Here is a 56361-nt window from a genome sequence, read left to right as displayed (position 1 = left end):
CGGCGTCGCCATCAGCAGGAGCCGGGGGTGCCCAGCCAGGCCGCCTCGGCCGGGGGGACGTCGTCGCGCAGGACGGTGCCCTCGATGAGCCCGTAGGGGCGGTCGTCGGCGTGGTAGACGACGTCGGGGTTGTCCAGCCCGAACGCCGAGAGGTCCTGCAGGAAGTGGTGCCGGTTCGGCATCGACATCCGCACCTCGGCGACCTCGCGGTGCCGCTCCAGCACTGCCGCGCCCATCGCGTACAGGGTCTGCTGCAGGGCGAGGGAGTGGGTGGCCGCGAAGGCCTCCAGCAGCGTCGTCCGGACGCCGGCGAACACCTCGTCGAAGTCCAGGTCGGCGGACGTGTAGCGCCAGCGGGCGGTCACCGCCGTCGCCAGGATCCGGTCGCTCGTCTCGGCCAGCGTCGTGTACCGGTCGCGGGGGAAGCCCCGGAACTCCGAGCCGGTGGTCTTGAGGACGACGAGGTCGCGCAGCCCGGCGAGGACGTGCACGTCGGCGCCGTCCACGGTGACCACCGCCGTCCGCACCTCACCGCCGTCGCGCCGGAAGGCGTGCCCGTGCGGCTGCCCGTCCACGGCGATCCGGGCCCAGCCGTGCGCGTCGACCGCCACCCGGGCGCCGCTGATCCAGGGCTGTGCGGCGGCGAAGTGGCGGGCCAGCCGGAGGCCGAACGACTCGACCGCGCCCACGCCGTCGCGGGCGAACGCGAAGACGGTGTTCTTCTGGGTGTCGGTCGGCAGCACGTGCGCGTTGTCGCCCTCGGTGTGCGCGGCGGCGAAGTCGCCGCGCAGGGTGGTGGTGACGTTCAGGTCGACGAGGGTGTGCTGCGGCCGGCTGCGATCCACCGCGACCACGCGGACCTCCGCCTTGCCGTACTGGTTGGGCCCGAGCCGGATCGCCATGCGCGACTGTTGCACGTGGAACGTCGGGTCACCGCACGACGGCGGCGAGCTGCTCCGCGAGCCGCACGACCTGCTGCGTGCCCGTGCCGTCGGGATCCTGTCCGGGTCGTAGATGGCCACGCTGAACCCGCTGCAGCCGGGGACCTCCAGCGCGCCGCGGACACGGCGTCGTGCACCGAGTGGCCGGCGAAGGCGGCGGCCGGCCCCGCTCCGCGCAGCGCCTCCGCGGCCAGCGCCTCGTTGCCCGGCCGCCCGTACCCGTCGAACGGGACCCCGATCAGCTCGATCTCGGCCACGGCTCGTCCGGTCAGCTGCCGCGGTACGTCGAGTAGGCGAACGGCGCCAGGAGCAGCGGCACGTGGTGGTGCTCCCCGGGCTCGCGGACGGCGAAGGTGAGCACCACCTCGGGGTAGAAGGTGTCCCGGCCCTGCTCGGCGAACCACGGGCCGGTGGCGAAGACCAGCCGGTGCGTGCCCGGGCCGGTCGCGGCCTCGACCAGCCGGCAGCGGCCGTCGGCGTCGGTCACCCCCTCGGCGACCAGCTCCTCCCCGACGACCAGCCGGACGGCGACCCCCATGGCCGGCCGGCCGAGCACCGAGTCCAGCACGTGCGTCGACACGCTCATGCCATCGGCTCCGCTCCGGACTCGTTCCGCTCCTCGCTCGCCGGCGCTCGCTGCGATGCTCGCTCGCCCGTCGCCCTCGCGTCTCCGACGAGCCCCCGCACCCGCAGCGCGGTGATCTGCGCCAGCTGCTCGGTCACCTCGGCCCGCTCGGTCTCCTCGTCGTTGCCCAGCCGCCGGTGCAGCTCGGCGAGCATCTCCTCCGGCGAGCGGCCGGCCGCGCGGACGAGGAAGACGCGGCCGAAGCGCTCCTCGTACGCCCGGTTGCCGTCGGCGAGGGCGGCCCGCGTCGCGTCGTCCGCCCCGCCCACCGAGGCCTGCTCCCGCCGGGAGGCCGCGGCCTCGGGGGAGGAGCCCTCCGGCCGGTCGCCGATCCTCGGGTGCGCGGCCAGGGCGACCTCGACCTCCGCCCACGGCAGCCCGCGCGCCACCTGCTCAGCGCGGGCGACGAGCGTGTCGCCGTCGGGATAGGGGCGGCCGGCGACCAGCTCGGCGGCGAACCGCGGCGCGGCGTTGCAGGCCCGCAGCGCCGCGACGGCGCGGTCGGGCGGCCCGGCGTTGAGGTCGTCGAGGGCGGCCATGCCGGGGAGGATGCCAGCACCCCGCGACGGTTTCCGCGGAGAGCGACGTCCTGCGCACCGGCGCGGACGTGGCAGGGTGCGGCCATGGTGGACGTGCGCGTGGACGGGCCGGACGTCGAGCGGGGGGAGGAGGTCCTCACCCCCGAGGCGCTGGCCTTCGTCGCCGCCCTGCAGGCCCGCTTCGGCGCCGAGCGCGACGCGGCGCTGGCCGCCCGCGCCACCCGGCGGGCGGAGATCGCCGCCACCCGGCGGCTCGACTTCCGCCCCGAGACCGCCGAGGTCCGGGACGGCGACTGGCGGGTGCCCCCGCCGCCGCCCGGGCTGGTCGACCGGCGGGTGGAGATCACCGGCCCGACCGAGCCGAAGATGGCGGTCAACGCGCTCAACTGCGGCGCCCAGGTCTGGCTGGCCGACCTCGAGGACGCCAACACCCCGCACTGGGGCAACGTCGTCGGCGGCCAGGTGGTGCTGCGCGACGCCGTCCGCCGGACGCTGTCGCACACCGCCGACGACGGCCGGGAGTACCGGCTGCGGGAGGACGGCGAGCTGCCGACGATCGTGCCGCGCCCGCGCGGCTGGCACCTCCCCGAGCGGCACCTGCTGGTGGACGGCGCGCCGGCGGTCGGTGCGCTGGTCGACGCCGGGCTGTACCTGTTCCACAACGCCCGCGAGCAGCTCGACCGCGGCAGCGGTCCCTACCTCTACCTGCCGAAGATGGAGGGCCACCTCGAGGCGCGGCTCTGGGCGCGGGTGTTCGACGCCGCCGAGCAGGCGCTCGACCTCCCGGCCGGCTCGATCCGCGCCACGATGCTCATCGAGACCATCCCGGCCGTGTTCGAGATGGAGGAGATGCTGCACGCGCTGGGCAGCCACGCCGCGGGCCTCAACGCCGGCCGCTGGGACTACCTCTTCAGCGTGATCAAGGTCTTCCGCGACGCCGGCCCGCAGTTCGTGCTGCCCGACCGGTCGACGGTGACGATGACCGCGCCGATGATGCGCGCCTACACCGAGCAGCTGGTCGCGGTCTGCCACCGGCGCGGGGCGATGGCGATCGGGGGCATGGCGGCGGCCATCCCCAGCCGGCGCGACGCCGAGGCCAACGAGCGCGCCCTGGCGAAGGTGCGGGAGGACAAGACCCGCGAGGCCGGCGACGGTTTCGACGGCTCCTGGGTGGCCCACCCCGACCTGGTGCCGGTCTGCCGCGAGGCGTTCGACGCCGTCCTGGGCGACCGGCCCAACCAGCTCGACCGGCAGCGGCCGGAGGTCGCGGTCACCGCGGAGCAGCTGCTCGACGTCCCCGGCGTGCCGGGGGAGCGGACGATGGCCGGACTGCGGGCCAACGTGGAGATCGCGATCCGCTACCTCGCCGCCTGGCTGGGTGGCAACGGCGCGGTCGCCATCCACGGGCTGATGGAGGACGCCGCGACCGCCGAGATCAGCCGCTCGCAGGTGTGGCAGTGGGTGCGCAACGGCGTCGTCCTGGACACCGGCGACACGGTCACCGCGGAGCTGGTGCGCCGGGTGGTGGAGGAGGAGGTGGCCGGCATCGGCGAGCTCGACCGGTTGGAGGACGCCCGGCGGCTGTTCGAGCGGGTCGCGCTGGCCGACGAGTTCCCCGACTTCCTGACGCTGCCGGCCTACGCACTCGTGCAGTGATGCTGGAGGAAGGCGTCTACGCCGAGCTGGACCGCCGGCTCGCGCCGGTCGACGCGGCCCGCGCGGCCGCCTACCCGGGCGAGCGGCCCGGCCGGCAGCCGGTGCACACCTGCTACGTGCCCGCCGACGCCGTCGTCCCGGGGCTGGCGGCGGCCTGGGGGACGGCGGCCCTCGCCGCCCTCGACGAGCACGGCCTGCCCGACCTCGGCCTGGACCCGGCGCTGGTCGACCAGGTGCTGCCGCGCGTGCGCGCCAAGCTGGCCAGCGAACCGGTCGAGGACCTGCGGGTCGACGCCGAGGACGGCTACCGTGGCACCCCGGAGGCGGAGGACGGCGACGTGCGGGCAGCGGCCGCTGCTCTCGGCGCCGACCTGCGCGCGGGGACGGCGGCGCCGGCGGTCGGGATCCGGGCCAAGTCGCTGGAGGGGGCCACCCGGCGGCGCGGCGTCCGCAGCCTCGACCTGTTCCTCGCCACCCTCGCCGACGCCACCCCCGGGACTCCCAGCCCCGAAGGTCCGGGACGGGCGACCGTCACGCTGCCCAAGGTCACCGACGTCGAGCAGGTGCGCGCCTTCCTCCCGGTCCTGGACGCGCTCGAGGCCGCGCACGGCCTCGCGCTCGATCTCGAACTGCAGATCGAGACCCCGCAGGCGGTCCTCGGCCGCGACGGCGCGGTGACCGCGGTGCGGATGGTGCACGCGGCCGGCCGACGGCTGACCGGCCTGCACCACGGCACCTACGACTACAGCACCGCCCTCGGCATCGCCGCGGCACACCAGGCCCCCGACGCCCCGGCCGCCGACCTCGCCAAGCAGCTGGTGCAGGTCGCCGTCGCCGGCACCGGGGCACGCCCGGTCGACGGCTCCTCCAACGTGCTCCCGGTGGGCCCGCGCGAGCAGGTGCACGCGGCCTGGCGGCGGCACGCGGGGCTGGTCCACCGTGCGCTGGAGCGCGGCCTCTACCAGGGCTGGGACCTGCACCCGGCGCAACTGGTCACCCGGTACGCGGCGACGTACGCCTTCTTCCGGGCCGCGCTGCCGGCGGCCGCGGCCCGCCTGGCCGCCTACCTGGACGGAGTGGACGGCGGGGTCCTCGACGAGCCGGCCACCGCCCGCGCGCTGGCCGCGGTGCTGCTGCGCGGGCTGGACTGCGGCGCCCTCGACGACGCCGAGGTCGCGGCGGCCACGGGCGTCGACCGGGCCACGCTCGATCGCCTCGCCGGGCGGGCCGCGGTCGGCCCCCGAGACGGCGGGACGTCGGCGCCGCCACCTACCATCCCCTCGTGATGCCGCGGTGACCGAGAACGCCGCCGGGCGGACGCTGTTCGCCGACGGTGGTGAGGTCGGGCGCGCCATGGCCGAGCGCGACTGGACGCAGACGCCGCTGGGCCCGCCCGAGCAGTGGCCGTCCGAGTTGCGCAACGTCGTCCGCATCGTGCTGACGTCGCGGTTCTCCATGTGGGCCGCCTACGGCCCGGAGCTGACGACCTTCTACAACGACGCCTACAAGCACGACACCCTCCAGGCGAAGCACCCGTGGGCGCTGGGCCGGCCGGCCCGGGAGATGTGGTCGGAGATCTGGGAGGACATCGGGCCGCGCATCCAGTCCGTGCTCGACACGGGGATCGCCACCTGGGACGAGGACCTGCTGCTCTTCCTCGAGCGGAGCGGCTATCCGGAGGAGACCTACCACACCTTCTCCTACAGCCCGATCGACGATCCCGACGGCCGGCCGCAGGGCATGCTCTGCGTGGTCACGGAGAACACCGAGCGGGTGGTCGGCGAGCGCCGGATGGCCGCCCTCCGGGACCTCGCCTCCGCCATCGCGACCACCCGCACCCGGGCCGACGTGCTGGGCGCCGTGTGCGAGCAGCTCGGGCGGGACCTCGCCGACCTGCCGTTCAGCCTCACGTACCTGTTCGACGGGTCCGGCACGGCGCGGCTCGGCTGCGCGACCGGTGTCGAGCCCGGCTCGGCCGCGGCTCCGGAGGTGATCGAGCCGGGCGACGAGGGCTGGCCGCTGGACCGGGTACTCGCCGGCGAGCAGGTCCTCGTCGAGGACCTCGCCGACCGCTTCTCCGGCCTCCCCACCGGGGCGTGGCAACGGCCGCCGACGCAGGCCGTCGTCGTCCCGATCGCCTCCTCGGCCCAGGACGAGGGGCCGGTGACCGCGTTCCTGGTCGCCGGGCTCAGCCCGCACCGGCGCTACGACGACTCCTACCGCGGCTTCATCGAGCTGGTCGGCAACCAGATCGGCTCCGGCCTGCTCAACGCCGGCAGCTACGAGGCCGAACGCAGCCGCGCCGAGGCGCTGGCCGAGCTCGACCGGGCCAAGACCGACTTCTTCAGCAACGTCAGCCACGAGTTCCGCACCCCGCTGACGCTGATCGCCGGTCCGGTCGCCGAGCTGCAGGCCAGCCCCGTCGCCCGGGCCGACCCCCGGGTGCGCGAGGAGCTCGAGGTCATCGAGCGCAACGCGCTGCGGCTGGGGAAGCTGGTCAACACCCTCCTGGACTTCTCCCGCATCCAGGCCGGGCGGATCGACGCCCGCTTCGAGCCGGTCGACCTCGCCGCCACCACGGCCGAGCTGGCCAGCGTCTTCCGGTCGGCGGTCACCCGCGCCGGCCTGGACTTCACCGTCGACTGCGCGCCGCTGGGCGAGCCGGTGCACATCGACCGGGAGATGTGGGAGAAGGTCGTCCTCAACCTGCTCTCCAACGCGCTGAAGTTCACCTTCACCGGCGGCATCGCCGTGCGCCTCGAGCGCGACGGCGGCGTGGCGCTGCTCCAGGTGAGTGACACCGGCACGGGCATCCCGCCCGAGGAGCTGCCGCGCCTGTTCGAGCGCTTCCACCGGGTCGCGCACGCCCGTGGGCGGTCCGGCGAGGGCAGCGGCATCGGGCTGGCGATGGTCCGCGAGCTCGTCGGCCTGCACGGCGGCAGCATCGATGTGGAGAGCACCCCCGGGAACGGGACGACGTTCACCGTCTCGCTGCCGTTCGGCACCGCGCACCTGCCCGCCGACCGGCTGGCCGAGGCGGTCCCGTCCGCCGCCGGTACCGGGATCTCGCCGGCCGCCGTGCCGTTCGTCGCCGAGGCGCTGCGATGGCTGCCCGACGGCGACCCCGACGGGCCGGCCGAGACCGACCCCCTCCCGCCCGGGAGCGGCGCGGGCCGGGTGCTGGTGGCCGACGACAACGCCGACATGCGCCGCTACGTCGTCCGGCTGCTCGCCTCGCGGTACGACGTCCGGGCGGTCGCCGACGGCCGGCAGGCCCTGGACGCCGCGCTCGCCGACCCGCCGGACCTCGTGGTCAGCGACGTGATGATGCCGGGGCTGGACGGCGTCGAGCTGCTGGCCGCCCTGCGCGCCGACGTCCGGACCGCCCGCGTCCCGGTCCTCCTCCTCTCGGCCCGCGCCGGCGAGGAGGCAGCCGTCGAAGGACTGGCGGCCGGCGCCGACGACTACCTGGTCAAGCCGTTCTCCGCGCAGGAGCTGCTGGCCCGGGTGGGCGCCCACCTGCAGCTGGGCCGGGTGCGGCGGGCAGCCGAGGAGCGGTTCACCGCCACCGCCGACCTGGCCCCTGCGCTCATCTGGGTGGCCGACACCGAGCTGCGCCGCCTGTTCGTCAACCGCGGCTGGTCGGAGTTCACCGGACGGCCGATCGGCGAGGAGCTCGGTCACGGGTGGGAGCACGGGATCCACCCGGAGGACCGCGAGCGCTACGCCGAGGTGGTGGCCGCCGCCACCGCCCGCCGCGACGGCTGGGAGGTCGACTTCCGGCTGCGCCGCACCGACGGCGCGTACCACTGGCTGCTGGAGCGGGCCACGCCCATCGGCGCCGGCGAGACCTTCGCGGGCTACGTGGGCAGCTGCACCGACGTCAACGCCCGCACCCGGGAGACCGCCCGGCAGACCCTGCTGGCCGAGGTCGGCGCCGCACTGGACCGCGAGACGACGGTCGAGGGCCAGACCGGCGCGCTGGCCCGGCTGCTGGTCGAGCGCCGGCTGGCCGACCTGTGCACGGTGCGCCTGGTCGAGGACGACGGCCGGCTCCGCTGGGCCGGGATCGCCGGCCTGGACGGGGGGACGGAGGCGGCGCTGGCCGGGCTGGACCCCGACGTCGGCGTGGGGCCGGAGGTGCTGAGGACCGGCCGGTCGGTGGTGCACCCGACGCTGGCGGGCGCGACCGACCTCGGCCCGGGCCACCCGGCCCTCGCGCCGCCGCTGGCGGTCGCCTCGGTGCTCGCGCTCCCGCTGACCGTGCGCGGGCGGGTGCTCGCCGTCCTCGCACTGGGGCGTCGGGCGGACGCGCCCCTGTACACCGACGACGACCGTGCGCTGCTCGAGGAGGTCGCCGCCCGCGCGGCGCTGGCCGTCGACAACGCGCTGCTGCTGGCCGAGGAGCGCGGCGCGGCCCGGCGGCTGGCCCTCCTGCAGAGGGCCACCGCCGAGCTGTCGGCCGCGACGACGCCCGTCGAGGTGGCGGTCGCCGCGGCCGGGCACGTCCGGCAGCTGACCGGCCCGGAGAGCCGGGTGGCGGTCTACGAGTTCGACCGCTCGCACCGCGCGCTGGCCGCGCTCACGATCGACGGCGGCAGCCCGGAGGGGCAGCGGCTGTGGACCACCCTCCCGCTGTCGCTGTCCCTCCCCGCGACGCGGGCGGTGACCGAGCGCCGGCCGGTGTGGGTCGAGGACGCCTCGGACCGGCCGGCGCTGCCCCCGGACCTGGAGCAGGCGGTCCGGGCCTACGGGCTCGGCGCCATCGTCGCCCTCCCGCTCACCGTCGCCGGGCGCGTGGTCGGCGTCCTCTCGGTCGCCTGGCCGAGGGTGCGGCGGTTCTCCGCCGTCGACCGCGCGATGCTGCTGGCCGTCGCCGAGCAGTGCGCGCAGGCCCTCGACCGCGCCCGCCTCTACCGGGCCGAGCAGGGCATCGCCGAGACCCTGCAGCTGAGCCTGCTGCCGGCCCAGCTGCCCCGGCTCGGGAGGCTCGCGCTGGCGGCGCACTACATCCCGGGCGCCGAGGGCAGCCAGGCCGGCGGGGACTGGTACGACGTCGTCCAGCTGGAGGACGACCGGGTGGCCATCGCCGTCGGCGACGTCGTCGGCCAGGGCCCGGCCGCCGCGGCGGTCATGGGGCAGCTGCGCAGCGCGCTGTCCGCAGCCTTGCTGCAGGGCGCCGGGCCCGCCGACGCACTGGAGCTGCTCGACCGCTTCGCCGCCCGGCTGCCCGGCTCGCTCGCCTCGACCGCGGCCTGCCTCGTGCTCGACGCCCAGACCGGCACGGTCCGGTGGGCGCGGGCCGGTCACCCGCCACCACTGCTGGTGACCCCGGACGGCGCCCGGCTGCTCGACCAGGCCGGCTCCGGGGCCGTGCTCGGCGCTCCGGGGCGGCCACCGTACAGCGAGGGCTGCGTCGACATCCCGGTCGGCGCGACCCTGCTGCTCTACACCGACGGCCTGGTGGAGCGGCGGGGCGAGCTGCTGGACGAGGGGCTGGACCGCGTCGCGTCCACCGCGGCCCGGCACGCGGGTGCGGACCCTGTCCGGCTCACCGACCGGCTGCTGGCCGAGGTGCTGGCCGACGCCGACCAGCCCGACGACGTGGCGGTCATCGCCGCCCGGCTGCTGCCCGCCCCGCTCGACGAGCGGCTGCCGGCCGACCCGGCCCGCCTGGCCGGCGTGCGGCGCGAGCTCGCCGCGTGGGCGGCGGCGGCCGGACTGCCGTACGAGACCGTCGACGACCTGCAGCTCGCGCTGGGCGAGGCGCTGGCCAACGCCGTCGAGCACGCCTACACGGGGGCCGGCGTCGGTGCGGGGGACGGCGCCTGCGCGTACCGGGTGGCCCGCGACCTCGACGGCGGCGTGCTGGTGGAGGTGCGGGACAACGGGGTCTGGCGCCCGCCGCCGGAGGACCGCGGGCACCGCGGCCGTGGCCTGGAGCTGATCACCGCGCTGGCCTCGGACGTCGAGGTGGCCCGCGGGCCGGACGGCGGCGGCACCACGGTCCGCTTCCGCGTGCCGCCGGGTACCGCGGCGCCCGGCGTCCGCCCCCAGCGCGCCGCCCTGCCGGCGGGGGACGGCGGCGCGCACCTGGTGGTCCACCAGGATCGCGGCGGGCCGCGCCTTGAGGTCGTCGGCGAGGTGGACCTGGTCGCGGCCGGCCCGCTCGGCGCGGAACTGGCCCACTGCCTGTCCGGCCTGCCCCGCGGATCGTCGGCGACCCTGGACCTGCGGTCCACCACGTACCTGGCCAGCGCCGGGATCGGGATGGTCCTGCAGCTCCTCGCCCGCGCGGGTGATGCGGACGTGCGACTGGGCGTGCAGACGCAGCACGGAACGCCACCGGCGCGCATACTCGCTCTGGCCGGGCTGGGGGAACAGGTGGCCGAGTGGGCGACGCCCCCGTCTGCCTGACGGTGTGCGCGACCCGCTCCGGCGGGACCCCGGTCCCGCGGAGTGCAGAGTGACGTGGCAGTCGGCCGGTCCCCCCGGCCAGCGAGAGGACGGGCCGGTGGAGAGCACGGTGGGCGAGCACGTGGCGCCGTCCGTCCTCCCGGGTCCGCGCACGGGGTCACCGGACCCGGCGCGGTTCCGCCACGGCGCCGCGGTCGTCGACACCCGGGACGAGCTGCTCGCCGCCGCGCTGCCGTTCCTGGACGCCGGGCTGCGGGCCGGAGACCTGGTCGCGCTGACCTGTCCGCCCGAGACGGCGGAACTGCTCTGCGCGGAGCTGGGCGAGCGCCACCGCCTGGTGCACGAGGACCCCGCCCTCGGCCTGCTCGGTGCGCGGGCACCCGACGTCCTCGGGCGGGCCCGCCGGCTGCTCACGCGGGCGGCGGAGCGCGGGTCGGGTCGGCTGCGGGTCTTCTCCGAGGTCGACTTCGGCGACCACCCGGCGGGCTGGCGGGAAGGGCAGCGGTTCGAGTCGGTGTGCAACCGGATCCTGCGCGACGCCCCGATCACGTCGTTGTGCGTCTACGACCGCGGCCGGCTCCTCTCCTCGGTCGTCGACAGCGCCCGCAGCACCCACCCGGAGCTGGTCCGGGGCGACTCGTGGGCGGTCAACGCCGGCTACCAGGACCCGCTCACCTTCGTCGCGTCGCTGCCGGTGACGCGGGAGCCGGTCGAGGACACCCCGCCGGTGTTCGCCGTCGACGACGCGCCGGTGCTGGCGCAGCTGCGGCACGCCATGGGCGCCGTCCTGGCCGCCCGGGTGCCCGACCGCGAGCAGCGGGAGGACCTCCACCTGGCCACCAGCGAGGTGGCCGCCAACGCCTTCCGGCACGGCGTCCGACCCGTCTCGGCGCGGATCTGGGCGGACCGCACGTCGATGGTGGTCACCATCACCGACGCCGGGCACTCCTTCTCCGACCCGCTGGCCGGTTTCCAGCCGGCGCACGGCGACGACCTCAGCCGCGGCGGGATGGGCCTGTGGCTCGCCCGCAAGCTGTGGGACTCCGTCGACCTGCTGCCCGGGCCCGGCGGCTTCACCGTCCGGTTGAGCGCGCGACTGCGCTGAGTTCCGTTCCGACACCTCCCCGTGCTTGACGGCGGCGATTCCTCACTGTTGAGGTACCTGGTGTGATCGTGGTGACGGCGGCGGGCGGGCAGACGGGGAGCGCCGTCGTCCGGGCCCTGCGGAAACGCGGCGAGCAGGTGCGCGCGGTCGTCTCCCGGCGCGGTCCCCGCCCGGAGCTGACCGAGCTCGGTGCCGAGGTGGTCGTCGCCGAGCTGACCCAGCCGATGCCGTGGGCCGACGTGCTCGACGGCGCCGGCGCGCTGTACCTGATCTGGCCGAACTTCGACCCCGACGAGGCCGAGGGGGCCGCCGCGATCTTCGGCGAGGCGCGGCGGGCCGGCGTCCCGCGCGTCGTCTACCACTCGGTGCTGCGGCCGCAGGTTCGCTCCATGCCCCACCACGCCGCCAAGGACCGCGCCGAGGAGGCGCTCGACGCGGCCGGGCTGGCCTGGCGGGTGCTGCAGCCGTGCGCCTACGCGCAGAACCTCGACGACCAGCTGCCGGAGGTGGCCCGCAGCGGCCGGCTGCGCAGCCCGTGGGGACTGCGCACCGGGCAGTCGCTGGTCGACCTCGCCGACGTCGCCGAGGCCGCGGCCGTGCTGCTCACCGAGGACGGCCTGGACGGCGGCACGTTCGAGGCGGCCGGCCCGGAGCCGCTGCCCGCACCGCGGCTGGCCGAGCTCATGGGCCAGCGCCTCGGGCGTGAGGTGACCGTGGAGGACGTCGTCCCGCGCGGCGAGGTGCCTGCCGCGTACGCCGGCCGCTGCCGGCGGCTGATGTTCGACCACTACCGGTCGCACGGCTTCGCCGGCAGCCCCCGCGTGCTCACCGCGCTGCTCGGCCGCCCGCCGCGGAGCTACGCCGAGCACCTGGCCGACGTGGCGCTCCCGGCGTGAGGGACCCCGCCGGCGAGGACGCCGTCGACCTGATCCTCGAGCAGTGGGCGCGGGAGCGGCCCGACCTCGACTGCAGCCCCATGGGCGTCATCGGCCGGATCAGCCAGCTGCAGCGGGAGGTCTACCTGGCGCAGCGGGCCACGTTCGCCCGGCACGGGCTGGACGCGCCGTCGTTCGACGTGCTGGCGGCGCTGCGGCGGGCCGGCGCGCCCTACCAGCTGACCCCGACGGCGCTCATGCGCACCGCGCTGGTGACCTCGGGCGCGATCACCCAGCGGCTGGACCGGCTGGAGGAGCGGGGGCTGATCACCCGCGAGCGCAGCGAGGCCGACGGGCGGGCCGTCGTCGTCACGCTCAGCGAGGCCGGCCGCGCGGCCCTGGACGCCGCGCTGCCCGACCACCTGGAGACCGAGCGCCGGCTGCTCTCCGGCCTGTCCAACGGCGACCGGGAGCAGCTGGCCGGGCTGCTGCGCCGGCTGCTGGTCGCCCTCGGCCGGGTACCGCAGCGCCCCTGACCCCCGGGTCCTGACCGGCGCTTTCCGCGGAAATCGACGGCGGCGGTTTCCGCGGAGAGCGTCAGATGCCGGGGACGTCCCCGGGCTCGAGGTCGGGGCGGACCCGCACGAAGCGCAGCGGGTGCCGGAAGACGCCGGCCTGCAGCGCGGCGTCCGCGGCGACCTCGACGACGGCGTCCGGCGCCACCCGGGTCAGCGGCACCGACAGCCGGCCGCCGCCGAAGCGGCCCGTGCCGATCCGGTCGGGCCACGGGTGGTCCGGTCCGGCCGGCCGGAGGACGGCGGCCAGCTCGGCGGCCTGCGCGGGGGACAGCGGGCTGCTGCGGCCGACGACGACGAGCTCGCCGTCGCGGTACCGCCCGGCCACCAGCTGGCTGGGCCGCTCGATGGGGCCGATCACGCCGCCGGCGACCACCTCGGTCGTCTCCCAGGACTTGACCTTGACCCACTCCCGCCGACCGGGCGCGTAGCGGGTGCCCGCACCCTTGGCGACCAGGCCCTCGACACCCGCGGCCCGCCAGTCGGTGGACCACTGCCGCGCCTCGTCGGGGTCGGTGGTGGCGGGGCAGAGCTGCATCGGCGGCGCCCACCGCCCGGCCAGCTCCTCCAGCGCGGCCCGCCGCTCGCGCAGCCGGCGGCGGCGCAGGTCGGCACCGCCGAGGGCGAGCAGGTCGAAGGCGACGTAGGAGGCGGGGGCGGCGGCGACGAGGGCGCCGATCCGGCCGGGCGGGGTGACCATGCGCCGCTGCAGCAGCCCGAAGTCCAGCCGGGAGCCGTTCCACACGACGACCTCGCCGTCGACCACCGTGCCCGGAGGCACCTGGGCGACCGCGGCGGCGGCGACGTCCGGGAAGCGGTCGGTGAGGTCGCGGCCCTGCTTGGACCACAGCCGGGTACTGCCGCCGGTGCGGACGACGACCAGCCGGTAGCCGTCCCACTTCGGCTCGTAGAGCACTCCGCCGGGCAGCGCGTCGGCCCGCGGGATGTCGCGGACGGCCTTGGCCAGCTCCACCGCGACCGGCCCGGCCAGCTCGGGCGGGACGTCGGGCAACCCGGGGACGGACAGCGGCACGCCGGTCAGCCTGGGGGGTGCCGGGCCGCTGCGCAGGGCGCTGAGCTGCTTCTTCACCCCTTCGTGGCAGGTCGCCACGCTGCGCGAGGATCCCGGCGGGCGGCACGTCGTCCCCCGGCGGGTCAAGTCACGATCGGGTGACGGGGCAGCGAGTGACGTCTCCGCCACACCGGGGATTCAGGGGGCTCCGGCGCGGTTGAGAGCTCCACGAAGCCGTCGTGAGGAGCTCTCCGTGTCCCGTCCCGTCCTGCAGGTCGTCGCCGCCAGCACACGCCCCGGCCGGCGGGGTCTCGCCGTCGCCCGCTGGGTGACCCGCCTGGCCGAGGTGCACGGGGGCTTCGACGTCGAGCTGGTCGATCTCGCCGAGGTGGGGCTGCCGGTGTTCGACGAGCCGCACCACCCGCGGCTGCAGCAGTACGTGCACCAGCACACGAAGGACTGGAGCGCGACGGTCGCCCGCGCCGACGCCTTCGTCTTCGTGACCCCGGAGTACAACCACTCCTTCCCGGGCGCGCTGAAGAACGCGCTGGACTTCCTCTCGGTCGAGTGGGCCGACAAGGCGGCCGGCCTGGTGACCTACGGCGGCGTCTCGGCGGGGCTGCGCGCGTCCAGTGCGCTCAAGCCGGTGCTCGGCGCCCTGCGGGTGCTGCCGGTGGTCGAGGCGGTGTCGGTGCCGTTCTTCGCGCAGTTCCTCGACCAGGACGACGAGTTCTCCCCCAACGCCGAGCTGGAGGCCGGCGGCAAGGCGATGCTCGACGAGCTGCAGCGGGTCACCGCCGCGCTGCGCCCCCTCCGGGCCGCCTGAGCCCGAGCTCACCCGCCGCCCGGCTCGCGGTGTCACCCTGGAGGGGATGACGGAGCGCAAGCCGCCCGGGATGTCGTTCGAGACCTGGGTCGATCAGCAGCTCGCGCAGGCGCGGGCCCGCGGGGCCTTCGACGACCTCGACGGTGCCGGCCGGCCGCTGCCCCGCCGCGAGCGGGAGCAGGGCAGTTAGGACTGGGCCCTGGACTGGGCCCGGCGGCAGGCGGCCGACCCCCGCGACCTGCTGCCGCCCGGCATGGCGCTGCGCAGGGAGCGCGACGAGCTGCCCGGGCGGGTGGCCGGGCTGCCCTCCGAGGCCGCCGTCCGCGCGCTCGCCGAGGACTACAACGCCCGCGTCGAGGCCTTCTGGCGCCGTCCGCAGGAGAGCCGGTGGGCGCCCGTGCCCGGCCTGGCCGACGTCGAGGCGCTCGTCGCGCACTGGCGGGCCACCCGTCCGCCGCCTCCGCCCCCCGAGGTCCCGGCTCCGCCGCCGCGTCGCCGGTGGTGGCACCGGCGACGATGATCGGCGGATGCGCTTCGTGCTCGAGGTGGACCTGGACGCCGGGGCTCTGGCCGGGGACGACCGGGCCGCGGAACTGGGCCGGATCCTGCGGTACTGGGGCGGCAGCATGAAGCAGGTGCCGCTGGACGCCGGCACCCGCCAGGACCTCTACGACAGCGGCTACACCGCGGTCGGGTCCTGGCGGGTGGAGGAGAGCTGACACCTGCCGGAGCGGCGGTCAGGCGGCGGCGGGCACCCGGTCGAGGAAGCCCAGCACGGCCCGGATCCGGCCGTCCCCGTCGGTGACGGCGACGTCGAAACCGGCGATGGGCGCCTCCGCCCCCTCCGGCCCGAGGTGCCACGTGAAACGCACCTGGTCGTGGTGGGCGTCGACCGGCCCGGCCAGCCGGAACACGAAGCCAGGGAACTGCGCCTGGACCGCCGCGATGGTGGCCGCGATGGCCTCGCGACCGGCCACGTCGGCCAGCGGGTCGGTGTACCGGGCGTCCTCGGCGAACACCTCCTCGACCAGGACCCGTCGGGCGGCGGGGTCGGTCTCGTTCCAGGCGGCCAGGTAGCGGGCGGCGGTGTCGGGCGAGGCGGTCATGGTGGTTCTCCTCTCGGTGGGGCGGATCAGGAACGCCGCAGGCCGGCGGCCTGCAGGACGGCGAAGGCGGCGACGACGGCGGCCTGCAGGACCAGCCAGACGGCGCCGACGGTGGACGGCGTGCCGAGGTCGGCGATCACGACCACGACGGAGCCGGCGGCCCACAGCAGGTTGGCGCCGACGACGGTCCGGACGGCGGGCGCGACCGGCCGGTCGCCGACCAGCCAGACGGCCGCGGCGTAGACCAGCAGGAAGACGCCGACCCCGCGCAGGACGCCGTCCGGCAGGCCGAGCAGGTCGGCGAGCGGGCCGGCGGCCAGCAGGTAGGCCGCGCCGTTGAGGCCGGTGACGACGGCGTCGAGCCGCAGCGCGAGGCGGAGCAGGGACGCCGGAGCGGGAGCGGTGGTGGTTGTCATGGCGACCACGCTGGCGCGGCTCGCGCGGCCGGTCGATTACCTGCGAGGTAAGCGACGGGCCCGCCCGCCGTCGCTAGCGTCGCAGCCGTGACCGCCGTCGAGACCCGGCCCCCCGTGGGCGAGCTGCTGCGCGACTGGCGGCAGCGGCGCCGGCTCAGCCAGCTCGACCTCTCCAGCGAGGCGGGGGTGTCGGCCCGTCACCTGAGCTTCGTCGAGACCGGGCGGGCGCGGCCGAGCCGGGAGATGGTGCTGCACCTGGCGGAGCAGCTGGAGGTGCCGCTGCGGGAGCGGAACGAACTGCTGCTGGCGGCCGGGTATGCGCCGGTCTACGGACGGCGGCGGCTCGACGACCCCGACATGGCCGCCGTCCGGACCGCGCTGGACCTCGTCCTGACCGCCTACGAGCCCTACCCCGCGCTCGTCGTCGACCGCGGCTGGCACCTGGTGGCCGGCAACCGCAGCCTGGCGCTGCTGACCGCCGGCACGGACCCGGCCCTGCTCGTGCCGCCGGTGAACGTGCTGCGGCTCGGCCTGCACCCGCGCGGGCTGGCGCCGCGGATCCTCAACCTGCCGCAGTGGCGCACCCACCTGCTCACCCGGCTGGCCCGGGAGGCGCACCTGACCGCCGACCCCGCCCTGGCCGCCCTGCACCGGGAGCTGGCGGCGCTTCCGGGTGGCTCGGACCGCCGGCCGCCCGACGGCATCGCCGTGCCGCTGCGGCTGCGGCACGGGGACGACGTGCTGTCCTTCCTCAGCACGGTGACGACGTTCGGCACCGCCGTGGACCTGACGGCGGCCGAGCTCTCGGTGGAGGCGTTCCTGCCGGCGGACGCGCACACGGCCGAGGTGCTCCGTCACATGCCTTGACGGAAATATGCCGAGCGAGGCATGCTCGGGCCGTGCGCGAGGCGACGTGGGCGGCGCTGCTCGACCCCCACCGGCGGCGGGCGCTCGCCCTGCTGCGGGAGCGACCGAGGGCCGTCGGTGAGCTGGTCGGCGCCCTGGGTCTGAGCCAGCCGGCCACCTCCAAGCACCTGCGGGTGCTCCGGGAGGCCGGCCTGGTCCGGGTGGTCCCCGACGCCCAGCGCCGCATCTACGCGCTGGACCCGGCCCCGCTCGCGGAACTGGACGCCTGGCTGGCGCCCTACCGGGCGCTGTGGAACGACCGCCTCGACGCACTCGGCCGCCACCTCGACGAGAACCCGGAGACGTGATGGACCTCGGCACCTACATCGAGTACGACGGGCGGCCCGCCGTCCGCTTCCAGCGCACCTACGCCCACCCGGTGAAGCGGGTCTGGCGGGCGGTCAGCGACCCGGCCGAGCTCGCCGCGTGGTTTCCCTCGCAGGTGCGGCTGGAGCAGCGGACCGGTGGCACGATCACCTTCACCGGTGATCCGTACGCCGAGGACGAGACCGGCACGGTGCTGGTCTACGACCCGCCGCACCGGTTGTCCTTCACCTGGTACGACGACGTGATCCACCTGATCGTCGAGCCCATGGACGGCGGGCACAGCTCGCTGACCCTGGTCGACGTGCTCGACGAGGCGCAGGCCGCGGCGCGCAACGCCAGCGGCTGGTTCGTGTGCCTCGACGAGCTGGCCACGCTGCTCGAGGGCCGGACGGGGGCGGGCCCGCACGGCGAGGGGGCCGTGCCGTGGGAGCCGGTGTACGAGGCCCACGTGCAGGCCGGGCTGCCGTCGGGGGTCGAGATCCCGGACGCCGCGCCCCGCACCTGACCCGCCCACAGTGCTCGTGCTCTGCCCACCGTGGTGGGCAGAGCACGAGCACCCGTGGGAACGCTGCGCGCGGTCGTCGTCGCGTGGGGTAGTAGGTCCCTTCCCCCGGGTGCTCCGGGCCGCAACGGTGGTCTCCGTACGTATCGGCCTCGGTCACAGGAGGTCACCTTGACCTGGACCGCGTCCTCTCGGGGACTGCTCGGCGTCGGTGTGGCGGTGGTGGTCGCCGCCTGCGGGGGGTCCGCTCCGCAGGCGGAGGGGACGCAGGCGCAGTCCTCGTCCGGGGCGGCAGAGACCGAGGAGCCGGTCGCGTCCGGCGGGGACGACGTCCCGCCCGAGGGCGGTGCTGCCGCGGGCGGTGGAGACTCGGCGACCCCTGCGGACGGGGGCGGAACGGGGGCAACCGGCGGTGAGAGCCCGTCGACCGGGGCGTCCGGTGGCGACGACAGCCCGCCGCCGGCCTCCGGTGGCGGCCGGGAGCCGCCGCCGGCGTCGGGTGGCGACGAGCAGCCGCCGGCCTCGGGCGGAGCGCAGCCGCCGCCGGCTCCCAAGAGCGAGGTGGAGCCGCCGGCTCCGAAGAGCGAGGTGGAGCCGCCGCCCGCCTCCGGTGGAGGAGGCGACACCGGGTCCCGTCCGGGATCGCCGGACCAGGTCCCCGGTGGCACGTCCGGAGGGGAGACCGAGCCGGGCCGGCAGGGAACGCCCATCGAGATCCCCGTCTTCGAGGACAGGGGGCGACCCCATGACGGCGACCTCGAGACCAACCTCGAGCAGAGGTGCGCGACGGTCTGCACGATCGTGTTCTCCCCGGACGTCGAGCCCGACGAGAACTCCCCGTTGTGCGTGGCGGACTTCTCGTACAGCAAGGAGCCCGAGGGCGGGCTGATCCAGCAGGACACCGTGGTGACCGTGCTCCTCACTGCCGCTGCCTGCGGGTCGTCCGGTGAACAGCAGTCGGCTGGATGACCGCGACCCGGGTACGTCCCCAGACCTCCGGCGCCCGTCGGTCGCGGCCGGGCTGGCGACGGGCGGAGCACTGGCGCCGCGCGGCCCGGACCGCGTGGCGACGGTCCGAGCAGAGCGGGCGCCGACCGGCCGCTGTCGACGAGGACGTCGCCGCCGGCGATGCGCTACCGCAGGTCCTCACGACCGTCGGCGCGGTCATCGCCCCCACGACGGCCATCACGGCCCTGCTGCTGTACTTCGGCCGGCAGCACGCCAACGCCTTCTTCGGGTACTTCGGCGTCAACTTCACCGTCCTCGACCTGACGCCGAACGACTTCCTGGTGCGCAGCGCGGACGGGCTGTTCATGCCCATCGCCGTGGCGGCCTCGTGTGCCCTCGGTGGGCTGTGGGCGCACCGGTTCGCCGTGCGCCGGCTGCCTCGCGACCGGCGGCGTGCGGCCCTCGGGCGCGCCGCCCCGGTGGTGGGCGGTTTCGGCGGGCTGCTGGTGGCTGTCGCGGCTGTCGCCGTGGTCAGGGGTCCCGGCTGGCCACGCCGGTTCCCCGAGGCCGGCGGACTGGCCCTCTCGATCGGGGTGGTGCTGCTGGTCTACGCCGTCCACCTGGCGCGTCAGGCGCGTGACGGCCGGCGTGGTCCGGGCCTCTCCGGGAGCGGGCTGGCCGAGTGGGCCGCCGCGTTCGTGCTGATCACCGTGGGGCTCTTCTGGGCGGTGAGCACCTACGCGCGCGGCGTCGGCCTCGGTCGGGCCGCCCAGCTGGAGGAGGGCCTGGCCGGGTGGCCCGACGCCGTGGTCTTCAGCGAGCGGGACCTGCGCATCGACGTCCCGGGGGTCGACCCGGTGACCTGCGCGGACCCCGAGGGTGCCTACCGCTTCCGCTACGACGGCCTGAAGCTGGTCCAGCAGGCCGGCGACCACTACCTCCTGCTGCCGGAGGCGTGGGCGCCGGAGTCCGGGGCCGCCGTCCTCCTCCCGCGCACCGACGCGGTCCGGCTGGAGTTCGCCCTCCCCGGGCGGGAACCTCCGGCCGCCTGCTGACCCGGACCCCGAGGGGCAGAAATGGCCATTTCTGCCCCTCGGCGGCCTAGAGGACGTCGAACTCGTTGAACGCCGCGCCGCCGGAGAGCGCCGCGTAGCCGGGGCCGCGGTCGAAGAACGGCTCGTCGCCGGTGCGGGCGGCCCGCCGCTCGGCGCGCAGGTCCTCGGTGGCGGCCACGTCGGCCGAACCGTCGTCCCGGACCACCACGCCGTAGTCCTCGCGGGCGCCGGTCACCGACACCTTCCGCCAGGCGATGTCCCGCAGGACCTCGTCCACCGGCCGGTCCAGCGGGTCGCCCCAGCCGCCGCCGCCCGTCGTCCGGATGCGCACCACCGTGCCCGCCGTCAGCGGCTCGGCGTCGGCGAGTGCGTCGACGTCGTGCTCGCCGGGGCCGCCGGGGTCGACGGTGATCTGGAACGGCCGCCCGGCCTTGCCGCCCTTCACGCCCCAGCAGGCCAGGATCGAGCGGTCGGCGATCGACATGAAGTGCGCGTCGCGCAGCACCCGGATGTGCTTCTCGTACCCGCAGCCGCCGCGGTAGCGCCCCGGCCCGCCCGAGTCCAGGGCCAGGCCCAGCCGCTCCACCCGCAGCGGGAAGCGCCCCTCGGTGAACTCGGTGGGCAGGTTCCGCGAGTCCGGGACCACGTGGATGGTGTCCTCGCCGTCGGCGTAGTACCGGCCGCCGGAGCCCCCGCCGAGCACCTCGCGCATGAGGTACGGCTGCCCGTCGGCGTCGGTGCCGTAGACGCCGGTGTAGCGGATCGTCTCCTGGTCGGCGGGCATCCGGCCGCCGGTCGCCTTGGCGAGCACCCCGGCCAGCACGCCGAGCAGCCGCAGGATGACGAAGGTCCGCGCGTTCGTCGGCGCCGGGAAGATCGGTGTGAGCAGCGTGCCCTTCTCCGGGAACCGCATCTCGATCAGCGGGACGACGCCCTCGTTGACGTCGAGTTCGGCCATCCGCTCGGGCGTCTGGGCCAGGTTGCGCAGGATCGGCGCCAGCCACTTCTTGAGGAAGTTGCCGTCGGCGTAGTCGCCGCAGTGGTTGATCGGGCCCTTGGCCTGCGGGCCGGTGCCGGTGAAGTCGATGACCAGCGGGGTCTCCCGGGTGGAGTCCATGGTCAGCGTGATCCGCTGGCGGTGCAGCTGGGGTTCCTCGACGCCGTCGTGCTCGGCGTAGTCCTCCCAGACATAGGTGCCGTCGGGGATCTGGGAGAGGATCTCCCGCCGGTAGACCTCGGTGGAGTTGGCCAGGATCGCGTCGAAGCACGCCTCGACCGCGTCCACGCCGTACCGGTCGAACAGCTCGCCCAGGCGGCGGGCGCCGGCCAGGCAGGCCGAGCACTCGGCGTCGAGGTCGGCGGCCAGCGAGTCCGGCATCCGCGAGTTGCGGGTCATGATCTTCAGCGCGCTCTCGTTGGGCACGCCGCGGTCCCACAGCTTGATCGGGGGGACCATGAGGCCCTCCTCGTACACGCTGGTGGCCGCCGACGGCATGGAGCCGGGCACCGCGCCGCCGATGTCGTCGTGGTGGCCGAACGCCTGGATGAACGCGACCACCTGCGCGCCGCCATCCGCCCCGTCTCCCGGTCGCGCGGCGAACACCGGAACGGTGACGCACAGGTCGGGCAGGTGGCCGATCCCGCCCTCGGACAGGTAGACGTCGTTGTGGAAGAAGACGTCGCCGACGTTCATCGTCTCGATCGGGTAGTCCCGCACCACCGGGTGCACGAGCGCCGAGTACGAGCGGCCGGTCAGCTTGCGCAGCTGCCGGTCGTGGATGCCGGCGCGGAAGTCGTGCGCGTCGCGGATCATCGGCGACCGCGAGGTGCGCCCGATGGAGGTCTCGACCTCCTTCTCGATCGCGGCCAGCGTGCCGGCGACGATCTCGACGAGCACCGGGTCGGCCGCGACCTTGCCGTTCGTCAGGGTCCCGGAAGGGCCATCGTGGCCACTGTTGCCCTGGACCGCGGTCATCGGTCGGTCTCCTTCGTGAGCAGCAGGTTGCCGTGGGCGTCCACGGTGACCCGGAAGCCGGGGTGCACGGGCACGGTCGAGCCGAACTCCTCGATGACCGCCGGGCCGCTGACGACGTCGCCGGGCCCGAGGTCGGGCCGGTCGTACGTCGGGGTGTCGACCCAGTCGTCGAAGAACACCCGCCGCGAACCGGTGACGGCGCGCTCGACGCCGCCGTCCTCGGCCGGCAGCTCCACCATGTCCGGACGGCGGATCGGCCCGATCCCGCTCACGCGGAGGTTGACCCACTCGACGGCCTGGCGGGGGTCGTCGGCGAAGTCGTAGCCGTAGAGCTGGCGGTGCGCGGCGTGGAACGCCTGCGCGACGTCCTCGGCGGCCACGGCGTCCAGGTCGCCCTCGGCCACCGGCACCCGCACCTCGAAGGCCTGCCCGACGTAGCGCAGGTCGGCGGTGCGCTGCATGCGCTGGGCTCCGCGGTCGAAGCCCTCGCCGTCCAGCGCGATCTGGGCCTGGCCCTCGAGGGCGGCGTACACCGCGCGCACCCGGTCGAGGTCGAGGTCGGCGTGCCTGGAGACCACGGTCTGCACGTAGTCGTTGCGGACGTCGACGGTGAGCAGCCCGAAGGCACTGACGTTGCCCGGGTTCGGCGGGACCAGCGTGCGCGGCAGGTTGAGGATGTCCATCAGCCGGCAGGCCAGCAGCGAGCCGGAGCCGCCGAACGTGGTCAGCGTGAAGTCGCGGACGTCGAGGCCGCGGGCGACGGTCACCTGGCGCAGCGCGTTGGCCTGGTTCCAGGCGGAGATCTCGAGGATGCCGGTCGCGGTCCGCTCGAGGTCCATGTCGAGCTCGGCCCCGAGCGCGGCGAGGCCCTTCGTCGCGGCGTCGACCGACAGCGGGATCTCCCCGCCCAGCAGGTGCGGGGGGATCCGGCCCAGGACGACGTGCGCGTCGGTGACGGTCGGCTGGTCGCCGCCGTCCGGGTAGCACATGGGGCCGGGGTCGGCGCCGGCCGACTTGGGGCCGACCTTGAGCGTGCCCTCCGGGGACAGCCAGGCGATCGAGCCGCCGCCGGCGCCGACGGTGACGACGTCGATCATCGGGATCTTGGACGGGTAGTCGCCGACCGAGCCCTCGGTGGTCAGCGTCGGTTCGCCGTCGATGACGACGGTGACGTCGGTCGAGGTGCCGCCGCCGTCGCAGGTGAGCACCCGGTCGAAGCCGGCGGTGCCTGCGATCAGGGCGGCGCCCAGCGCGCCGGCCGCGGGGCCCGACAGCATCGTGGTGATCGGCTGGTGCACGACCTCGCCGGCGCTGAGCACGCCGCCGTTGCTCTTCATCACGTAGAACGGCACGCCCGGGGCGATCTCGTCCAGCCGGGTGCGGATGTTGGTGACGTAGGCGCCGACCTTCGGCTTCACCGCGGCGTCGACCAGCGTGGTCACCGACCGCTCGTACTCGCGGTACTCGCGCAGCACCTCGCTGGACAGCGAGACCACCGCGTCCGGGTGCTCCTCGCGGATGACCTCGAGCATCGCCCGCTCGTGCGCGTCGTCGGCGTAGGCGTGCAGGAAGCAGACGCCGATGGTGGAGATGCCGGCGTCCCTGAAGAAGCGGGCGGCCGTGCGGGCGTCGTCGGCGTCGAAGGGGCGGATCTCCTCGCCCCTGTGGTCGAGGCGGCCGCGCACGGTGCGCACCAGGTCGGCCGGGACGATCCGCGGCGGCTTGACCCAGAAGTAGCTGTTGCCGTACCCGTCGGGCACCGACTGGCGGGCGATCTCCAGCACCGACTCGTAGCCCTCGGTGGTGATGAACCCGATCCGGTCGAGCTTGCCCTCGAGCAGCTGGTTGGTGGCGACGGTCGTCCCGTGGCTGACGGCGGTGACCGCGCCGCCCGGCAGGTCCATCAGGCCCAGCACCTTGCGGACTCCGGTGAGGAAGCCCTCGGCCGGGTCGGCCGGGGTGGACGGCGTCTTGGTGGTGGTGGTCTGCCCGGTCTCCTCGTCCACCGCGACGACGTCGGTGAACGTCCCTCCGGTGTCGATGCCGATGCGGACCCGGCGGGGCGGCGCGCTCATGCAGGTACCTTAGCGTTGAGATACCCGCCCGGGAAGGTGTGGCGCTCAGTCGGTGATGTCGACGGCCGTGAGCGACACCTGACGGAACGCGGCGAGCCGCTCGGCCTCGGCGCCGACCGCCGCGCGCAGGTCCGCTCCGAGCGGCTGCCACGGCTCGACCGTGACGGTCAGCGCCCTGCCGGCCTTCCGCGGCCGCCAGGTTCCGGCGATCTCACCGTCGACGAGGACGGCGCCGGGGCGGCCCAGCGTCGGCCAGAGCGCCTTGGCCCGGTGCCGCTCGGGCACCAGCAGGTCGCGGTCGCGCGCCTGCAGGAAGAGGTCGAACGGCCCGAGCAGCCGGGTGCCGGACGCGGCGGGCACCGCATCGAGCCGGCCGGCGTCCGCGGCCAACAGCCAGCGCCGCTCGCCGTCCACCGGCACCTCCACGGCGTCCTCGGGCCACCGGGCCTGCACCTCCCTGACCGGCGCGTCGAGGTACCCGGCCACGAGCTTCGGGGTGGCCGGGCCGAGCAGCCGCAGGTACCCGCGGACGACGTCCAGGCGCTCGGGCACGGTGTCGGCGGGCGCGAGGCCGGCCGCCGGGCGCAGCACCGGCGGCGAGGTGCCCGGCTCCAGTTCCAGGCCGGCGCGCAGGGCGGCCAGGCGGAACGGCATCTCCCAGGGGTGGACGGCGTCGCACGGGCGGCAGTACCGCAGGTGCGGATCGTCGAGCATCCGGGTCAGCCGGCCGGAGACCTCGCCCTTGACCGTCGGCGCCGTGACCACCTCGCGCATGGCACCGGCGATGGTGTCGAGCGCGGCCAGGACCGGGATGCCCGCGGCCCGCAGCGGCCGGGCAGCGTCGTAGATCCGCTTGCCCGCGTCGGCCTCGGAGAACGGTGCGGTGGCCGCGGCGACGGCGGGGAGGTCGGCCCGGCGGTACACGTGCGGGGCGCCGCGGATCGTCCACACGGTGACCAGCGCGTCGGCGTCCAGGCCGGCGACGTCGACCCCGCGCAGCGCCAGCGCCCAGAGCGCGCCGTCCGGGCCGGTGTCCTGTGCACCGAGGTCCAGCACAGCGGTGTCGGCCGGCGTGCCGGCCGCCCGGTCGAGTTGCTGCGCGTGCACGCGGAGGTCGAGGACCCGCCGACGGGTGAGGGGATCCGCCACGCCCGGGACGGTAGTGCCCGGCACCGACACCGGCGTCGCGCGTTGTTGCCGAGATGTGATCGTGGTCTCATGCCGGGGCGGCGCGCCGGGGGGCGCGTCACGAGGAGGCGGTCGGGGTGGAGCCCTCCCTGTCCGAGGAGTTCGTCGCTGCGACCGGGGCGCTGCTCGCCGTGATCGGTGCCGACGAGCGGATCCTGCTCGCCAACCCGGCGCTCCAGCGGTTCACCGGCCGCACCGCCGACGAGTTGCTCGGCCGGTTCTTCTGGGAGGTCTGGGTCCTCCCCGAGCACGTCGAGCTGGCCCAGGACGCGATCACGCGGGCCATCGCCACAGGCACGGCGCAGCCGCAGGAGGCCGACTGGCTGACCGGGGACGGCGGCCGGCGGCGGGTGGCGATGCACAACGACGTCCTCCGCGACTGTTCCGGCCGGCCGTACGCGGTCGCCACCCTCGGCATCGACGTCACCGACCAGCGGCAGCGGGAGGCCCGGCTGCACCAGCGGGCCGAGACCGACCGGCTGACCGGCATCCCGCACCGCGGGGCGCTGTTCGACGCCCTCCGCCGGCACCTGGACCCGGTCGACGGCGCCGGCTGCGCCGTGCTGTTCTGCGACCTGGACCGGTTCAAGGTGGTCAACGACGACCACGGGCACGGCGTCGGCGACCGGCTGCTCAGCTCGGTCGCCGGCCGGCTCAGCGAGCTCGTGCGCGCGGGCGAGGTCGCGGCCCGGTTCGGCGGCGACGAGTTCGTCCTCCTGGTCCCCGGCGACGACCCGGAGCGGGTGTCGGCGCTCACCGGGCGGGTGGCCGCCGCGCTGGCCGCCCCGTTCGACGCCGCGTGCGGGCCGCTGTCGGTCGGGGTGAGCGTCGGTGTGGCGGTGGGCCGCCCGGGGGAGTCACCCGACGAGCTCATCGCCCGGGCCGACCGGGCCATGTACGGCAGCAAGACCCACCGCCGCCGGCGCATCGCCGCCGACGGCGCGGCTCAGCGCTCCGGCCGGCCGATGCCCACGGCGTAGAGCACCGCGAGGACGGCGCCCGGCGGCCCGGCCACCCAGACCCACCACGGGTGGACGAAGGTCCCGGTGGTCACCGACACCAGCGTCCAGACGACGAGGTTGATCGCCACGACGCTCGCCCAGACGATCGTCAGGACGCGCATCGCCGTGCCGCCGGCGTCGTTCGAGAAGCGCCGGCCCAGGGGTGGCGGCGGCGGCGGGGGCGCGGGCGGCTCCGGCAGGTCCCGCGTGACCCGGGCCAGCTCGCCGCGCGTGCGCGAGGACCACACCGACTGCACGCGGGCGTCGAACTCGTGCAGGTCGAGCTGGCCCGCGGCCACGGCCCGTCGCAGCTTCTCCTGCACCTCGGCCCGCTCGGGGTCCGAGACGCGCATCTCGTCGGGGCGCACCGGGTCGTTCACCCCTCGATCGTGACACTCGATCGCGCGCCGTCGGCCGATGACTTCCGCGGACGGCGCGGGTCTGACCCGACGTGATCATCGTGTCGGGGACACTGACCGTGCGGCCGGAAGACCGGGACGGCTACCTCGCCGCGTGCCGCACCGTGGTCGCGCAGGCCCGCGCCGCCCCCGGTTGCCTGGACTTCGCGATCTCCGCCGACCTGCTCGACCCGGGGCGCATCACCGTGCTCGAGCGCTGGGCCACCCGTGCCGAGCTGGACGACTTCCGGGGCTCCGGCCCGGCAGATGAGCAGGCGGCCGTCCTGCTCGCGGCCGACGTCGCCGACTACGAGGTGTCCCGCACGTACGACGGGGCGCCGCTGCCGGTGCCGACGTCCATCGGCGTTCCGGCGAGCAGCGCGCTCCTCAGCCGGGGCGTCCGGGACCTGCGGGACCTCACCGGGATCACCGAGCGGGAGCTGCTCTCCTGGCACGGCGTCGGCCCCAAGGCGGCGCGGCTGCTCCGCGAGGCCCTCGCGGAGCACGGCCTGACCTTCGCCGGCTGACCTGACGGCGGCTCAGCGCCGGCCGGGGACGGCGCCCGGATGTGGTGGGCCCGGGCAGGCAGCCGGGGACGGCAGGCAGGCCGCGGGTGGACCGGGCGCGGGGCCCGGAGGGTCCCCGGCCGGGACACGGGCAGCGGCTCAGCGCCGGCCGGGGACGGCGCCCGGATGTGGTGGGCCCGGGCAGGCAGCCGGGGACGGCAGGCAGGCCGCGGGTGGACCGGGCGCGGGGCCCGGAGGGTCCCCGGCCGGGACACGGGCAGCGGCTCAGCGCCGGCCGGGGACGGCACCTGGCCGCGGTGTCGTCCGGTAGGACGACAGATCAATCAGCGTCGGCCTGCCACAGGTCCGGGCCGAACACCTCGTACTGGATGTCGCGGGTGCTGACGCCGCGGTCCAGCAGCGACTGGCGGACCGCCTTCATGAACGGCAGCGGCCCGCACAGGTAGTAGACGGCGTCGTCGGGCACGTCGATCTCGGACAGGTCCATGACGCCCTCGTGCACGCCGTCCACCGGCAGGCTGCACTCGGCGCCGCCCTCGAACCAGACGTGCAGCTCGCCGTTGGGCAGTGCGCGGACGTCGTCGAGCACCTGCTGCCGGAGCGCCCAGGAGGCCTCGTCGACGTCGGCGTGCAGCAGCGTGATCTCCAGGTGCGACCCCGCGGCGACCAGGTGGGAGAGCATCCCAGCCATCGGGGTGATGCCGATGCCGGCGCTGGCGAACACCGCCGGCCGGGAGTCGTCGAGGACGACGTCCCCGAACGGGAGCGACATCGTGATCGTGTCGCCGACGTCCACGCTGTCGTGCAGCAGGTTGGACACCTCGCCGTCCGGCTTGTCGCTGCCGTGGACGCGCTTGACCGCGAAGGAGCGGTGCTCGCCGTCGTCGGCCCGGATGAGGCTGTACTGCCGCGGCTGCCGGACGCCGTCGGGCATGGGCACCCGCACGGTGACGTACTGGCCGGGGAGCGAGGTCTTCACCAGCCGGTCGTCGATGCGCTTCACGGTGAAGACGACGACGTCGTCGGTCTCCCGGCGCTTCTCGGTGACCTCCCAGTCGCGCCAGACGATCTGCGGCCGGACGCCGCGGGCGCTGTAGAGGCCGCGCTCCTGGTTGATCAGGGCGCGGGCCATCAGCCAGTAGACCTCGTCCCAGGCGGCGGCGACCTCGGGGGTGACCGCGTCACCGAGGACGTCGACGATCGCCCAGAACAGGTGGTCGTGCACCACCTGGTACTGCGCGGGCTCGATGCCGAGCGAGGCGTGCTTGTGGGCCACCCGGTTGAGCAGGTGCTCGGGCAGCTGGTCGGGGTGGTTGACCAGCGCGCTGGCGAACATGGCAACCGAGCCGGCCAGGGCCTGCTGCTGGGTGCCCTCGGCCTGGTTGCCGCGGTTGAAGATGCCGTCGAGCAGTTCCGGGTGCTCGCCGAACAGGTGCTGGTAGAACCGCTCGGCGATCTTGCCGATGTTCTCGCCGACCACGGGCAGCGTGGCCTCGATGATCGGCCGGGACGTCTCGGACAGCACGACGGCTACCTCCCCCTCGGCTGGGACGTGACGGGTCCGTCACTCCCAGCCCCGGTAACCGCCCCGCACGGCATGTACGCATGGAACGGCCGACGATCCGGACTTTCGGCGCAGAAGGTCCGGAGGGGAGCCCGGTTCCCGGCGCGGAGGGCCCGGAGAACCGCGCTCAGCCCGTGCCCAGCTCGCGCAGGATCCGCGCCAGGGTCGCCCGGTCGGCGGGATCGAGCCGGGCGAAGAGGTCCCGGGTGTCGGCCGCCCGTGCCGCGGCCACCTCGCCCTGCACCTGCCGGCCGGTGGCGGTGGGCGTCAGGACGACGGCCCGCCGGTCGGTCGGGTCGGGGCCACGCTCGACCAGCCCGCGGGCCTGCAGCGCGTCGGCGACCTCGGTGGCCGAGCGCGGCGCGATGTGCAGCGCCTCGGCGAGGTCGGAGAGCCGGACGCCGTCCCGGTCGCAGACGACCCGCAGGGCGCGGGCGTGGTGCGGGGAGAGGTCCCACGGCGCGAGGGCCTCCCGCCAGCGCCGCCGCTGGGTACGGGCGGCCCGCATGAGGAGCTCGCCCAGCGTCGCGGCGTCGTCGTCCGGCACGGCGGGAAGCGTACCGGGTGTCGTACGGTTACCTCATCGTGAGGCAACCTCAGTAACACGACGGAGGAGGTGGTCGTCGTCGACGACCTGAAGAGAGGGTCAGGGGGCGGGCGCTCGGGGCGCACCGTCGACCCGGCCGACCGGGCGCAGCTGGAGCGCTCGCCGGTGCCGTTGCGCCGGGTGACCGCGCTGTTCGCGCCGTACCGCTGGCAGGTGGGCACCGTGGTGGTGCTCATCGTCGCCTCCTCGGTGGTGGCGCTGGCGACGCCGTTCCTCGTCCGGCTGGTGATCGACGAGGCGCTGCCCGGGCAGGACCTGCGGCTGCTGGCCTGGGCGGTCGCCGGGATGGTGGCGGTTGCCGGGATCACCGCCGTCCTGGGCGTGGTGCAGACCTGGCTGTCGACGACCGTCGGGCAGCGGGTCATGCACGGCCTGCGGACGGCGGTCTTCACGCACCTCCAGCGGCAGTCGCTGGGCTTCTTCACCCGCACCCGCGGCGGGGAGGTGCAGTCCCGGCTGACCCACGACATCGCCGGCATGCAGTCGGTGGTCACCTCGACGGCCACCTCCCTGGCGTCCAACGCGACCACCGTCGTCGGCACCGTGGTCGCGATGGTGGCGCTGTCCTGGCGGCTGGCGCTGCTCTCGCTCGTCGTCCTCCCGCCGGCGGTGCTGCTCACCCGCAAGGTGGCGCGGATGCGCCGGGCGGTCACCGCCCAGCGGCAGCGGCACCTGGCCGACATGCACGCGCAGGTCGAGGAGGGGCTGTCGGTCAGCGGCGTGCTGCTCGGGAAGACCCTCGGTGCCGGTCCCGCCCAGTCGCACCGGTTCGCCGCGACGTCCGAGGACCTCGTCGGTCTCGAGGTGCGCTCGCAGCTGGCCGGGCGCTGGCGGATGGCCACCATGAGCATCGTGTTCGCCGGCATCCCGGCGGTGATCTACCTGGCCGCGGGGCTGCCGGCGACCTCCGGCGGCATGACGATCGGCACGCTGGTCGCCTTCACCGCGCTGCAGGGCACGCTGTTCCGGCCGCTCATGGGCCTGCTCGACGTCGGCGTCGCGGTGACCAGTTCGATGGCGCTGTTCAGCCGGGTCTTCGAGTACCTGGACCTGCCGGTGGAGATCGACGACCCGGTCTCCCCCGTGCCGCTGGACCCGTCCGCCGTCCGCGGCGAGGTGCGCTTCGAGCGCGTCTCGTTCACCTACCCCGACGGGCACCGCCCGGCGCTGGACGGCGTCGACCTCGTGGTCCCGGCCGGGACGACGCTGGCGCTGGTGGGGGAGACCGGCTCGGGCAAGAGCACGCTGGCCTCCCTGGTCGCGCGGCTGGCCGACCCCGGGGCCGGGCGGGTGACCGTCGACGGCGTCGACGTCCGCGACCTCTCGCTGGCCACGCTCGCCTCCGTCGTCGGCGTCGTCGCGCAGGAGACCTACCTGCTGCACACGACGGTCCGGGAGAACCTGCGGCACGCCCGCCCCGGCGCCACCGACGCCGAGATCGAGGACGCCGCCCGCCGCGCGCAGGTGCACGAGGTGATCGCCGCCCTGCCCGACGGCTACGACACCGTCGTCGGCGCGCGCGGGTACCGGTTCTCCGGTGGGGAGAAGCAGCGGCTGGCGATCGCCCGCACGCTGCTGCGCGACCCGCGGGTGCTCGTGCTCGACGAGGCCACGAGCGCGCTGGACACCGCGACGGAGCGGGCGGTGCAGGCCGCACTCGACGAGGCCAGCCGCGGCCGGACGACGATCACCATCGCCCACCGGCTGTCCACCGTCCGCCACGCCGACCGGATCGCCGTCCTCTCCGCCGGCCGGGTCGTGGAGTCCGGCACGCACGAGGAGCTGGTCGCGGCCGGCGGGCGCTACGCGGTGCTCGTCGCCGCCGGCGAGCGGGAGGTCGCGCTGGCCGCGTGACGCCGGTCCGATGAGTCCCGGCCGCGGCCGCCGTCTCCAGTGCAGGAGCCCGGCCGGAGGGGTCGGCTCGACCGGGAGGAGCCCGCCATGCGACCGCTCGTCGTCACCACGTTCCTGACCATGGACGGCGTCATGCAGGCCCCCGGCGGCCCGGGGGAGGACCCCGCCGGCGGCTTCTCCTACGAGGGCTGGCTGGTGCCGCACTTCGACGACGTGCTCGGCGCCCAGATCGAGGAGTGGTTCGCCCCCGTCGAGGACTTCCTGCTCGGCCGCACGACCTACGACATCTTCTACGCCTCGTGGCCGAAGATGCGCGACGAGAGCAGCGCGGTCGCGACGGGCCTCAACGACAAGATCAAGCACGTCGCCTCGCGGACGCTCACCTCGGTGGAGTGGGAGACCGCGCGGCTGCTGGAGAACCCCGTGGCCGACGCCGTCCGGACGCTCAAGGACCGCGACGGTGGCGAGCTGCAGGTGCACGGGTCGGCGGGTCTGGTCCAGACGCTGCTGCACGAGGACCTCGTCGACGAGCTCCGGCTGGTCGTCGCCCCCGTGGTCGTGGGTGCGGGCAAGCGGCTGTTCGGCGAGGGCACCGTCCCGCGGACCTGGCGGCTCACCCTGTCGAAGACGACCCCCACGGGCGTGCTGATCGCCGCCTACCAGCGGGCCGGTGAGGTGGAGATCGGCACGATGGGGCCCGAGTACGAGGAGTGACACACCCGGGAAGGGGATCGGCACCGGGGTGGTTGCGCTGAGCAACACCACGGAAGAGGTCTGCATGAGCATCCCGTTGTCCGTCCTCGACCTGGCGCCGATCGCCAAGGGGTCGAGCGCCGCCGACAGCATCGCCGCCAGCGTCGCGCTCGCCCAGCGCGCGGAGCGGTCCGGCTACCGGCGGGTCTGGTACGCCGAGCACCACAACATGCCGACGATCGCCTCCTCGGCGACCAGCGTGCTCATCGCGCACGTCGGCGCGCACACGTCGTCCATCCGGCTCGGCGCCGGCGGCGTCATGCTGCCCAACCACTCGCCGCTGACCATCGCCGAGCAGTTCGGCACGCTCGACGCGATGTACCCGGGCCGGATCGACCTCGGCCTCGGCCGGGCGCCCGGCTCGGACCAGAACACGATGTACGCGCTGCGCCGCGACCCGCGCTCGGCCGACCGGTTCCCGCAGGACGTGCTGGAGCTGCAGGCCTACCTGGCCGGCGACACCCGCGTGCCCGGCGTCGACGCGATCCCCGGCAAGGGCTCGGCGGTGCCGCTGTACGTGCTGGGTTCCTCGATGTTCGGCGCCACGCTGGCCGCCGCGCTGGGCCTGCCGTACGCGTTCGCCTCGCACTTCGCCCCCGCCATGCTGAAGCCGGCCGTGGAGGCCTACCGGCGCGAGTTCAAGCCCTCCACCCAGCTCGACGCCCCGTACGTGATCGCCGGCGTCAACGTGGTCGCGGCCGACACCCGGTCGGCGGCCGAGTCCGCGTACGCCGCCGTCCGCCGCACCCTCGCCGTCGGCCTGTTCGGCCGCGGCCGGTCACTGTCGGACGACGAGGCCCAGTTGCTGCTGGACGGCGGGGCGGGCCTGCACGTCGACACGATGCTCACGCACACCGCCGTCGGCACGCCCGCCGAGGTGCGCGAGTACCTGACCGGGTTCGCGGCCGAGGTCGACGCCGACGAGCTGATCGTCGCCCACCAGTTCCCCGGCACCGAGGGCCGGCTGCGCTCACTCGAGCTGACCGCCGAGGCCATGGACCTCGTCCCCGCCTGAAAAAGGACCCTCCTGTCGGTTTCCGCGGAAAGCGACGGCCCCGACCCCGGCGGTTTCCGCGGAAATCGACGGCCCCGACCTCGGAGGTTTCCGCGGAAACCGCCGGTCAGCCGTCGAGGAGGCCGGCCTCGTGGGCGAGGATCGCCGCCTGGGTCCGGTTGGCCAGGTCCAGCTTGGTCAGCAGCCGCGACACGTAGGTCTTCACCGTCGCCTCGCTGACGAACAGCCGCCCGGCGATCTCCGCGTTGGGCTCCCCGCTGCCCAGCAGGGTCAGCACCTCCAGCTCGCGCTCGGAGAGGCCGGCCAGCCGCTGCCGCGCCTCGGCCCGGCGCGGGCCGGCCCGCCGGTCGACGTAGGCGTCGATCAGCGCCGCGGTCACCGCCGGCGACAGGGTCGCGGTGCCGTCGGCCACCGCGCGCACGGCCGCCGCGATCTGCCGCGGCGGGGTGTCCTTGAGCAGGAAGCCGGCGGCGCCGGCGGCCAGGGCGGCGTACACGTACTCGTCGAGGTGGAACGTGGTGAGGACGGCGACCTGCGGCGGGTCCGGCAGCGCGAGGATCTGCCGGGTCGCCTCCAGCCCGTCCACCCCCGGCATCCGGATGTCGGTGAGCACGACGTCCGGCCGCAGCTCCCGGGCCGCCCGCACGCCCGCGGCGCCGTCCCCCGCCTCACCGACCACCTCGAACCCGCCCGAGGCCTCGAGCACCGTGCGCAGCCCGAACCGCACCAGCTCCTCGTCGTCGATCAGCAGCACCCGGATCGGCTCGCTCATGCCGGCAGCACCGCCTCCACCAGGAACCCGCCGTCCAGCCGCGGCTCGGCGCGCAGCCGGCCGCCCAGCGTGCGCACCCGCTCGGCCAGGCCGACCAGCCCGAAGCCCCCGCCCGGCGGACCGGGGGTGGACGACGACGGTCCGTTGACCACGCGCACGACCAGCCCCTCGTCCGTCCGGCCGATCGTCACGGTCACCGGCGCACCGGGCGCGTGCTTGCTCACGTTGGTCAGCGCCTCCTGCACGATCCGGTAGGCCGCCCGCTCGACGGCCGGGTCGCCGATCGCCTCCGCAGGCCCGCACAGCTCCACGGTCATCCCGGCCTCCCGCGCGTTCGCGACCAGGCGGGGCAGGTCGGCCAGTCCGGGCTGCGGGCCCAGCGGCGCGGCGTCGTCCACCTCGCCGTCCCGCAGCACGCCGACCATGTGGCGCAGCTCGTCGAGGGCCTGCCGCCCGGCGGTCTGCACCTGCCCGGCCAGCTGCTCGACGCGGGCCGCGTCCCCGGCGGCCACCTCGATCGCGCCCGCCTGCAGCACCATGAGGCTCACCCGGTGCCCGACGACGTCGTGCATCTCGCGGGCGATGCGGGTCCGCTCGGTGAGGACGGCGTCGCGGGCCAGCAGCTCGCGCTCGGCCTCGGCCCGCTCGGCGCGCTCGCGCAGCGCGGCCAGCAGCTGCGCGCGCGTGCGGGCCCAGGCGCCCAGCGCCCCGGGGAGGACGACGACGAGCACCGCGCCCCCGACCGCACCGGCCGTCTCGTTGAGGGTGCCGAGGCTCCACGGCCGGGTGACCGCCACCGCGCCGGCCACCGCGGCGACCGCCCGCTGCGGCCAGCCCCCGACGTACCGGCCCACCGCGTAGGACGTCACCAGGACGCCGATCGACGCCACCGGGGAGAGCGCCGCCTCCAGCGCCGCCACGGCGAACGGCAGCAGCGGCCGGGTGCGGCGGAAGAGGAACAGCAGGACGGCCAGGGCGGCGCCCAGCGGGAGGACGACGCCCAGCGGCCCCGCATCCGGTGCCGCCGCGCCGACCGCGACGACCACCGTGGCGGCCAGGGCGATGGCGGCCTCGAGCCAGATGCTGCGCGTGCGCAGCCCTGGCCAGAACCGCGCACGGAGCCCCATGCGTCGGAGCGTAGGTGGCTGCCCTCGGCCGCCGGGTCGCCCGACGGGGGACAGCCGATGTCCTCTTTCGGATGACGCGGATCAGCCGTCCGGCCAGCACGTTCGCGGCCTCCGGCCGACGCGGGCAGCGGTGCCCGGGGACGAGTCTTCTCGCCGTCGACCCCACGAGCGGAGGCTCCCATGATCACGGTCAGCGGACTGACCAAGCAGTACGGCGGCCGCACGGTCGTCGACGACGTGTCCTTCACCCTGGCGCCGGGGACGGTCACCGGCTTCCTCGGTCCGAACGGCGCCGGCAAGACGACGACGATGCGGATGATGACCGGGCTGGTCCCGGCGACCGCGGGCAGCGCCCTCGTCGACGGCCGGCCGTACGCCGAGCTGGCCAACCCCGGCGCGGTGGTGGGCACCCTGCTCGACGCCTCGGCGGTGCACCCCGGCCGGATAGGCCGCACCCACCTGCGGCTGATGGCCGACACCGTGGGTGTGCCGGCGGCGCGGGTCGACGAGCTGCTGGAGCTGGTCGGGCTGGCCGACGCCGCTCGGCGCCGGGTCGGCGGCTACTCCCTGGGGATGCGGCAGCGGCTGGGCATCGCCGGCGCCCTGCTGGCCGATCCGCCGGTGCTGGTCTTCGACGAGCCGGCCAACGGCCTGGACCCCGAGGGCATCCGCTGGATGCGCGACATGCTGCGCGGCCACGCCGCCCGCGGGGGCACCGTGCTGCTCTCCAGCCACCTGCTGAGCGAGGTCGAGTCCACCGTCGACCGGCTGCTCGTCATCGGGGCCGGCCGGATCGTCGCCGACGGTCCGGTCGCCGACCTGCTCGGTGGCGACGGCACCGCCGTCCGTGCCGTCGACGCCGCCGCCCTGACCCGCGACCTCGAGGCGGCCGGCCTCCCCGTCCAGCACGGCACGGACGGCGCGCTGCTCGTGCCGGGTGCCGAGCCCGGGCGCGTGGGCGCCGTCGCCGCCGCCGGGGGCCACGTGCTCACCGACCTGCGTCCGGTGCAGCGCGGCCTCGAGGACCTCTTCTTCCAGCTCACCGCCACCAGCGAGGAGATCGACCGATGAACGCCGTCGTCCCCCCGGCCGTGCCCGCCCGGCCCGCCGTCCGCAGCACCGCTGCCTCGCCGGCCACGCTGGTCGGCGTCGAGGTCCGGAAGTCCCTGTCCAGCCGCTCCGGCAAGGCCCTGGTGGGGGCGGCGGTGCTGCTGCCGTCGATCGCCATGGGCCTGGCCACCACGGGCGAGGGGGTCATCGGCGGGGCCGACGGCCCCGTCGGCGCGATGGGCCTGCTCACCGGGATGCTGCTGCTGGCCGTCGGTATCGTGTCCACCGCCGGCGAGTGGTCGCACCGGACCGTCCAGACCACCTTCCTGCTCGTGCCCCGACGCGGCCGGGTGCTGGCCGCCAAGGCCGTGGCCATGGGCCTGCTGGGTGCTGCGGTAGCCGCGCTGGCCACGGCGGCGTCGACCGGCGTCCTGTGGGTCACGCTCGGCAGCGACCTGTCGTGGGACGGCGTCCCGCGGGCGATGGCGGTGTTGGTGGCCGCCGGTGCCGTCTTCGCGGGAACCGGTGCGGGCATCGGCGCGGCGCTGGCCAACGCCCCGGCGGCGCTGACCGTCACCTACCTGACGGTGCTCGGCGCCGTTCCGGTGCTCGGCGCCATGCAGCCGGGGATCGCCCCGTACGTCGACCCGAACGGCGCGGTGCTGGCCCTGGCCCAGGGGCAGGAGACGACGCAGTCGGTGCTGGTGCTGGCCGGTTGGGTCGTGGTGGCCGGCGTGGCCGGTGCGGTGGCAACCCGCCGCCGCGCAGTGGCCTGACACGCACCGCCCGAGGGCCCTCCCGACCGAGGTCGGGAGGGCCCTGGCTCCTGCAGGAACGCCCGAGCGTGATGACGGTCGCGTTCCGGAATGGGGCCGCCGCGGGCCGCCTTGGTCCTGGCGTGGACCTGTTCTCCCCCGTGACCCTCGGCGACCTCGAGCTCGCCAACCGCGTCGTGATGGCCCCGCTCACCCGCATGCGCTCCGGCGCGTCCGGCGTCCCCGGCGACCTCGTCGCCGAGCACTACCGGCAGCGCGCCGGCGTCGGGCTGATCATCACCGAGGGCACCTACCCCAACCACGAGTCCCAGGCCTTCGTCGGCCAGCCGGGCATCCTCACCGACGAGCAGGTCGAGGGCTGGCGCCGCGTCGCCGAGGCCGTGCACGCCCGGGGCGGCCGCGTCGTCATGCAGGTGATGCACGGCGGCCGGGTCACCCACCCCGACGTCAACGGCGGACGCCGCGTCGTCGCCCCCAGCGCCCTCGCCATCGACGGCGAGGGCCACACGTCGCGCGGCAAGCAGGCCTATCCGGTGCCGCACGCGCTGACCGTCGAGGAGGCCCGCGGGGTGGTGGCCGACTTCGTCGCGGCCTCCCGTCGCGCGGTCGAGGCCGGCCTGGACGGCGTGGAGATCCACGGCGCCAACGGCTACCTGCTGCACGAGTTCCTCGCCCCGTCGTCCAACCAGCGCACCGACGAGTACGGCGGCAGCCCCGCGAACCGGGCGCGCTTCGTCGTCCAGGTGGTGACGGCGGTGGCCGCGGCGATCGGCGCCGGTCGCGTGGGCCTGCGCATCTCGCCGGAGCACGACATCCAGGGCGCCCTCGAGACCGACCGCGCCGACGTCCTCGCCACCTACGGCGCGCTGCTCGACCAGTTGCGCCCGCTGGGCCTGGCCTACCTGAGCGTGCTGCACCGCGAGCCGGCGGGGGACCTGGTGCAGGAGCTGCGGCGGCGCTTCGGTGGCCCGCTCATCGCCAACAGCGGCTTCGGCACGGTCACCACCCGCGAGGAGGCGGTGCGGCTCATCGAGGCCGCGCACGCCGAGGCCGTCGCCGTCGGCCGGGCCGTTCTCGCCAACCCGGACCTCGTCGAGCGCTGGGCCGGCGAGCACCCGGAGAACGAGCTGAAGCCGGACCTGTTCTACGCGCCGGGCGCCGAGGGCTACACCGACTACCCGACGCTCAAGGCCGGCTGACCACGTAGGGCAGAAGTGGCCATTTCTGCCCTCCGGGCGGCGTGCGGGACGGCCGCGCCGGATAGACAGCGGGGGTGCACCTCGACGACCTGCTGCCGAACAGCCACCACGTCACCCGGCAGTCGCAGTGGATCTCGGCCCCGCCGGACGTCGTGTGGGACGCCCTCCACGAGGTGCGGCTCAGCGGCCTGCCGGTGACCGTCGCGCTCAGCGCCGTCCGCCTCCTCCCGGTGCTGCTGTCGGGTGGCGGGTTCGGGCGGCTGCACGACCGGCCCTTCCTCGACGCCCTCCCGGTGCCGCTGCTGGCGTCGTCGGCGCCGGAGTCGGTGGTGTTCGGCGGGGTGCTGCAGGCGTGGCGGCTGAGCGGCGGGGAGCAGCCGCCGTCGCTGGACGCCGAGGGGTTGTACCGCTGGATGCGGCCGGGCTGGGTGAAGGCCGTCATGGACTTCCGGCTGACGCCGGTCCGGAACGGCACCGAGCTGAGCTCGGAGACGCGGGTGCTGGCGACCGATCCGGGAACGCGGCGCCGGTTCGACCGGTACTGGCGCGTCGTCCGGCCGGGCAGCTCGGCGATCCGCTGGGAGGTCCTGACGGCGGTGCAGCTGCGCGCCGAGGGGCGGATGCGGTCCGCCGTCGCGTGACCGGGCTCCGCGTGCGGAGATGGGTGGGTGGCCTGGACCGAGAAGGACATCCCGGACCTGAGCGGGCGGACGGCGGTGGTGACCGGCGCGAACGGCGGTCTGGGCTTCCAGACGGCGCTCGCGCTGGCCGGAGCGGGGGCGCACGTGGTGCTCGCGGCGCGGGACCCCGCGAAGACGGCGGCCGCGGTCGCGCGGATCACCGAGCGCCACCCGGCGGCGTCGCTCGAGGTGGTGCCGCTCGACCTCGGCGACCTGTCCGCGGTGAAGACGGCAGCGGACACGGTGCTGGCCGGACACGAGCGCGTCGACCTTCTGGTCAACAACGCCGGGGTGATGGCGATGCCGCAGCGGACGACGGCCGACGGGTTCGAGGTGCAGCTGGGCGTCAACCACCTGGGGCACTGGTCGCTGACCGCGCACCTGCTGCCGGCGCTGCTGCGGGCGCCGGCCGCGCGGGTCGTGACGGTCACGAGCACGGCCCGGCACCGAGCCCGGCGGCTGGACCCGGCCGATCCGCACCTGCGGCGCGACTACGGGCCGTGGAGCTCGTACGCGCGGTCGAAGATGGCCAACCTGCACTTCGGCCTGGGACTGCAGCAGCGGTTCGCCTCGGCCGGCGTGGCCGCGGCGAGCCTGCTCGCGCACCCGGGCCTGTCGAACACCGACCTGCAGGCGCGGTCGGTGCGCGAGGGCGGCGCCGGTCCGCTGGGGGCGTTCTTCGAGGTGATGACCGCCCGGTCGGGGATGACCCCGGTCGAGGGCGCCCGGCCTCAACTCCGGGCGGCGACGGACCCTCGGGCGAAGGGCGGGGAGCTGTACGCGCCGCGGTTCGGCTCGCACGGCCCGGCGGTGCGGCGGCCGATCGTGCGCCGACGTCACCTGCAGGAGCAGATCGACGTCCTGTGGCAGGTCTCCCAGCGCGAGACCGGCATCCCGCTGCACGTCGAGAGCCCCTGACGACGTGTGCACGTACCGCGGACTCCCATCTCCCCAGAGGACGTCACGTGCACACGACGGCGACCGGTGTCAGCCCCTGCGGCGGCCCAGGAGCCAGCCGACGAGGACGCCGAGCAGGGTCAGCCCGGCGCCGCCCAGGGCCCCGACGGCCAGCGTCCGGACGTCGGACGGCGCGGTCGACGGAGCAGCCGCCCGGCCGGCGAACACCTGCGGGGCCGGCGGCGCGGTGTCGCTCACCGCGGCCGCCGACGGGCGCGCCTCAGCCCCAGCCGAGACCGCGGCCGGCACCGGAGCCACGACACCGGTCAGCTCGTCGTCGATGGCCGTGAAGAACTGCCCGGCCATCCGCTTGGCGACGCCGGTGATCATCCGCTGGCCCACGCCCGCGACCGGGCCGCCGATGACCGCGTCGGCCGAGTAGCTGAGCGTCGTCGTCCCGGCGTCGGCCGGCTCCAGCTCGATCGTCACCGTCGCCCGCGCGTTCCCCGGGGCACCGGCGCCCGACGCGTGCATGACGTAGGACTTCGGCCGGTTCTGGTCGGTCAGCCGCACCTCGCCGGCGTAGGTCCCGCGGATCGCGCCCACGCCCACCGAGACGTTCATCTTGTACTCGTCCGGGCCGACCATCTCCAGCGACTCGCAACCCGGGATCGTGCGCGCCAGCACGGCCGGGTCGGTGATGACCCGCCACACCTCCTCCGGCGCAGCGTGCAGCAGCGCAGAGCCGTCGAGGTTCACGCGTCAACTCCTGTCCCCGCCCGGCGCGCGGCCGCAGCGGTCTTCTCCGAATCGGGGGATCGCATCAGGTCGTAGAGCTGGGTGGGGGAGATCGGCATCGCCGCGATCCGCCGTCCGGTGGCGTCCTCGATGGCCGAGGCGATCGCCGCCGTCCCGGGGATGACGCCGGCCTCGCCGGCGCCCTTGAGCCCCAGCGGGTTCAGCGGCGACGGGGTCTCCTGGTGGTCGATGACCACGTCGGGGACCTCGCTGGCGTAGGGCATGAGGAAGTCCATGAACGAGGCGTTCTGCAGCTGGCCGTCGGCGTCGTAGGCCATCCGCTCGTACAGCGCGCCGCCCACGCCCTGCGCGACGCCGCCCTGCACCTGCCCCTCGACGATCATCGGGTTGACGATGTTCCCGCAGTCGTGGACGACGGCGTACTTGACGACGTCGATCTCCCACGTCGCCGGGTCGATCTCCACGATCGCCGCGTGCGCGCCGGAGGCGAAGGTCGACCGGATCGGCGAGTAGTAGTCGCGGTGCTCCAGGCCGGGCGCGTCGCCGACCGCCACCGGGGGCTTGGAGTCGTCCGCGGGACCGGCGAACTGGGTGGCCTGCTTGGCGGCCTCGTCGAAGGCGTACCGCAGGGGGTTGGACAGGACGGCGACGGTGCGCAGCGGGATCGCGGTGCCCGGCGTCCCCTTCACCTGGACGACGCCCTCCTCGATCTCCAGGTCGCCCGGGTCGGCCTCCAGGACGTCGGCGGCGATCCGCAGCGCCTTCTCCCGCACGCCACGCGCGGCCAGGGCGATCGCGTTGCCGCTCATCACCGCCGCGCGCGAGGCGAAGGTGCCGACGGCGTAGCCGAACCGCCGGGTGTCGCCGGTGGTGACCTCGACGTCCTCGATCGGCACCCCGAGCTCGGAGGCGACGATCTGCGCGAACACCGTCTCGTGCCCCTGGCCCTGCGAGGTCAGCCCGGTCGACACCAGCACCTTGCCGCTGCCGAGCACCTGCACGTGCCCGCCCTCGTAGGGGCCGGGGCCGGTGCCCTCGACGTAGAGCGCCATCCCGACGCCGAGCAGCTTCCCGCGGGCCTCGGCGTCCGCCCGGAGCGACTCCGCCTCCTCCCAGCCGACCAGCTTCCGCAGCTTGGCCACCAGGCCGGGGTAGTCGCCGGAGTCGTAGATGACCGGCCGGCCGTCCTGGAAGGTCAGCCGGTGGTCGTAGGGGAACTGGTCGGGCTGGATGAGGTTCCGCTCCCGGACCACGGCCCGGTCCAGGCCGAGCGCGTCGGCGATGCGGTCCATCGTCCGCTCCATCGCGAAGCAGCCCTGCGGCCGCCCGGCGCCGCGGTACGGCGTCACGATGACGGTGTTGGTGAAGACGCTCTCCACGATCACCCGGTACACCGGGAGGGCGTACGGGCCCACCAGCTGGGTCGCCGTCACGATCGGCACGATGATGCCGTAGGGCGTGTACGCGCCGTTGTCGTGCCAGATGTGGACGTCGAGCGCAGTGATCCGCCCGTCCTCGTCGTACCCGACGGTGATCTCCTGCCGCTGCTGCCGCTCGTGGGCGCTGGAGATGAAGTGCTCGCGGCGGTCCTCGGCCCACTTCACCTCGGCCCGCAGCGCGATCGCGGCCATCGGCACCAGCAGCTCCTCGGGCCACGGGTGCACGATCTTCACGCCGAAGCCGCCGCCGACGTCCGGCGCGATGACCTCGACCTTGTCCAGCGAGAGCTCGAGCTTCGCCGCGATCGCCGCGCGGACCGACGTCGAGGCCTGGGTGCTGGTGTAGACGCGCAGCGACCGGTCGTCGGCGTCCCACCGCGCGTGCACGCCCTTGCCCTCCATCGGCATGCAGGCGCTGCGCTCGATGTACTGGGTGAAGGACAGCGTGTGCGGGCTGGCCGCCAGCGCCGGGTCGACGTCCCCGGTCTCCTGGTGGTGCCGGGCCGCGATGTTGTCCGGGATCTCCTCGTGCACGGCGTGCTCGGCCGCGCGGGCGGCGTCCACGCCGACTACGACCGGCAGCTCCTCGTACGTGACGGCGATCCGCTCGGCGGCGTCCTCGGCGAGGTACCGGTCGGTGGCCACGACCATGACGATCGGCTCGCCGACGTGGTTCACCTCGCCGGTGGCCAGCGGGTAGCCGGTGCGCGGCGAGTGCAGCTGCGGGTGCGGGATGAGGACCGGCAGCGGCTCGGCGAGCGGGCCGGTGAGGTCCTCGTAGGTGTAGATGGCGACCAGGCCCTCCACGTCCAGCGCCGGCTCGACGTCGATGTCGACGATGCGGGCGTGCGCGTGCGGGCTGCGCACGAAGGCGGCGGCCAGCGCGGTGTGCCCGATGTCGTCGAGGTAGCGGCCGCGGCCGGTGATCAGCCGGGCGTCCTCCCGCCGGCGGACCGGCTCGCCGAACAGCTTCGTCGTCACCGCCGTCCCCCTCGAGGCATAGGAAGCGATTCCCACGTCGCGGCGCTCGATACGCGGGCAAAGCTTCCTATGCCTCGCGCGGGCGACGTCACCGGGCGTCCTTCATCGCGGTGGCGGCGTGGCGGACGGCCTTCTTGATGTTCGCGTAGCCGGTGCACCGGCAGAGGTTGCCGCCGACGATCTCGTCGACCTCCTCCTCGGTGAGCTCGGCGGCCGCGTCGCGCTGCTCCAGCCCGGCCTTGATCGTCATGAGGAACCCCGGCGTGCAGAACCCGCACTGCAGGGCGTGGCACTCGCGGAACGCCTCCTGCACCGGGTGCAGCGCGCCGTCGGCGCCCGCGAGGCCCTCGACGGTCTGCACCGTCGCGCCGTCGACCTGGACGGCGAGCAGCAGGCAGGAGCGCACCGCGGCGCCGTCCACCAGCACCGTGCAGGCGCCGCAGACGCCGTGCTCGCAGCCCACGTGGGTGCCGGTCAGCCCCAGGTCGTGGCGCAGCGCGTCCGAGAGCAGCCGGCGCACCGGGACGGTGGCTTCACGTGGAACACCGTTCACGGTGACGGTGATGGTCCGCTCGGTGTCGACGGGAACGGTCACGCGGCGGTCCTCTCGGCGGCCTCGGCGGCTGCCGACGCCAGCGTTCGTTCGGTCAGCACGCCGACGAGCAGGCGGCGGTAGTCCGCGCTGGCGTGCAGGTCGCCGTCCGGGTCGACCAGGCTGCGGGCGAGCGCGCCGGCGCCGGCCCAGTCGGCGCCGGCGACCGGCTGCCCGGCGACGGCCTCGGTGAGGTCGTGCACCTCGGGCACCAGCCCGACGGAGATGTAGGCGGCGCGGGCGGCGGACACGCGGCGGTCCTCGTCCAGCGTGACGACGACGCCGGCGCCGCAGACCGCGTAGTCGCCCCTGCGGCGGGCGACCTCGGCGAAGGCGGTGCCCGAGCGCGGCGGGAGCGCGGGGAAGAAGGCGGAGGTGACGACCGCGGGGCCGGAGATCGAGGTCTCCAGCGGCCCGACGAACAGGTCGCGCCAGGGGATCGTCTCGACGCCGCCGGGCGTGGCCACGGTGACGGAGCCGTCGGTGAGGGCGAGGACGGAGGTCATCTCGCCGGAGGGGTCGGCGTGCGCGATCGAGCCGACCGTCGTCCCGCGGTTGCGGATCGCGGGGTGGGCGACGTTCGCCGTCGCCCGGGCCAGCAGCGGCTGGACCCGGGCGGCGGCGCCGTCGTCGAGGAGTGTCGCGTGCCGCACCAGGGCTCCCACCCGCACGCCGTCCCCGGTGGCCTCGACGGTGTCGAGGCCGGGCACCCGGTTGATGTCCACGAGCGTGGCCGGCGCCGCGAGCCGCATGGAGAGCAGCGGGAGCAGCGACTGGCCACCGGCGAGGACCTTGGCGCCCTCCTCCGTGGCGAGGACCTCGAGGGCCTCGGCCACGGAGCCGGGGTCGGCGTAGCGGAAGGGGGCGGGCTTCACTTGTCCAGCTTGCCCTTCCCCGGGGTGCGGGAGTGGGGGACGCCGGGCCGGCCGACCTCGTCGACCGACGACGGGTCGGGGCTGATCTCGTCACCGTGCACGTGCCCGAAGGTCGAGGCGGCGGCAGGGTGCAGCCCCTCGCGGGTCAGTGCCTCCCGCATCTCCGCGGGGGCCAGGGCCCGGGCGACGTGCCACCCGAGGACGGCGACGATCGAGCCGAGTGCGATCCCGCCGAGCGAGAAGTTCTCGCTGAACACCAGCGTGACGTTCCCGATGGCGATGATGATCCCGGCCGACAGGGGAACCAGGTTGATCGGGTTGGCGAAGTCGACCCGGTTCTCCTTCCAGATCTTGACGCCGAGCAGGCCGATCATCCCGTACAGGACCACCGTGATGCCGCCGAGCACGCCACCCGGGGTGGCGTTGATGAGCGCGCCGAACTTGGGGCAGAGACCGAGCAGGATCGCGACGATCGCGGCCACGTAGTAGGCCGCCGTCGAGTAGACGCGGGTGGCGGCCATGACGCCGATGTTCTCGGCGTAGGTCGTCGTGGGGGACCCGCCGACCGCGGTGGCCACCACGGTGCCGACGCCGTCGGCGGCGATCGCCCGGCCCATGACCGGGTCGAGGTCGCGCTTGGTCATCGCCGCGACCGCCTTGACGTGCCCGGTGTTCTCGGCGACCAGCGCGATGACGGCGGGCAGGACGAGGAGGGAGAAGTTGAGCGAGAAGCTCGGCGCCGTGAAGTCGGGCAGCCCGATCCACGGGGCGTCGGCCACCCCGCCGAGGCTCACCCGGTCGTGGGTGGTCGCCTCGGTCGCGCCACCGAGCACGGAGGTGATCGGGCCCGCCGTCACGTCGAGCAGCCAGGAGAGCAGGTAGCCGAAGATCAGGCCCAGGAGGATGGAGATGCGGGCCCAGAAGCCGCGCAGCAGCAGCGAGGCGACCACGACGAACGCCATCGTGGCCAGCGCCACCCACTGGTCCTGCGGCCAGTAGATGCCGGAGACGACCGGGGCGAGGTTGAACCCGATCAGCAGCACCACGGCGCCGGTGACGGCCGGCGGCAGGATCGTGTGCAGGAAGCGCACCCCGGCGAAGTGGATGAGCACACCCACGAGCGCCAGGACCACGCCCGACACGAGGATCGCGCCCACGACGTCGCTGGAGTCACCACCCGCGCCCCGGACGGCGACCACCCCGCCCACGAACGAGGCGCTGGTGCCGAGGTAGCTCGGGACCTTCCCGCTCACGATCAGCAGGAAGATGATCGTCGCGATGCCGCTCATCATGATCGCGAGGTTCGCGTCCAGTCCCATGACGAGCGGGAAGACGAAGGTCGCGCCGAACATGGCCACGACGTGTTGCGCGCCGATTCCGATGGTGAGCGGCCACGACAAGCGCTCGTCCGGGGCGACGGCCTCGCCCAACGGCGGGGTCTTGCCGTCCCCGTAGAGCTTCCAGCTGAACGCCATGAGTGCCTCCTCGACGTGCACCACAGACCTGGCCGGGCCGGGTCGACGGACGTCGTCCGGCACCAGAGAGGCGCCAATGTGTCACGCACCCGGGGGCTGCGGAAGTACCTCAACGCTAAATCGTTACGGGCAAGATCTCTCAACGCTGAGGGAGTTTGTCGCTAGGGTCGAGGCGTGACCGCCCCTCCCTCGGACGCCGCTGCCCGGCACGTCTCCCTCCGCAGCGGTGTCTACGCCGACTCGGTGAAGTTGATGCAGGTCAGCCGCGACATCGGCGCCCGCGACGGGGTCTCCGCCGTCCTCGTCGCGATGGCCACACCGCTGAACCTGGAGCTGGCCCGGAACATGGGCCTGGCGCCCGACGGCGCCGCCTCCCCGGACCAGTTGCTCATCGCCATCCGGGCCGCGGACGACGACGTCCTGGTTGCGGCCGTCGCCGCCGTCGACACCGCGCTCGCCGCCCGCGAGCGCTCGGGCACCGCCGGTGAGGCGATCCCGGCGCGGACCATCGGGGCCGGCCTGGACGCGCTGCCGACCGGGGGCCCGGCCCTGGCCATCGTCAGCGTTCCCGGGCAGTACGCCGTCGCCGAGGCCGCCGACGCGATCGCCGCCGGCCGCAGCGTGCTGGTCTTCTCCGACGGCGTGCCGGTCGAGGACGAGGTCGCGCTCAAGCGGGCCGCGCACGACGCCGGCGTCCTCGTCATGGGCCCCGACTGCGGCACGGCGATCGTCTCCGGGGTCGCCCTCGGGTTCGCCAACGTGGTGGCGCGCGGACCGGTCGGCCTGGTCGCCGCCTCCGGCACCGGCGCCCAGCAGGTCTCCTGCCTCCTCGACATGGCCGGTGTCGGCGTCAGCCACGTGCTCGGCGTCGGCGGCCGGGACCTGTCGGAGGCCGTTGGCGGGCTGGCCACGCTGGACGCGCTGGCCGCCCTCGACGCCGACCCGGCCACCGAGCGCGTGCTGCTGGTCTCCAAGCCGCCGGCGCCGTCGGTCGCGGCCGCGGTCGAGGCCGCCGCCGCACAGCTGTCGGTTCCGGTGCGCTCGGCGGCCCTCTCGCCGCAGACCCCGGACCTCACCGCCGCGGTCGAGGCGCTGCTCGCCGACATGGGCGCCGCGGTGCCGGAGTGGCCGTCGCGGCCGGGCGACGGCACCGCAGCCGCGCCGGGCGCCGTCCTCAAGGGGCTGTTCTCCGGGGGCACGCTCGCCGACGAGGCGATGCTCCTCGCGGCCCCCGTGCTCGGCGACATCCGCTCGAACACCCCGCTGCGGCCCGAGCTGGACCTCGGGACGGACCTGTCCGCCTCCGGTTCCGTGGTCGTCGACTTCGGCGACGACGCGCTGACCGTCGGTCGCGCCCACCCGATGATCGACCCCACGCTGCGGCTCGAGGCCCTCGCCGCCGTCGCGGCCGCCGACGAGCCGGCCGTCGTCCTCCTCGACGTGGTCCTCGGTCACGGGGCGGACGCCGATCCCGCCGCCGCCCTCGTCCCGGCCCTGACCGCGGCCCGCGCGGCGTCGGCCACCCCGCTGCCGGTCGTGGTCGCGCTGGTCGGCACCGAGGCCGACCCGCAGGGCTGGAGCCGGCAGGCCGACGCCCTGGCCGGCGCCGGCGCCGCTGTCTTCGCCTCCAACGCCGCGGCCACGCGGCACGCCCTCGACCTGCTGGGAGCAGCACGATGACGCTGGCCGAGCTCCTCTCCGCCCCGCCGGCGATCGTCGCCGCCGGTGTCGACGTCTTCTCCGACGCGCTGCGCGCCCAGGGCGCGGAGGTGCACGACGTCGACTGGCGCCCGCCGGGCTTCGGCGACCCGGGCGACCTCGCCGCGCTGGCCCTCGACCGGCGCCGGGCCGCCGCCAACCGCACCGCGGTCGAGCGGCTCATGGCCGCGGGCGCGCAGCTGGTCGACGTCCGGCCGGCCCGCGACGTGATCGGCCTCCCCGACCGCACGCTGCTGCACGCCGGGCCGCCCATCGCCTGGGCCGACGCCAGCGGCCCGCTGCGCGGCGCGCTGATCGGCGCCTGCCTGTTCGAGGGCTGGGCCGACACCGCCGAGGAGGCGGAGCGCGTCCTCGCCGCCGGCGAGATCACCCTCGACCCCTGCCACCACCACCGCGCGGTGGGCCCGATGGCCGGGGTGACCAGCCCGTCGATGTGGATGTGGTGCCTGCACGACCCCGTCCACGGCGGTCAGGCGTTCTGCAACCTCAACGAGGGCCTCGGCAAGGTGCTGCGGATGGGCGCCTACAACGACGAGGTGATCACCCGGCTGCGCTGGATGCGCGACGTGCTGGGGCCGGTGCTGCAGTCCGCCGTCCGCTCGATGACCGAGCCGCTGGACGTCAAGGCCGTGCTCGCGCAGATGCTGCAGATGGGCGACGAGGGCCACAACCGCAACCGCGCCGGCTCGCTGATGACCCTGCGCGAGCTGTCACCGGCGATCGTGGCGGTCGACGCGCCGTCGTCCGACATCGCCGAGGTGCTCCGGTTCATCGGCGGCAACGAGCACTTCTTCCTCAACCTCGGCATGCCGAGCGCGAAGCTCGCCCTCGACTCCGCCCGCGGGATCCCCGGCTCCACCATGCTGACCGTGATGTCCCGCAACGGGACGGAGTTCGGCATCCAGACCGCCGGCACCGGCGACCGCTGGTTCACCGGCCCCGCCAACACCCCGGTGGGCCTCTTCCTCGGCGACTACGGCCCCGAGGACGCCAACCCCGACATCGGCGACTCCGCGATCATGGAGACCTACGGCGTCGGTGGGTTCACCATGGCGGCCGCGCCGGCGATCGTCCGCTTCGTCGGCGGCACCGTGCCCGACGCCCTGGCCACCACCGAGCGCATGTACCAGCTGACCCTGGCGGAGAACCCGGCGATGCAGGTGCCGATCCTCGGCTTCCGCGGCTCCCCGACCGGGATCGACGTCCTCGCGGTGGCCCGCACCGGCTGGCTGCCGCAGATCAACACCGGCATGGCCGGCCGGGTGGCCGGCACCGGCCAGGTCGGTGCCGGGCTGGTCCAGCCGCCGCAGCAGTGCTTCGAGCAGGCGCTGGTCGCGCTGGCCGAGGAGGTGCGCGCCGCCGGCTGAGCTCAGTGGGTGCAGGAGAGCAGCCCCTCGACGGCGGCCGGGAACCCGCCGGCGTCGGACAGCGGGGCGGGGAACGGCGTCCGCAGGTCGTAGCAGCCCCGCCGGTGCTCCACCCGGAAGAGGACGCCGAACCGGTCCAGGCCGAGCAGGTGCACGTCGTCGTCGCCGGTCCACGCCCGCACCCGTGAGCACAGCTCGCCCAGCGGGCCGGCGTGCGCGGCGATCAGGTCGCCCTCGGCGGCGCCGAGCGGGTCGGGCCGGGCGGCGGCGTACTCCTCCGGCGTGACCTCGGTGCAGGCCCCGCCCTCGTGCAGCAGCACCTCGGCGACGTCGAGGCGCAGCAGCGTCGCCGTCAGCCCGACGTCGAGCAGGACGTCGGCGGGGCTGGCGTCGGCGAACGCCAACACCCGCTCGGGCTCGTCGCGGGCGGCCAGCGGGGTGAGCCAGCCGGCCAGCTCCAGGCGTGCCCGCAGCGGGTTGCGCAGCGGCAGGGGCGAGCGGCAGGTCACCGTCAGCCGTGCGGGCAGGTCGCCCTCGGGGGCGGCGTGCACCGTCCCGGCCAGGCCGCCGGACCGGGGGACGACGAGCAGCACCTCCCCGTCCGCGGTCGTGGTCGCGGCCAGCGGGTGGCTGGTGCCCAGGCCGAGGGCGTGGACGGAGGCGGCGGGCCGGGTCGCGACGGTGCGCGCCCGCTCGGCGGCGCCCGCGGCGAGTGCCCGGGACGGGAACGGTGATCCAGCGGTCATGGCTTCCCTCGGGGTGGACGTCGGGGGATCGAGTCTGAGTAAGGTGAGCCTAACCAAACCAGGAGGTCTCGTGAACACCCCGCGCACCAAGGTCCGGCTCAGCCGCGCGCTCGGCATCCCCCTGACGCCGAAGTCCGTCCGCTACGTCGAGCGCCGGCCGTACCCGCCGGGGGAGCACGGCCGGAAGCGCAGGAGCACCAGCGACTACAAGACCCGGCTGCTCGAGAAGCAGCGGCTGCGGGCGCAGTACGACATCAGCGAGACCCAGCTGCGGGCCGCCTTCGACCGCGCCAAGCGGGCCGGGGGCAAGACCGGCGAGGCGCTGATCCAGGACCTCGAGTCGCGGCTGGACGCGACCGTGCTCCGCGCCGGGTTCGCGCGGACGATCTACCAGGCCCGCCAGTTCGTCGTCCACCAGCACGTCCTGGTCAACGGCAGGCGCGTGGACCGGCCCTCCTACCGGCTGCGCCCGGGCGACTTCGTGCAGATCGCCCAGCGGTCACGGACGTTGGAGCCCTTCGTCGTCGCCGCCGCCGGTGCGCACGCGACCCCGCCGGCCTACCTCGAGGTCCGGCTGGCCGACCTGGTGGCCAGGGTGGAGCGGACGCCGTCCCGCGACGAGGTCCCGGTCGTGTGCGAGGAGCAGCTCGTCGTCGAGCACTACTCCCGCTGACCCCCCTCGACGCCCGCTGCCCAGTCCGCCCAGCTCGCAGCCCAGTCCGCGGCTCAATCCGCGTTGATCATGGGGTTGCTGCCGACCGACACGCCCGTACCGGCGCGTTCGGCGGCAACAACCCCATGATCAACGGGCAGTTCGTGCCGGGGTCAGGCCTTGACGATCGCGGCCACCGGGCCGCCGCCCGACGGGCCCTGGTGCACCGCGGCGACCGACACGAACACGGCCGGGTCGCCGGTCACCGACGCGGTCACGCCGCCGACGGTCGCCTTGATCTGGCGGTGCCAGGAGACGTCGGAGTCGTCGAGCATCGCGTTGCGCCGCCCGCGCACCTTGCCGTCGGGCGAGGCCTCGCACTTGAGGAAGACGTTGACCAGGCGGTCGCCGAGGTCCGTGTGGTGGGGACGCTCGGGCAGCTCGAGGCCGGCGTCGCGGATGGCCGCCCAGATGCCGTCCTGGTCGAGGGCGTCCTTCATGACCGAGTGGCCCACGCGGTAGGTGCCGCCGTGCCCACGGGCGTTGCCGACGACGACGATCTGCGCGCGATCCAGCTCGACGCCCGAGGAGCAGGAGGCGACGGCGCTGTAGAGGGAGAGGTCGCGCATGACCTGCTCCTGCGTCGGCATCTCGATCTCGCCGAGGGCCACCGCGATGCCCAGGGCCGTCGTGCCGTTGGAGATGTCCATGGAGCCGTGCGGCTCTTCCAGGATGGTCGTCTGGCCGCGCTCGTGGGCGTCGCGGATCGTGTCGATGGTCAGCAGCGGCGTCTTGGTCTGCACGTAGTGGACGTCGGCCGGGTCGGTGATGCCGGCGGCCTCCATCGCCTTCTTCACGCCCTCGGCGACCTTCTCGACCATCGCGACCCGGCCGATGTCCTCGGGCAGCAGGACGTCGCTCATCGCGTAGCCGACGGTCAGCCGCGGCTCGTCGGTCTTCTCGACGGCGTCCTCGGGGAGGGTGGCGAAGACGGTGGCGTGCGGGCTGATGACGCCGTCCGTCCCCCCGGACCACACGATCGGGATCTGCTTGACCTCGTCGAGCGACCGGGAGCCCTTCTCGAGGAGCACCTCGCGGAAGGCGCGGTCGGCGATGATCCGCGTGTAGTCGTTGATCCCGCCGTTGCCCTCGGTCTTGCCGATGACCGCGACGACCCGGTCGGCCTCCATGACGCCGTCGTCGATGAGCTTGGCCAGCTCGGACGCGTCACTGACGTTGTGCAGGGGGACCTTGCGGACCTCGATCGGTGCGGGCATCGCGGCGTTCCCTTTCGTCGGGTGGGTGGGTCACTGGGCGGTGAGGACGGTGCCGACGGCGTCCCCGCGGACGGCGTCGGAGATGTGCTCCAGGCTGGTGATGACGGCGCGCCGGGGCTGGTCGTGGCCGGGGGCCGTGCCGGTCACGAAGCGCAGCGCGGCGTCCACCTTGGGCCCCATGCTGCCGCGGGCGAACTGACCGGCCGCGGCGTGCTCGCGCAGCTCGGCGGCGGTGACCGCGCCGAGCGGCCGGGCGGACGGCGTGCCGAAGTCGATCATCACGTTCGGGACGTCGGTGGCGATGACCAGCGTGTCCGCGCCCAGCTGGGCGGCCAGCAGCGCCGCGGTGAGGTCCTTGTCGATGACCGCCTCGACGCCGCGGAGCGCCCCGCCGCCGTCGTCCACCACCGGGATGCCACCGCCGCCGGCGCAGGCGACGACGAAGCCCGCGCCGGCCAGCGCCGAGATCGCCGGGACGTCGACGACCGACCGCGGCTCGGGCGAGGCGACCACGCGCCGCCAGCCGCGGGGGCCGCGGTCCTCCCAGATCTGGCCGTGCGCGATGAAGGTCTCGGCCTTCTCCCGGGGGAGGAAGCGGCCGACCGGCTTCGACGGCTCGCGGAAGTGCGGGTCGCCGGCGTCGACCAGCGTCCGGGTGACCAGGCCGGCCGTGCGCTGCGCCAGGCCGCGGGCGGCGAGGGCGGCGTCGAGCTCGTCGGCGAGGGTGAATCCGATGGTCGCCTGGGTCTGCGCCACGCACCAGTCCAGCGGCACCGGCGGGACCTCGTGGGCCGCCAGCTCGTTCTTGACCAGCAGGTTCCCCACTTGCGGACCGTTGCCGTGGGTGAGCACCACCTCGACGCCGGCGGCCACGACCTCGGCGATGGGCCCGCACGCCGCGGCGATCGCCGCCTGTTGCGCGTCCGGCGTCGCCGATCCGTCGGGACCGGTCATCGCGTTGCCGCCGAGGGCGATCACGACGCGGCGGGAGGAGGTCACGCCGGAACCCTAGCCGGGAAGTGCCTCAGCGCTGAAGTAAATCCGTCAGCGGCGCCAGAAGTCGAAGGAGTCGCGTCCGGGCCGGAACCCGGCCGCCTCGACGACGTCCACCGCGAGGTCGAAGTGCTGGCCGACGACGGCCGGCTGGTGCGCGTCGCTGCCGAAGCTGACCGCGGCGCCGCCCTCCTCGTAGAACCAGCGCACCTGGTCGACCGAGGCCAGCGGGCTGGTCGTGTTGACCTCGAGCGCGCGGCCGGTGCCGGCCAGCGCGCGGAACACCGCCCGGTACTCCTCCTCGTAGTCCTTCTCCGCGTACCGGTCGCTGCCCCCGGGCCAGTACCGGCGCGGGAAGTCCACGTGCGCCAGCACCTCGAAGACGTCGCTGCTCTCCACCATGTCGACGACCTCGGCCAGGTAGCGCCGCATCGTGGTGTCCGCGTCCGGGTAGAGGAGGCGGCCGACGCCGTAGAGCCGCCCGTCCTGGCTCAGCGAGTGCAGCGACCCCAGCACCCGGTCGACCGGGGCGTCGCGCAGGTGGCCGGCGACGCTCGCGGCGAACAGGTGCGGCTCGCCGGTCTCGACGCCGGACCAGATCCGCAGCTCCGGGAAGCGCTCCCGGCACTCGGTCAGCTCGGCGAAGTAGCCCTCGACGTCGATCGGCAGGTGCCGTGAGGCGTGCCGGTCGACCAGGCCGTCGGCGGTGGCCCGGTCCTCCGGTGACCACGTGGTGAAGTCGAGGTGCTCGGTGAAGGCGATGGCGGGCAGGCCCCGGGCGACGGCCCGCTCGCAGGCGCGCACCATCGTGGCCGAGTCGGGGGTGTCCCAGGACCACCTGGTGTGTACGTGGTTGTCCGGCGGTCGCATCGTCTGTGGATTGTCCTCCTCCGTCCCCAGGTTCCGCGCGGCGGCCGGTCCTGTCACCGCGGGTGCCTACTGTCGGGAGCCGTGAGCACCGCCGCGCCGCCGTCCGCCCTGACCACCGAGGCCCTCGAGGTCCTCCGCGAGCTGACCGGCCGGCCCGACGCCGAGTTCCGCGAGGGGCAGGACGCCGCCGTCGCCGCGTTGGTCGAGCGCTCGGAGCGGGCGCTCGTGGTGCAGCGCACCGGCTGGGGCAAGTCGGCGGTCTACTTCGTCTCCACGGCGCTGCTGCGCCGCCGCGGCGCGGGCCCGACCCTGCTGGTCAGCCCGCTGCTCGCGCTGATGCGCGACCAGGTGGCGGCGGCCGCGCGGGCCGGCATCCGCGCGGTGGAGATCTCCAGCGCCAACGCGACGGAGTGGGACGACGTCGCCTCCCGCCTCGCCGCCGACGACGTCGACGTGCTGCTCGTCTCCCCGGAGCGGCTGACCAACCCGCGGTTCCGGGAGGAGCAGCTGCCCGGGCTGGTCGCCCGCTGTGGCCTGCTCGTGGTCGACGAGGCGCACTGCGTGTCCGACTGGGGTCACGACTTCCGCCCCGACTACCGGCGGATCCGCGACCTGCTGGGCACGCTGCCCGCGGGCACCCCCGTGCTGGCCACGACGGCGACGGCGAACGAGCGCGTGGTGGCCGACGTCGCCGAGCAGTTGGGTGCCGGCGGGGTGTCGGTGACGACGGTGCGCGGTCCGCTGGCGCGCGACTCGCTGCGCCTGGGCGTGCTGCGGCTGCCGACCGACCGCGCCCGGCTCGCCTGGCTGGCCTCCCACCTGGAGGACCTGCCGGGCAGCGGGATCGTCTACACGCTCACCGTCGCCGCGGCCGAGGAGACCGCCGCGCTGCTGCGCGACGCCGGCCACGAGGTCCGGGCCTACACCGGCCGGCTGGACGACGCCGACCGTCGCGAGGCGGAGGAGGCGTTGCGGGCGAACGACGTCAAGGCCCTCGTCGCGACGTCCGCGCTGGGCATGGGCTTCGACAAGCCCGACCTGGGCTTCGTCGTCCACCTCGGGGCGCCGTCCTCGCCGGTCAGCTACTACCAGCAGGTGGGTCGCGCCGGCCGCGCCGTCGAGCACGCCGACGTCCTGCTGCTGCCCGGCCCCGAGGACCTGGCGATCTGGCAGTGGTTCGCCACGTCGTCCATGCCGCGGGAGGACCACGCCGCCGCGGTGCTGGGCGCGATGGCCGACGGCAAGGCCTGGTCGGTCGCGCGGCTGGAGACGGTCGCCGACGTCCGCCGGTCCCGGCTGGAGCTGCTGCTCAAGGTGCTCGCCGTCGACGGCGCGGTGGAGCGGGTCCAGGGAGGCTGGCGGTCGACCGGCCGGCCCTGGGTCTACGACGCCGACCGCTACGCCCGGGTCACCCGCACCCGCGAGGCCGAGCAGCGCGCGATGATCACCTACGCGCGGCCGGTCGACGAGGCGCAGTGCCGGATGGCCTTCCTCCAGGAGGCCCTCGACGACCCGACCGCCGCGCCGTGCGGCCGCTGCGACGTCTGCGCCGGTCCCTGGTACGCCACCCAGGTATCCGCCGCCGCGACCGAGGCGGCCTCGGCGGTGCTCGACCGCCCGGGGGTGGAGCTGGCGCCCCGGGCGCAGTGGCCCACCGGCGCCGACCGGCTCGGCGTCGACGTCAAGGGCAAGATCGCCGCCGGCGAGCAGCTCGACCCGGGCCGCGCCGTCGCCCGGCTCACCGACCTGGGCTGGGGTCAGCGGCTGCGCACCCTCCTCGGGGACGACGGCGTGGGCGGCGTCGTGACCCTCGACCACGAGGCGCCCGGCATCGAGGAGGACCCGGACGCCGCGTTCGACGTCCCCGTGCAGCGGTCGATCTCCGACGTCCCGCCCGACGACGAGCTGATCCGCGCGTGCGCGCGCGTGCTGGGCGCCTGGGACTGGACCGAGCGGCCGGCCGCGGTCGTCGCCGTCCCCTCGCGGCGCCGGCCCCGGCTGGTCACCGGCCTCGCCCAGGGGCTGGCCGGGCTGGGCCGGCTGCCCTACCTCGGCGAGCTGTCCCTGGTCTCCGGGGGCCCGACCGGCGGGCCCGGTGGCAACAGCGCCTTCCGGCTGGCGGGTGTGTGGCAGCGGATCGTGGTGGGCCCCGAGCTCCGCGAGCAGCTGCGTGCGCTCGGGCCGGTGCCGGTCCTGCTCGTCGACGACCTCGCCGACTCGCGCTGGACCATGACCGTCGCGGGGCGGGAGCTACGGCTGGCCGGCGCCTCGCGGGTGCTGCCCTTCGCGCTCGCCCTGACCGCCTAGGGGTCGTACACCTGTTCGATCCGGCGTAGCCTCCGCGGCATGTCGCTCGCGCACCAGCCGTCGATGTGGGACCTCGCCGAGGAGCCCACCGTGGGGCCGCTCGCCGTGACCCGGCACCACCTCGCGCGTGGTGCCTGGGTCGATCACCTGCCGGGCTGGGTCAGCGGCTCGGACGCGGTGCTCGAGGTGCTGCTCGGGGACATCGGCTGGCGCGCCGACCGCCGGCAGATGTATGAGCGGGAGGTCGCCGTCCCCCGGCTGCTCCGGTGGTACGGCGCGGAGGAGACGCTGCCGCACCCTCTCCTCGCGGAGGCGCGCACGGCGCTGAACAGTCACTACGGCCCCGAGCTCGGAGAGCCGTTCGTCAGCGCCGGGATGTGCCTCTACCGGGACGGGCGGGACAGCGTCGCCTGGCACGGCGACCGGATCGGCCGCGGGCGGAGCGCCGACACGATGGTCGCCATCGTCTCCTTCGGCTCGCCGCGGCCGCTCGTGCTCCGTCCCGTCGGGGGCGGCGAGAGCCTGCGCTTCCCCCTGGGGCACGGCGACCTCGTGGTGATGGGCGGCTCGTGCCAGCGCACGTGGGAGCACTGCATCCCGAAGACGGCCAAGGCCGTCGGGCCGCGGGTCAGCGTCCAGTTCCGGCCGCGGGGCGTGGCCTGACGACGCGACGGACTCCTCCCCGGGCCCCGCGTCGGGTGGGCCCGCGCTTGCCCCGCCGCGCGCAAGCCGCGGACCTGCGGAAACGGCCGGCGGTCGACGGGAGGGGGAGCCCCTCCGGACCCCCCGTGCACGACCCCCTCCGGCGCGTGTATCGTTCTCCCTGCACCGCGCGAGAACGGACCGGGCCGCCAGCCTGGTCAACCGCCGGTCGAACCCCCGCGGTTTGACTGCTGCGGAGCGCGGAGTACAGTCGAGACACCGCCTCGAGCAAAGGCCCAAAAGGCTGGCGTTGGAGCGCGTCCGCTCCTTGAGAACTCAACAGCGTGCCGAAAGTCAGTGCCAAGTAACAACCCCTTT

At 75.1% G+C, this 56361-nt stretch carries 54 protein-coding genes (1 of these 54 only partly in view); 30 read left to right on the top strand and 24 right to left on the bottom strand.

Annotation, left to right across the window (positions count from 1 at the left end; translation table 11 throughout):
* From MY526_RS13170 to uraD, 4 genes are all read right to left on the bottom strand, one after another.
* On the bottom strand, positions 1-12 hold the beginning of the coding sequence (locus tag MY526_RS13170; protein WP_436692188.1) for a DUF6461 domain-containing protein. 543 nt of this gene lie to the left of the window's left edge; the window shows 12 of its 555 coding nt (coding positions 1-12); the start codon lies at positions 10-12; its stop codon lies off the left edge, out of view.
* Positions 12-902: a factor-independent urate hydroxylase gene (pucL, locus tag MY526_RS13165; protein ID WP_436692187.1), complete on the bottom strand. Its 891-nt coding sequence runs from the start codon at positions 900-902 to the stop codon at positions 12-14. Before pucL ends, MY526_RS13170 begins: the two co-directional genes overlap by 1 nt.
* 307 nt (positions 903-1209) lie before the next feature.
* On the bottom strand, positions 1210-1527 hold the full coding sequence (gene uraH, locus MY526_RS13160) for a hydroxyisourate hydrolase (protein WP_436692186.1): 318 nt from the start codon (positions 1525-1527) through the stop codon (positions 1210-1212).
* Positions 1524-2105, bottom strand: coding sequence for a 2-oxo-4-hydroxy-4-carboxy-5-ureidoimidazoline decarboxylase (gene uraD, locus MY526_RS13155; RefSeq protein WP_436692185.1), 582 nt, complete (start codon positions 2103-2105; stop codon positions 1524-1526). The genes uraH and uraD overlap by 4 nt, the downstream gene beginning before the upstream one ends.
* Positions 2106-2189: 84 nt before the next feature.
* Here uraD and aceB point away from each other — a divergent pair, with 84 nt between their 5' ends.
* From aceB to MY526_RS13125, 6 genes are all read left to right on the top strand, one after another.
* The gene (aceB, locus tag MY526_RS13150; RefSeq protein WP_436704052.1) at positions 2190-3761 is read left to right on the top strand and encodes a malate synthase A; all 1572 of its coding nucleotides are present in this window, start codon (positions 2190-2192) and stop codon (positions 3759-3761) included.
* Positions 3761-5047: a DUF6986 family protein gene (locus MY526_RS13145; protein ID WP_436692234.1), complete on the top strand. Its 1287-nt coding sequence runs from the start codon at positions 3761-3763 to the stop codon at positions 5045-5047. The genes aceB and MY526_RS13145 overlap by 1 nt, the downstream gene beginning before the upstream one ends.
* 7 nt (positions 5048-5054) lie before the next feature.
* On the top strand, positions 5055-10178 hold the full coding sequence (locus MY526_RS13140) for a SpoIIE family protein phosphatase (RefSeq protein ID WP_436704051.1): 5124 nt from the start codon (positions 5055-5057) through the stop codon (positions 10176-10178).
* 97 nt (positions 10179-10275) lie between these two features.
* Positions 10276-11283 carry an anti-sigma factor RsbA family regulatory protein gene (locus MY526_RS13135; RefSeq protein WP_436692182.1) on the top strand — a complete coding sequence of 336 codons (1008 nt, stop codon included), beginning with the start codon at positions 10276-10278 and terminating at the stop codon, positions 11281-11283.
* Positions 11284-11345: 62 nt separating this feature from the next.
* Positions 11346-12179, top strand: a complete 834-nt coding sequence (locus MY526_RS13130) for an SDR family oxidoreductase (protein ID WP_436692181.1) — start codon at positions 11346-11348, stop codon at positions 12177-12179.
* Entirely contained in the window at positions 12176-12694 is a 519-nt protein-coding gene (locus MY526_RS13125) for a MarR family winged helix-turn-helix transcriptional regulator (RefSeq protein ID WP_436692180.1), read from the top strand. The genes MY526_RS13130 and MY526_RS13125 overlap by 4 nt, the downstream gene beginning before the upstream one ends.
* A 61-nt stretch (positions 12695-12755) precedes the next feature.
* On the opposite strand, the gene MY526_RS13120 is transcribed toward MY526_RS13125, so the two are convergent.
* Positions 12756-13844 carry an ATP-dependent DNA ligase gene (locus MY526_RS13120; RefSeq protein WP_436704050.1) on the bottom strand — a complete coding sequence of 363 codons (1089 nt, stop codon included), beginning with the start codon at positions 13842-13844 and terminating at the stop codon, positions 12756-12758.
* 154 nt (positions 13845-13998) lie between these two features.
* Between MY526_RS13120 and MY526_RS13115 the strand changes: the two genes are divergently transcribed.
* The 4 genes from MY526_RS13115 to MY526_RS13100 all read left to right on the top strand — a co-directional run bounded on the left by MY526_RS13115 (position 13999) and on the right by MY526_RS13100 (position 15290).
* On the top strand, positions 13999-14571 hold the full coding sequence (locus MY526_RS13115; protein ID WP_436692178.1) for an NADPH-dependent FMN reductase: 573 nt from the start codon (positions 13999-14001) through the stop codon (positions 14569-14571).
* 46 nt (positions 14572-14617) lie between these two features.
* Entirely contained in the window at positions 14618-14761 is a 144-nt protein-coding gene (locus MY526_RS13110; RefSeq protein WP_436704049.1) for a DnaJ family domain-containing protein, read from the top strand.
* Positions 14762-14824: 63 nt separating this feature from the next.
* Complete coding sequence (locus tag MY526_RS13105) at positions 14825-15091, top strand: hypothetical protein (RefSeq protein WP_436704048.1); 267 nt, start codon at positions 14825-14827, stop codon at positions 15089-15091.
* Between the two features lie 7 nt (positions 15092-15098).
* Complete coding sequence (locus MY526_RS13100) at positions 15099-15290, top strand: hypothetical protein (RefSeq protein ID WP_436692176.1); 192 nt, start codon at positions 15099-15101, stop codon at positions 15288-15290.
* A gap of 18 nt (positions 15291-15308) precedes the next feature.
* On the opposite strand, the gene MY526_RS13095 is transcribed toward MY526_RS13100, so the two are convergent.
* A complete protein-coding gene (locus tag MY526_RS13095) occupies positions 15309-15677 on the bottom strand; it encodes a nuclear transport factor 2 family protein (RefSeq protein WP_436692175.1) in 369 nt (122 codons plus the stop codon).
* A gap of 26 nt (positions 15678-15703) precedes the next feature.
* Positions 15704-16093 (bottom strand): hypothetical protein, encoded by a 390-nt coding sequence (locus tag MY526_RS13090; RefSeq protein ID WP_436692174.1) that lies wholly within the window; start codon positions 16091-16093, stop codon positions 15704-15706.
* 87 nt (positions 16094-16180) lie between these two features.
* Here MY526_RS13090 and MY526_RS13085 point away from each other — a divergent pair, with 87 nt between their 5' ends.
* The 5 genes from MY526_RS13085 (at position 16181) to MY526_RS13065 (ending at position 19831) form a co-directional block, all read left to right on the top strand.
* On the top strand, positions 16181-16960 hold the full coding sequence (locus MY526_RS13085; RefSeq protein ID WP_436704047.1) for a helix-turn-helix domain-containing protein: 780 nt from the start codon (positions 16181-16183) through the stop codon (positions 16958-16960).
* A gap of 32 nt (positions 16961-16992) precedes the next feature.
* Complete coding sequence (locus tag MY526_RS13080; protein WP_436692172.1) at positions 16993-17307, top strand: ArsR/SmtB family transcription factor; 315 nt, start codon at positions 16993-16995, stop codon at positions 17305-17307.
* Complete coding sequence (locus MY526_RS13075) at positions 17307-17831, top strand: SRPBCC family protein (protein ID WP_436704046.1); 525 nt, start codon at positions 17307-17309, stop codon at positions 17829-17831. Before MY526_RS13080 ends, MY526_RS13075 begins: the two co-directional genes overlap by 1 nt.
* Positions 17832-17999: 168 nt before the next feature.
* Positions 18000-18797: a hypothetical protein gene (locus MY526_RS13070; protein WP_436692170.1), complete on the top strand. Its 798-nt coding sequence runs from the start codon at positions 18000-18002 to the stop codon at positions 18795-18797.
* Positions 18794-19831 (top strand): hypothetical protein, encoded by a 1038-nt coding sequence (locus tag MY526_RS13065; protein ID WP_436704045.1) that lies wholly within the window; start codon positions 18794-18796, stop codon positions 19829-19831. The genes MY526_RS13070 and MY526_RS13065 overlap by 4 nt, the downstream gene beginning before the upstream one ends.
* Positions 19832-19877: 46 nt before the next feature.
* Here MY526_RS13065 and MY526_RS13060 read toward each other — a convergent pair whose 3' ends face one another.
* The 3 genes from MY526_RS13060 to MY526_RS13050 are packed head-to-tail and all read right to left on the bottom strand — an operon-like array spanning position 19878 to position 25030.
* Entirely contained in the window at positions 19878-21806 is a 1929-nt protein-coding gene (locus MY526_RS13060) for a hydantoinase B/oxoprolinase family protein (RefSeq protein WP_436692168.1), read from the bottom strand.
* A complete protein-coding gene (locus MY526_RS13055) occupies positions 21803-23881 on the bottom strand; it encodes a hydantoinase/oxoprolinase family protein (RefSeq protein WP_436692167.1) in 2079 nt (692 codons plus the stop codon). Before MY526_RS13055 ends, MY526_RS13060 begins: the two co-directional genes overlap by 4 nt.
* 45 nt (positions 23882-23926) lie before the next feature.
* The gene (locus tag MY526_RS13050) at positions 23927-25030 is read right to left on the bottom strand and encodes a winged helix DNA-binding domain-containing protein (protein ID WP_436692166.1); all 1104 of its coding nucleotides are present in this window, start codon (positions 25028-25030) and stop codon (positions 23927-23929) included.
* 116 nt (positions 25031-25146) lie between these two features.
* Between MY526_RS13050 and MY526_RS13045 the strand changes: the two genes are divergently transcribed.
* Complete coding sequence (locus tag MY526_RS13045) at positions 25147-26049, top strand: GGDEF domain-containing protein (RefSeq protein WP_436692165.1); 903 nt, start codon at positions 25147-25149, stop codon at positions 26047-26049.
* On the opposite strand, the gene MY526_RS13040 is transcribed toward MY526_RS13045, so the two are convergent.
* A complete protein-coding gene (locus MY526_RS13040; RefSeq protein ID WP_436704044.1) occupies positions 26016-26450 on the bottom strand; it encodes a DUF1707 SHOCT-like domain-containing protein in 435 nt (144 codons plus the stop codon). The two genes, MY526_RS13045 and MY526_RS13040, sit on opposite strands and share 34 nt — an antisense overlap.
* 80 nt (positions 26451-26530) lie before the next feature.
* On the opposite strand from MY526_RS13040, the gene MY526_RS13035 reads away from it, so the two are divergent.
* A complete protein-coding gene (locus MY526_RS13035) occupies positions 26531-26995 on the top strand; it encodes an antibiotic biosynthesis monooxygenase (RefSeq protein ID WP_436704043.1) in 465 nt (154 codons plus the stop codon).
* Positions 26996-27314: 319 nt separating this feature from the next.
* Here MY526_RS13035 and MY526_RS13030 read toward each other — a convergent pair whose 3' ends face one another.
* Complete coding sequence (locus MY526_RS13030; protein ID WP_436692162.1) at positions 27315-28520, bottom strand: globin domain-containing protein; 1206 nt, start codon at positions 28518-28520, stop codon at positions 27315-27317.
* 166 nt (positions 28521-28686) lie between these two features.
* Complete coding sequence (locus MY526_RS13025) at positions 28687-29106, bottom strand: MarR family winged helix-turn-helix transcriptional regulator (protein WP_436692161.1); 420 nt, start codon at positions 29104-29106, stop codon at positions 28687-28689.
* A gap of 69 nt (positions 29107-29175) precedes the next feature.
* Here MY526_RS13025 and MY526_RS13020 point away from each other — a divergent pair, with 69 nt between their 5' ends.
* From MY526_RS13020 to MY526_RS13010, 3 genes are all read left to right on the top strand, one after another.
* Complete coding sequence (locus tag MY526_RS13020) at positions 29176-31020, top strand: ABC transporter ATP-binding protein (RefSeq protein ID WP_436704042.1); 1845 nt, start codon at positions 29176-29178, stop codon at positions 31018-31020.
* Positions 31021-31107: 87 nt separating this feature from the next.
* Complete coding sequence (locus tag MY526_RS13015; protein WP_436692159.1) at positions 31108-31734, top strand: dihydrofolate reductase family protein; 627 nt, start codon at positions 31108-31110, stop codon at positions 31732-31734.
* A 64-nt stretch (positions 31735-31798) separates the two neighbouring features.
* Positions 31799-32788: an LLM class flavin-dependent oxidoreductase gene (locus tag MY526_RS13010; protein ID WP_436692158.1), complete on the top strand. Its 990-nt coding sequence runs from the start codon at positions 31799-31801 to the stop codon at positions 32786-32788.
* Positions 32789-32894: 106 nt separating this feature from the next.
* Here MY526_RS13010 and MY526_RS13005 read toward each other — a convergent pair whose 3' ends face one another.
* Both MY526_RS13005 and MY526_RS13000 read right to left on the bottom strand, forming a co-directional pair.
* Positions 32895-33560, bottom strand: a complete 666-nt coding sequence (locus MY526_RS13005) for a response regulator transcription factor (RefSeq protein ID WP_436704041.1) — start codon at positions 33558-33560, stop codon at positions 32895-32897.
* The gene (locus MY526_RS13000) at positions 33557-34687 is read right to left on the bottom strand and encodes a sensor histidine kinase (RefSeq protein ID WP_436704040.1); all 1131 of its coding nucleotides are present in this window, start codon (positions 34685-34687) and stop codon (positions 33557-33559) included. The genes MY526_RS13005 and MY526_RS13000 overlap by 4 nt, the downstream gene beginning before the upstream one ends.
* 180 nt (positions 34688-34867) lie before the next feature.
* Between MY526_RS13000 and MY526_RS12995 the strand changes: the two genes are divergently transcribed.
* From MY526_RS12995 to MY526_RS12975, 5 genes are all read left to right on the top strand, one after another.
* Complete coding sequence (locus MY526_RS12995) at positions 34868-35758, top strand: ABC transporter ATP-binding protein (protein WP_436692155.1); 891 nt, start codon at positions 34868-34870, stop codon at positions 35756-35758.
* Positions 35755-36513, top strand: coding sequence for an ABC transporter permease subunit (locus tag MY526_RS12990; protein ID WP_436704039.1), 759 nt, complete (start codon positions 35755-35757; stop codon positions 36511-36513). The genes MY526_RS12995 and MY526_RS12990 overlap by 4 nt, the downstream gene beginning before the upstream one ends.
* 122 nt (positions 36514-36635) lie before the next feature.
* Positions 36636-37712, top strand: coding sequence for an alkene reductase (locus tag MY526_RS12985; protein WP_436704038.1), 1077 nt, complete (start codon positions 36636-36638; stop codon positions 37710-37712).
* Between the two features lie 74 nt (positions 37713-37786).
* A complete protein-coding gene (locus tag MY526_RS12980) occupies positions 37787-38353 on the top strand; it encodes a hypothetical protein (protein ID WP_436704037.1) in 567 nt (188 codons plus the stop codon).
* Positions 38354-38380: 27 nt separating this feature from the next.
* On the top strand, positions 38381-39310 hold the full coding sequence (locus tag MY526_RS12975; RefSeq protein WP_436704036.1) for an oxidoreductase: 930 nt from the start codon (positions 38381-38383) through the stop codon (positions 39308-39310).
* Between the two features lie 69 nt (positions 39311-39379).
* Here MY526_RS12975 and MY526_RS12970 read toward each other — a convergent pair whose 3' ends face one another.
* The 5 genes from MY526_RS12970 to MY526_RS12950 all read right to left on the bottom strand — a co-directional run bounded on the left by MY526_RS12970 (position 39380) and on the right by MY526_RS12950 (position 45410).
* Positions 39380-40048 (bottom strand): SRPBCC family protein, encoded by a 669-nt coding sequence (locus tag MY526_RS12970; RefSeq protein ID WP_436704035.1) that lies wholly within the window; start codon positions 40046-40048, stop codon positions 39380-39382.
* The gene (gene cutA, locus MY526_RS12965; protein ID WP_436704034.1) at positions 40045-42468 is read right to left on the bottom strand and encodes an aerobic carbon-monoxide dehydrogenase large subunit; all 2424 of its coding nucleotides are present in this window, start codon (positions 42466-42468) and stop codon (positions 40045-40047) included. Before cutA ends, MY526_RS12970 begins: the two co-directional genes overlap by 4 nt.
* An 88-nt stretch (positions 42469-42556) precedes the next feature.
* Positions 42557-43063 (bottom strand): (2Fe-2S)-binding protein, encoded by a 507-nt coding sequence (locus MY526_RS12960; RefSeq protein WP_436692148.1) that lies wholly within the window; start codon positions 43061-43063, stop codon positions 42557-42559.
* Entirely contained in the window at positions 43060-43935 is an 876-nt protein-coding gene (locus tag MY526_RS12955; RefSeq protein WP_436704033.1) for an FAD binding domain-containing protein, read from the bottom strand. The genes MY526_RS12960 and MY526_RS12955 overlap by 4 nt, the downstream gene beginning before the upstream one ends.
* Positions 43932-45410 carry a uracil-xanthine permease family protein gene (locus MY526_RS12950; protein ID WP_436692146.1) on the bottom strand — a complete coding sequence of 493 codons (1479 nt, stop codon included), beginning with the start codon at positions 45408-45410 and terminating at the stop codon, positions 43932-43934. The genes MY526_RS12955 and MY526_RS12950 overlap by 4 nt, the downstream gene beginning before the upstream one ends.
* A gap of 174 nt (positions 45411-45584) precedes the next feature.
* On the opposite strand from MY526_RS12950, the gene MY526_RS12945 reads away from it, so the two are divergent.
* Together MY526_RS12945 and MY526_RS12940 are read left to right on the top strand one after the other, a co-directional pair.
* The gene (locus tag MY526_RS12945) at positions 45585-47090 is read left to right on the top strand and encodes an FdrA family protein (protein WP_436692145.1); all 1506 of its coding nucleotides are present in this window, start codon (positions 45585-45587) and stop codon (positions 47088-47090) included.
* A complete protein-coding gene (locus tag MY526_RS12940) occupies positions 47087-48496 on the top strand; it encodes a DUF1116 domain-containing protein (protein WP_436692144.1) in 1410 nt (469 codons plus the stop codon). Before MY526_RS12945 ends, MY526_RS12940 begins: the two co-directional genes overlap by 4 nt.
* Positions 48497-48498: 2 nt before the next feature.
* Here MY526_RS12940 and MY526_RS12935 read toward each other — a convergent pair whose 3' ends face one another.
* Positions 48499-49242: a DUF2470 domain-containing protein gene (locus tag MY526_RS12935; protein ID WP_436692143.1), complete on the bottom strand. Its 744-nt coding sequence runs from the start codon at positions 49240-49242 to the stop codon at positions 48499-48501.
* 70 nt (positions 49243-49312) lie between these two features.
* Here MY526_RS12935 and rpsD point away from each other — a divergent pair, with 70 nt between their 5' ends.
* Positions 49313-49915, top strand: a complete 603-nt coding sequence (gene rpsD, locus MY526_RS12930) for a 30S ribosomal protein S4 (protein ID WP_436704032.1) — start codon at positions 49313-49315, stop codon at positions 49913-49915.
* A gap of 152 nt (positions 49916-50067) precedes the next feature.
* Here rpsD and MY526_RS12925 read toward each other — a convergent pair whose 3' ends face one another.
* The 3 genes from MY526_RS12925 to MY526_RS12915 are packed head-to-tail and all read right to left on the bottom strand — an operon-like array spanning position 50068 to position 53034.
* Positions 50068-51171 carry a ring-opening amidohydrolase gene (locus MY526_RS12925; RefSeq protein WP_436692140.1) on the bottom strand — a complete coding sequence of 368 codons (1104 nt, stop codon included), beginning with the start codon at positions 51169-51171 and terminating at the stop codon, positions 50068-50070.
* 30 nt (positions 51172-51201) lie between these two features.
* Entirely contained in the window at positions 51202-52170 is a 969-nt protein-coding gene (locus MY526_RS12920; RefSeq protein WP_436692139.1) for a carbamate kinase, read from the bottom strand.
* A 45-nt stretch (positions 52171-52215) separates the two neighbouring features.
* Complete coding sequence (locus MY526_RS12915) at positions 52216-53034, bottom strand: PHP domain-containing protein (protein WP_436704031.1); 819 nt, start codon at positions 53032-53034, stop codon at positions 52216-52218.
* Positions 53035-53115: 81 nt separating this feature from the next.
* On the opposite strand from MY526_RS12915, the gene MY526_RS12910 reads away from it, so the two are divergent.
* The gene (locus tag MY526_RS12910) at positions 53116-55341 is read left to right on the top strand and encodes a RecQ family ATP-dependent DNA helicase (RefSeq protein ID WP_436692137.1); all 2226 of its coding nucleotides are present in this window, start codon (positions 53116-53118) and stop codon (positions 55339-55341) included.
* Between the two features lie 39 nt (positions 55342-55380).
* Complete coding sequence (locus MY526_RS12905; RefSeq protein ID WP_436704030.1) at positions 55381-56004, top strand: alpha-ketoglutarate-dependent dioxygenase AlkB; 624 nt, start codon at positions 55381-55383, stop codon at positions 56002-56004.
* The last annotated feature ends 357 nt before the right edge of the window (positions 56005-56361 follow it).

It is taken from the genome of Geodermatophilus sp. CPCC 205761 (assembly GCF_051383655.1).
In the GTDB taxonomy this organism is placed as follows: Bacteria; Actinomycetota; Actinomycetes; order Mycobacteriales; family Geodermatophilaceae; genus Geodermatophilus.
Note: the sequence above shows the minus strand (reverse complement) of the source record. Positions and strands in the feature narration are given on the sequence as shown.

Excerpts from the sequence above, each read along its gene's own strand:
- pucL (WP_436692187.1), bottom strand. The coding sequence starts at position 902 with ATGGCGATCCGGCTCGGGCCCAACCAGTACGGCAAGGCGGAGGTCCGC.
- uraH (WP_436692186.1), bottom strand. The coding sequence starts at position 1,527 with ATGAGCGTGTCGACGCACGTGCTGGACTCGGTGCTCGGCCGGCCGGCC.
- uraD (WP_436692185.1), bottom strand. The coding sequence starts at position 2,105 with ATGGCCGCCCTCGACGACCTCAACGCCGGGCCGCCCGACCGCGCCGTC.
- aceB (WP_436704052.1), top strand. The coding sequence starts at position 2,190 with ATGGTGGACGTGCGCGTGGACGGGCCGGACGTCGAGCGGGGGGAGGAG.
- MY526_RS13145 (WP_436692234.1), top strand. The coding sequence starts at position 3,761 with ATGCTGGAGGAAGGCGTCTACGCCGAGCTGGACCGCCGGCTCGCGCCG.
- MY526_RS13110 (WP_436704049.1), top strand. The coding sequence starts at position 14,618 with ATGACGGAGCGCAAGCCGCCCGGGATGTCGTTCGAGACCTGGGTCGAT.
- MY526_RS13105 (WP_436704048.1), top strand. The coding sequence starts at position 14,825 with ATGGCGCTGCGCAGGGAGCGCGACGAGCTGCCCGGGCGGGTGGCCGGG.
- MY526_RS13100 (WP_436692176.1), top strand. The coding sequence starts at position 15,099 with ATGCGCTTCGTGCTCGAGGTGGACCTGGACGCCGGGGCTCTGGCCGGG.
- MY526_RS13095 (WP_436692175.1), bottom strand. The coding sequence starts at position 15,677 with ATGACCGCCTCGCCCGACACCGCCGCCCGCTACCTGGCCGCCTGGAAC.
- MY526_RS13090 (WP_436692174.1), bottom strand. The coding sequence starts at position 16,093 with ATGACAACCACCACCGCTCCCGCTCCGGCGTCCCTGCTCCGCCTCGCG.
- MY526_RS13075 (WP_436704046.1), top strand. The coding sequence starts at position 17,307 with ATGGACCTCGGCACCTACATCGAGTACGACGGGCGGCCCGCCGTCCGC.
- MY526_RS13065 (WP_436704045.1), top strand. The coding sequence starts at position 18,794 with ATGACCGCGACCCGGGTACGTCCCCAGACCTCCGGCGCCCGTCGGTCG.
- MY526_RS13060 (WP_436692168.1), bottom strand. The coding sequence starts at position 21,806 with ATGACCGCGGTCCAGGGCAACAGTGGCCACGATGGCCCTTCCGGGACC.
- MY526_RS13055 (WP_436692167.1), bottom strand. The coding sequence starts at position 23,881 with ATGAGCGCGCCGCCCCGCCGGGTCCGCATCGGCATCGACACCGGAGGG.
- MY526_RS13015 (WP_436692159.1), top strand. The coding sequence starts at position 31,108 with ATGCGACCGCTCGTCGTCACCACGTTCCTGACCATGGACGGCGTCATG.
- MY526_RS13010 (WP_436692158.1), top strand. The coding sequence starts at position 31,799 with ATGAGCATCCCGTTGTCCGTCCTCGACCTGGCGCCGATCGCCAAGGGG.
- MY526_RS13005 (WP_436704041.1), bottom strand. The coding sequence starts at position 33,560 with ATGAGCGAGCCGATCCGGGTGCTGCTGATCGACGACGAGGAGCTGGTG.
- MY526_RS13000 (WP_436704040.1), bottom strand. The coding sequence starts at position 34,687 with ATGGGGCTCCGTGCGCGGTTCTGGCCAGGGCTGCGCACGCGCAGCATC.
- MY526_RS12995 (WP_436692155.1), top strand. The coding sequence starts at position 34,868 with ATGATCACGGTCAGCGGACTGACCAAGCAGTACGGCGGCCGCACGGTC.
- MY526_RS12990 (WP_436704039.1), top strand. The coding sequence starts at position 35,755 with ATGAACGCCGTCGTCCCCCCGGCCGTGCCCGCCCGGCCCGCCGTCCGC.
- MY526_RS12950 (WP_436692146.1), bottom strand. The coding sequence starts at position 45,410 with ATGGCGTTCAGCTGGAAGCTCTACGGGGACGGCAAGACCCCGCCGTTG.
- MY526_RS12940 (WP_436692144.1), top strand. The coding sequence starts at position 47,087 with ATGACGCTGGCCGAGCTCCTCTCCGCCCCGCCGGCGATCGTCGCCGCC.
- MY526_RS12935 (WP_436692143.1), bottom strand. The coding sequence starts at position 49,242 with ATGACCGCTGGATCACCGTTCCCGTCCCGGGCACTCGCCGCGGGCGCC.
- MY526_RS12925 (WP_436692140.1), bottom strand. The coding sequence starts at position 51,171 with ATGCCCGCACCGATCGAGGTCCGCAAGGTCCCCCTGCACAACGTCAGT.
- MY526_RS12915 (WP_436704031.1), bottom strand. The coding sequence starts at position 53,034 with ATGCGACCGCCGGACAACCACGTACACACCAGGTGGTCCTGGGACACC.
- MY526_RS12905 (WP_436704030.1), top strand. The coding sequence starts at position 55,381 with ATGTCGCTCGCGCACCAGCCGTCGATGTGGGACCTCGCCGAGGAGCCC.